Origin of the sequence: Cellvibrio sp. (assembly GCF_046347455.1) — a bacterium.
Taxonomy (GTDB): domain Bacteria; phylum Pseudomonadota; class Gammaproteobacteria; order Pseudomonadales; family Cellvibrionaceae; genus Cellvibrio.
Map to the genome: position 1 here is coordinate 461,372 of NZ_JAXMGC010000002.1, position 57,671 is coordinate 519,042.

Annotated in this window: 43 protein-coding genes (2 of these 43 running past the window's edge); 30 read left to right on the forward strand and 13 right to left on the reverse strand. The window is 46.7% G+C overall.

Annotation, left to right across the window (positions count from 1 at the left end; translation table 11 throughout):
• Positions 1–273 carry the start of a FadR/GntR family transcriptional regulator gene (locus tag U1F02_RS05885; protein ID WP_409989436.1) on the reverse strand. 441 nt of this gene lie to the left of the window's left edge, so 273 of the gene's 714 nt are visible here — the first part of the coding sequence; the start codon lies at positions 271–273; the stop codon falls past the left edge of the window.
• A 363-nt stretch (positions 274–636) separates the two neighbouring features.
• On the opposite strand from U1F02_RS05885, the gene U1F02_RS05890 reads away from it, so the two are divergent.
• The 4 genes from U1F02_RS05890 (at position 637) to U1F02_RS05905 (ending at position 5,866) form a co-directional block, all read left to right on the forward strand.
• Positions 637–2,322: a ribulokinase gene (locus U1F02_RS05890; protein WP_409989437.1), complete on the forward strand. Its 1,686-nt coding sequence runs from the start codon at positions 637–639 to the stop codon at positions 2,320–2,322.
• The gene (locus U1F02_RS05895; protein ID WP_409989438.1) at positions 2,319–3,011 is read left to right on the forward strand and encodes an L-ribulose-5-phosphate 4-epimerase; all 693 of its coding nucleotides are present in this window, start codon (positions 2,319–2,321) and stop codon (positions 3,009–3,011) included. The genes U1F02_RS05890 and U1F02_RS05895 overlap by 4 nt, the downstream gene beginning before the upstream one ends.
• Positions 3,012–3,057: 46 nt before the next feature.
• Positions 3,058–4,560, forward strand: coding sequence for an L-arabinose isomerase (gene araA / locus U1F02_RS05900; RefSeq protein ID WP_409989439.1), 1,503 nt, complete (start codon positions 3,058–3,060; stop codon positions 4,558–4,560).
• A gap of 124 nt (positions 4,561–4,684) precedes the next feature.
• A complete protein-coding gene (locus U1F02_RS05905) occupies positions 4,685–5,866 on the forward strand; it encodes an aldose epimerase family protein (protein ID WP_409989440.1) in 1,182 nt (393 codons plus the stop codon).
• 241 nt (positions 5,867–6,107) lie between these two features.
• Here the strand turns inward: U1F02_RS05905 and U1F02_RS05910 are convergent, their stop codons facing one another.
• Positions 6,108–7,469 carry an MFS transporter gene (locus U1F02_RS05910; protein ID WP_409989441.1) on the reverse strand — a complete coding sequence of 454 codons (1,362 nt, stop codon included), beginning with the start codon at positions 7,467–7,469 and terminating at the stop codon, positions 6,108–6,110.
• Between the two features lie 611 nt (positions 7,470–8,080).
• On the opposite strand from U1F02_RS05910, the gene U1F02_RS05915 reads away from it, so the two are divergent.
• The 14 genes from U1F02_RS05915 to U1F02_RS05980 all read left to right on the forward strand — a co-directional run bounded on the left by U1F02_RS05915 (position 8,081) and on the right by U1F02_RS05980 (position 30,878).
• Positions 8,081–10,438: a beta-L-arabinofuranosidase domain-containing protein gene (locus tag U1F02_RS05915; protein WP_409989442.1), complete on the forward strand. Its 2,358-nt coding sequence runs from the start codon at positions 8,081–8,083 to the stop codon at positions 10,436–10,438.
• Positions 10,439–10,906: 468 nt separating this feature from the next.
• Positions 10,907–11,962, forward strand: coding sequence for a glycoside hydrolase family 11 protein (locus U1F02_RS05920; protein WP_409989443.1), 1,056 nt, complete (start codon positions 10,907–10,909; stop codon positions 11,960–11,962).
• 84 nt (positions 11,963–12,046) lie between these two features.
• Entirely contained in the window at positions 12,047–13,006 is a 960-nt protein-coding gene (locus U1F02_RS05925; protein WP_409989444.1) for a HEAT repeat domain-containing protein, read from the forward strand.
• 256 nt (positions 13,007–13,262) lie between these two features.
• The gene (locus U1F02_RS05930) at positions 13,263–15,185 is read left to right on the forward strand and encodes a glycoside hydrolase family 97 N-terminal domain-containing protein (RefSeq protein ID WP_409989445.1); all 1,923 of its coding nucleotides are present in this window, start codon (positions 13,263–13,265) and stop codon (positions 15,183–15,185) included.
• 637 nt (positions 15,186–15,822) lie between these two features.
• The gene (locus U1F02_RS05935; RefSeq protein ID WP_409989446.1) at positions 15,823–18,786 is read left to right on the forward strand and encodes a TonB-dependent receptor; all 2,964 of its coding nucleotides are present in this window, start codon (positions 15,823–15,825) and stop codon (positions 18,784–18,786) included.
• Positions 18,787–18,885: 99 nt separating this feature from the next.
• Complete coding sequence (locus U1F02_RS05940; RefSeq protein WP_409989447.1) at positions 18,886–20,394, forward strand: tryptophan halogenase family protein; 1,509 nt, start codon at positions 18,886–18,888, stop codon at positions 20,392–20,394.
• 144 nt (positions 20,395–20,538) lie between these two features.
• Complete coding sequence (locus U1F02_RS05945) at positions 20,539–22,044, forward strand: tryptophan halogenase family protein (RefSeq protein WP_409989448.1); 1,506 nt, start codon at positions 20,539–20,541, stop codon at positions 22,042–22,044.
• A gap of 547 nt (positions 22,045–22,591) precedes the next feature.
• Positions 22,592–23,707, forward strand: a complete 1,116-nt coding sequence (locus U1F02_RS05950; protein ID WP_409989449.1) for a phosphoserine transaminase — start codon at positions 22,592–22,594, stop codon at positions 23,705–23,707.
• A gap of 175 nt (positions 23,708–23,882) precedes the next feature.
• Positions 23,883–25,058: a phosphoglycerate dehydrogenase gene (locus tag U1F02_RS05955; RefSeq protein ID WP_409989450.1), complete on the forward strand. Its 1,176-nt coding sequence runs from the start codon at positions 23,883–23,885 to the stop codon at positions 25,056–25,058.
• Between the two features lie 59 nt (positions 25,059–25,117).
• Positions 25,118–25,435, forward strand: coding sequence for an NGG1p interacting factor NIF3 (locus tag U1F02_RS05960; protein WP_409989451.1), 318 nt, complete (start codon positions 25,118–25,120; stop codon positions 25,433–25,435).
• A complete protein-coding gene (locus U1F02_RS05965) occupies positions 25,432–26,001 on the forward strand; it encodes a CoA pyrophosphatase (protein WP_409989452.1) in 570 nt (189 codons plus the stop codon). Before U1F02_RS05960 ends, U1F02_RS05965 begins: the two co-directional genes overlap by 4 nt.
• Before the next feature lie 190 nt (positions 26,002–26,191).
• Positions 26,192–27,985, forward strand: a complete 1,794-nt coding sequence (locus U1F02_RS05970) for an acyl-CoA dehydrogenase C-terminal domain-containing protein (RefSeq protein ID WP_409989453.1) — start codon at positions 26,192–26,194, stop codon at positions 27,983–27,985.
• Between the two features lie 58 nt (positions 27,986–28,043).
• Positions 28,044–29,669, forward strand: a complete 1,626-nt coding sequence (locus U1F02_RS05975; protein WP_409989454.1) for an AMP-binding protein — start codon at positions 28,044–28,046, stop codon at positions 29,667–29,669.
• A 75-nt stretch (positions 29,670–29,744) separates the two neighbouring features.
• On the forward strand, positions 29,745–30,878 hold the full coding sequence (locus U1F02_RS05980) for a patatin-like phospholipase family protein (protein ID WP_409989455.1): 1,134 nt from the start codon (positions 29,745–29,747) through the stop codon (positions 30,876–30,878).
• Here the strand turns inward: U1F02_RS05980 and U1F02_RS05985 are convergent, their stop codons facing one another.
• From U1F02_RS05985 to U1F02_RS06005, 5 genes are all read right to left on the reverse strand, one after another.
• On the reverse strand, positions 30,879–31,808 hold the full coding sequence (locus tag U1F02_RS05985; protein ID WP_409989456.1) for a hypothetical protein: 930 nt from the start codon (positions 31,806–31,808) through the stop codon (positions 30,879–30,881).
• Positions 31,805–34,480, reverse strand: a complete 2,676-nt coding sequence (locus U1F02_RS05990) for a hypothetical protein (RefSeq protein WP_409989457.1) — start codon at positions 34,478–34,480, stop codon at positions 31,805–31,807. The genes U1F02_RS05985 and U1F02_RS05990 overlap by 4 nt, the downstream gene beginning before the upstream one ends.
• On the reverse strand, positions 34,477–35,346 hold the full coding sequence (locus tag U1F02_RS05995; RefSeq protein WP_409989458.1) for a protein-L-isoaspartate O-methyltransferase family protein: 870 nt from the start codon (positions 35,344–35,346) through the stop codon (positions 34,477–34,479). Before U1F02_RS05995 ends, U1F02_RS05990 begins: the two co-directional genes overlap by 4 nt.
• 203 nt (positions 35,347–35,549) lie before the next feature.
• The gene (locus U1F02_RS06000) at positions 35,550–36,068 is read right to left on the reverse strand and encodes a DUF934 domain-containing protein (RefSeq protein WP_409989459.1); all 519 of its coding nucleotides are present in this window, start codon (positions 36,066–36,068) and stop codon (positions 35,550–35,552) included.
• Positions 36,055–37,716, reverse strand: coding sequence for a nitrite/sulfite reductase (locus tag U1F02_RS06005; RefSeq protein WP_409989460.1), 1,662 nt, complete (start codon positions 37,714–37,716; stop codon positions 36,055–36,057). The genes U1F02_RS06000 and U1F02_RS06005 overlap by 14 nt, the downstream gene beginning before the upstream one ends.
• 302 nt (positions 37,717–38,018) lie before the next feature.
• Between U1F02_RS06005 and U1F02_RS06010 the strand changes: the two genes are divergently transcribed.
• Positions 38,019–38,690: a pseudouridine synthase gene (locus tag U1F02_RS06010; protein WP_409989461.1), complete on the forward strand. Its 672-nt coding sequence runs from the start codon at positions 38,019–38,021 to the stop codon at positions 38,688–38,690.
• A gap of 70 nt (positions 38,691–38,760) precedes the next feature.
• On the forward strand, positions 38,761–39,318 hold the full coding sequence (locus tag U1F02_RS06015) for a TIGR00645 family protein (RefSeq protein ID WP_409989462.1): 558 nt from the start codon (positions 38,761–38,763) through the stop codon (positions 39,316–39,318).
• Between the two features lie 85 nt (positions 39,319–39,403).
• On the opposite strand, the gene U1F02_RS06020 is transcribed toward U1F02_RS06015, so the two are convergent.
• From U1F02_RS06020 to leuS, 5 genes are all read right to left on the reverse strand, one after another.
• Complete coding sequence (locus tag U1F02_RS06020; protein ID WP_409989463.1) at positions 39,404–40,468, reverse strand: GDSL-type esterase/lipase family protein; 1,065 nt, start codon at positions 40,466–40,468, stop codon at positions 39,404–39,406.
• Positions 40,469–40,479: 11 nt separating this feature from the next.
• Entirely contained in the window at positions 40,480–41,223 is a 744-nt protein-coding gene (locus U1F02_RS06025; protein WP_409989464.1) for a GDSL-type esterase/lipase family protein, read from the reverse strand.
• A gap of 142 nt (positions 41,224–41,365) precedes the next feature.
• The gene (holA, locus tag U1F02_RS06030) at positions 41,366–42,415 is read right to left on the reverse strand and encodes a DNA polymerase III subunit delta (protein ID WP_409989465.1); all 1,050 of its coding nucleotides are present in this window, start codon (positions 42,413–42,415) and stop codon (positions 41,366–41,368) included.
• Complete coding sequence (lptE, locus tag U1F02_RS06035) at positions 42,396–42,971, reverse strand: LPS assembly lipoprotein LptE (RefSeq protein WP_409989466.1); 576 nt, start codon at positions 42,969–42,971, stop codon at positions 42,396–42,398. Before lptE ends, holA begins: the two co-directional genes overlap by 20 nt.
• 52 nt (positions 42,972–43,023) lie before the next feature.
• The gene (leuS, locus tag U1F02_RS06040; protein WP_409989467.1) at positions 43,024–45,486 is read right to left on the reverse strand and encodes a leucine--tRNA ligase; all 2,463 of its coding nucleotides are present in this window, start codon (positions 45,484–45,486) and stop codon (positions 43,024–43,026) included.
• A gap of 181 nt (positions 45,487–45,667) precedes the next feature.
• Here leuS and U1F02_RS06045 point away from each other — a divergent pair, with 181 nt between their 5' ends.
• The 9 genes from U1F02_RS06045 (at position 45,668) to U1F02_RS06085 (ending at position 56,226) form a co-directional block, all read left to right on the forward strand.
• A complete protein-coding gene (locus U1F02_RS06045) occupies positions 45,668–46,015 on the forward strand; it encodes a hypothetical protein (protein WP_409989468.1) in 348 nt (115 codons plus the stop codon).
• A gap of 130 nt (positions 46,016–46,145) precedes the next feature.
• Entirely contained in the window at positions 46,146–47,126 is a 981-nt protein-coding gene (locus U1F02_RS06050; RefSeq protein WP_409989469.1) for an alpha/beta hydrolase, read from the forward strand.
• 40 nt (positions 47,127–47,166) lie between these two features.
• Entirely contained in the window at positions 47,167–49,227 is a 2,061-nt protein-coding gene (locus U1F02_RS06055) for a putative bifunctional diguanylate cyclase/phosphodiesterase (RefSeq protein WP_409989470.1), read from the forward strand.
• Between the two features lie 136 nt (positions 49,228–49,363).
• The gene (gene rplU, locus U1F02_RS06060; RefSeq protein WP_409989471.1) at positions 49,364–49,681 is read left to right on the forward strand and encodes a 50S ribosomal protein L21; all 318 of its coding nucleotides are present in this window, start codon (positions 49,364–49,366) and stop codon (positions 49,679–49,681) included.
• 31 nt (positions 49,682–49,712) lie between these two features.
• Entirely contained in the window at positions 49,713–49,976 is a 264-nt protein-coding gene (gene rpmA / locus U1F02_RS06065) for a 50S ribosomal protein L27 (RefSeq protein ID WP_409989472.1), read from the forward strand.
• 138 nt (positions 49,977–50,114) lie between these two features.
• Positions 50,115–51,311, forward strand: a complete 1,197-nt coding sequence (gene cgtA / locus U1F02_RS06070) for an Obg family GTPase CgtA (protein ID WP_409989473.1) — start codon at positions 50,115–50,117, stop codon at positions 51,309–51,311.
• 205 nt (positions 51,312–51,516) lie between these two features.
• On the forward strand, positions 51,517–52,641 hold the full coding sequence (proB, locus tag U1F02_RS06075) for a glutamate 5-kinase (protein ID WP_409989474.1): 1,125 nt from the start codon (positions 51,517–51,519) through the stop codon (positions 52,639–52,641).
• A 92-nt stretch (positions 52,642–52,733) separates the two neighbouring features.
• Positions 52,734–54,461 carry a hypothetical protein gene (locus U1F02_RS06080; RefSeq protein WP_409989475.1) on the forward strand — a complete coding sequence of 576 codons (1,728 nt, stop codon included), beginning with the start codon at positions 52,734–52,736 and terminating at the stop codon, positions 54,459–54,461.
• Between the two features lie 196 nt (positions 54,462–54,657).
• Positions 54,658–56,226 (forward strand): DUF4397 domain-containing protein, encoded by a 1,569-nt coding sequence (locus U1F02_RS06085; protein WP_409989476.1) that lies wholly within the window; start codon positions 54,658–54,660, stop codon positions 56,224–56,226.
• Between the two features lie 30 nt (positions 56,227–56,256).
• Here the strand turns inward: U1F02_RS06085 and U1F02_RS06090 are convergent, their stop codons facing one another.
• Positions 56,257–57,138, reverse strand: a complete 882-nt coding sequence (locus U1F02_RS06090) for a YihY/virulence factor BrkB family protein (RefSeq protein WP_409989477.1) — start codon at positions 57,136–57,138, stop codon at positions 56,257–56,259.
• 219 nt (positions 57,139–57,357) lie between these two features.
• Between U1F02_RS06090 and U1F02_RS06095 the strand changes: the two genes are divergently transcribed.
• Positions 57,358–57,671: the start of a TIGR01777 family oxidoreductase gene (locus tag U1F02_RS06095; RefSeq protein ID WP_409989478.1), read on the forward strand. 655 nt of this gene lie beyond the right edge of the window; the window shows 314 of its 969 coding nt (coding positions 1–314); it begins with the start codon at positions 57,358–57,360; the stop codon falls past the right edge of the window.

Here is a 57,671-nt window from a genome sequence, read left to right on the forward strand (position 1 = left end):
TTCTAGCGACCAGCGCAGCAAATCTGGATCAAAGATGTTCCACTCTTCTTCAGCCTCAACGCGAATACCTTGACGCGGCTTGCTAGAGATCAGTCCTTTAGCAGAAAGCATTTTAACGGCTTCACGAACAGCGCTTCGGCTTACACCAAACTTATCGCAAAGTTCTGCTTCAGTGGGTAATCCGTTGTCATTGTATTCCCCGCAAATGATGGCTTTACCCAGTTCGTGGACCATACGGTGGGAGAGATTGAAGTTACGGTCAAGAAGCGCCATTGGTGAGCAATCCAGATGATTAAAATTATTGGCAGAAGGTTAACGATTTATACCTGATATTACAATATAAGGCTTTCGCTTAAACCCACCTTTGCCGTCAGGTACTTAGCGCTAAATTGGCGATTAAAGATGCGGTCCAAATCATGCTTATTGACCTTCGCATTCAGGCTATTTGTGGCAAATAATTTGTAATATAAGTCTTAGATTGTAAAGATAAAATTTGAGTTTATAGACGATGAATTTTTCTCGTTTTGAAGCCCTATTTTAGGGGTTCGGAGATTGACAAAAAGCACTCTAAGTGAATAATATTATCATACAAAATAGGGCGTCATTTTTAGACGCAAAATAACCCCAGGTGAAGTGATGACCTCATATGCTTTAGGCCTTGATTACGGCAGCGATTCCGTACGTGCACTCCTCGTTGATGCGTTGACTGGCAAAGAAGTTGCCAGTCATGTTGTGTATTACCCCCGTTGGAAAAAGGGCTTGTATTCTGTTCCAGCGAAAGACCAATTTCGCCAGCATCCGCTGGATTACCTTGAAAGCCTAGAGCAAGTTGTTCAAGGTTTGTGGACACAGGCTCCTGCTGGTGCGGCTGCCAAAGTGGTGGGTATAGGTTTTGACACCACAGGTTCTACCCCGATTGCGGTAGACAGTGACGGTATGGCGCTTGCGCTTAAACCAGAATTTGCTGAAAACCCCAACGCCATGTTTGTGTTGTGGAAAGATCACACCGCCATCAAAGAAGCACAGGAAATTACCGCTGCTGCAAACGCCTCTAAAGAGAATTATTTGAAATACGAAGGCGGCATCTATTCATCAGAATGGTTTTGGGCGAAAACCTTGCACGTGTTGCGTGAGGATGCGTCTGTCGCCAAAGCAGCTTACCTTTGGGTTGAACACTGCGATTGGATGTCTGCCGTCATTACCGGTACAACTCATCCGTCAAAATTGCGTATGGGGCGCTGTGCTACCGGCCATAAATTGATGTGGCACGAGAGCTGGGGCGGTTATCCACCCAATGAATTCTTTGTAGGCATTGATCCTCTTCTGGATGGCTTACGCGATCGCTTACCGGCACAAACCTTTACCTCTGATCAAACTTGCGGATTATTAACAGCAGAGTGGGCTGCTTTGTTGGGCTTACCTGTTGGCACTCCCGTGAGCTTCAGCGCATTTGACTGCCATATGGGTGCGGTCGCCGCCAACGTGAAACCCGGTGTCTTGACCAAGATTATGGGTACATCTACCTGCGATATTACAGTCGCCAGCTATGAAGACATTGGCGATAAATGCATCCGCGGTATTTGCGGTCAAGTTGATGGTTCTGTAACGCCCGGTTTTGTTGGTCTTGAAGCAGGTCAATCAGCCTTCGGCGATTTGTATGCCTGGTTTAAAAATGTGGTGAACTGGCCAGCGAACCAACTTGTCTCATCGTCATCATTATTAGATGAATCAACCAAGCAAAAACTTATTCAAGAATTGGAAGACAAAACCATTGTTGCCCTGAGTAAAGCTGCCAGTGAAATTCCGGTAGGTGATACAAGTATTACCGCCTTGGATTGGGTGAATGGTCGTCGCACACCCGATGCGGATCAATCCGTTGCCATGGCGATTACGGGTTTGAAAATGGGTAGCGATGCGCCACAAATTTTTCGTGCATTGGTTGAAGCGACTGCCTTTGGCGCGCGCGCGATTATCGAACGCTTTAAACAAGAAGGCGTTGCCATTGATTCTGTGGTGGCGATTGGCGGTATTTCCAAAAAATCCGATTTTGTTATGCAAACCTGCGCGGATGTTTGGAATTGCCCAATTGAAGTTTTAGAGAGCGAGCAAAGCTGTGCTTTAGGCGCCGCTATTTTTGGCGCGGTCGTGGGCGGTGTTTACCCTGATGTTGCCAGCGCACAGAAAGTGATGGCATCCACCGTGTGCAAAACCTACAAACCTAATGCACAAGCTGCTGCGGCTTATGAAGGTTTGTATCAAAAATATTTAACGCTCGGAAACTTCGTCAACTCTTCACCAGAGTTAGGGAGTTCCCTCAAATGAGTTACCTCGAATTAAAACGCGAAGTTTACGAAGCCAACATGGAATTGCAGCGTCGCAATTTGGTGGTTTATACCTGGGGTAATGTATCGCAAATTGATCGTGCAGCCGGTGTGATCGCTATTAAGCCGAGCGGCGTAGCTTACGAAGTGATGAAACTAGACGATATCGTCATTGTGGATTTGGAAAACAATATCGTTGAAGGAAAAATGCGCCCTTCATCAGATACCAAAACCCACACTCACTTGTATCGTCACTTTGATTCCATTGGCGGCGTGACTCACACTCATTCGACCTATGCCACCGCATGGGCGCAAACGCAGCAAGCCATTCCCTGCTATGGAACGACTCATGCTGACTATGCTTACGGTGAAATTCCCTGCACCGCAGTGATGAGCGATGAACAAATTGAGCGCGACTACGAAGAAGAAACCGGTGTGCAAATTACCGATTGTTTTAAAACACGTAGCCCAAAAGAAGTTCCTATGGTGATTGTTGCTGGACATGCACCTTTTACTTGGGGCAAGAACGGAGCAGATGCGGTTTATCACGCGGTGATATTAGAAGAAATTGCGCGCATGGCCTACCTGACAAAAACCTTGCAGCCAAATACAGCGGCATTAAAGCAAGGCATTGTCGATAAGCACTATTTGCGTAAGCATGGAAAAAATGCCTATTACGGGCAAAAGTAAATCGAGTTAGCACAAAATTAATGTATAGATTTTTGAGGAAATCAAAATGAAAGTTTACGGCGATAAAGAAGTCTGGTTGGTCACTGGCTCACAACATTTATACGGCCCTGGCGTACTGAAACAAGTCGCCGAGAACAGCCAAAAAATTGCAGCGGGTTTAACCGATTCTGCCAATATTTCGATCAAAATTGTTGCGCAAGACACGGTGAAATCTCCGGCGGAAATTTTGGCGGTCGCACAAGCGGCTAATAGCAATCCAAATTGCGTAGGTTTGATTTTGTGGATGCACACTTTCTCTCCCGCAAAAATGTGGATTTCTGGTTTGCGCGCGCTGAGCAAGCCCTACATGCATTTGCACACGCAATTCAACGCTGAATTGCCCTTTGCTGAAATCAATATGAACTTTATGAACCTCAACCAAAGTGCGCACGGCGACCGCGAATTCGGCCACGTGAGCACACGTTTGCGTCAAGAGCGCAAAGTGGTTGTAGGTCATTGGGCAACTGAATCTGTACAAAAGCAAATCGACAGTTGGTGTCGCGTTGCAATGGGTTGGCATGCAAGCCAAACCTTAAAAGTTGCACGCTTTGGCGACAACATGCGTCAAGTTGCTGTGACTGACGGCGATAAAGTGTCTGCACAAATTACCTTTGGTTACGAAGTTCACGCATACGGTTTAGGTGATTTGCAAAAAGTCGTTGATGCCGTTACTGACGAACAAGTTGCTGCACAAATCGAAATCTACAAAAAAGAATACGATGTTAACCCAGCGATTTTTGACGACGAACATCAATATCAAATGCTGAAAAATGAAGCGCGCCTTGAATTGGGCATGTTGAAATTTTTAACAGATGGTGGCTTCGGTGCATTCACCAACTGCTTCGAAAATTTGACAGGTTTAACCAACCTCCCAGGTTTGGCAACTCAGCGCTTAATGGCTGCTGGTTTTGGTTACGGTGGTGAAGGCGATTGGAAAACTGCGGCCATGGTTCATATCTGCAAGGTTATGTCCAAAGGTCGTCAAGGTGGTTCATCCTTTATGGAAGATTACACCTATCACTTTGGTGGTGTTGACCAAGTATTAGGTGCGCACATGTTGGAAGTTTGTCCATCCATCGCAGCTGCAAAACCAAAACTGGAAGTTCACTTGCACACTATTGGTTGCCGCAATGACATCGCACGTTTGATTTTCACCGGCAAAGCGGGCCCAGCCTTGTGCATTTCGTTGATTGATATTGGCACGCGTTTTCGCGTAATCATCAACGAAGTGGATACAGTGACGCCACCACAAGAATTACCAAAATTGCCTGTCGCTAAAGCTTTGTGGGAACCTCGCCCCAATTTGGAAATCTCAGCAACAGCGTGGATCCAAGCTGGTGGTGCGCACCACAGCGCGTACACGCAAGGTGTGACGGCAGATGAAATTGTTGATTACGCAGAAATGGCAGGTGTAGAAGCCTTGGTTATTGATGCAAACACAACTGTGCGTGCATTCAAAACCGAATTGCGCCACAACGCTGCCTACTACCATCTTAAAGACGGCGTATAACGTGCATTTGAAAGATGGTGTTTAATGTTTGTGTGAGAAAGGCGGTGGTTAAACCGCCTTTCTTTTATGAATAAAACGGTACGAATAGAACGACGATTTTTTTAATAATAACAGGAGAACCATAATGAATTTTAAACGACTGACCTTAGCACTTTGTGTTGCAGCAGCTTGCGCACAATCCACTTATGCAGCTGAAACGGCTAGCGCGCCTGCAGCTTCGCAAAAAGCGGCCGCGGTAAAATCTGTAGCCCAATTGGCTATCACTGACGCTCCATTTGGAAAATTGCCTTCTGGTGAATCAACAACTTTGTACACCATGACTAACGCAAACGGTGTAGTTGTTAAAGTGTCCAACTTCGGCGGCACAATTACCTCCATGGTCACGCCCGATAAAAGCGGCAAGATGGCAGATATTCTTTTAGGTTTCGACAGTGTCGATGGTTATTTGCAAAATAAATCGTTCTTCGGATCTATGATTGGCCGTTACGGAAATCGTATTGGTAAATCGCAATTTGTATTAGACGGTAAGACTTACAACTTGGATAAAAACGATGGTGCCAACCATTTGCACGGTGGCAGCCAAGGTTTCTGGGCTGTAATGTGGGATGCAAAATCCTTTAAGACGGCAAATTCTGTTGGTTTAACTTTAACTCGCACCAGCCCAGATGGTGAACAAGGTTACCCCGGTAATTTAAAAGTAACCGTGGTTTATGAGTTGACTAACAACAACGAATTTAACATTACTTACGGTGCAACTACCGATAAGCCAACTCACGTTAATATGACCCAACACCCTTATTTCAACATGGCGGGCAAGGGCAGTATCTTGAATCAAGAGTTGTACATCAATGCGAGCAGATACACGCCTGTTGATAGCGGTTTGATTCCAACAGGTGAGCTTGCTCCTGTTGCAGGCACTCCGTTTGATTTCACTAAGCCACATGCGATCGGCCAAATGATTGGTCAAACCAATGAGCAATTGAAGAACGGTGGTGGCTACGATCACAACTGGGTGTTGAACAAAAAATCCGTTGATGAGTGGGGCTTGGATCTCACCCTGTCAGATCCAGCATCAGGCCGTACTCTGGAAATTTATTCCGATGAACCCGGCATGCAATTTTACAGCGGCAATTTCTTGACCGGAAAAGTGGAAGGCAAAGGTGTGAAGTTTGAATACCGTGGCGCTGTGGTGTTAGAGCCGCAACACTACCCAGATACACCTAACCAACCTAAATTCCCAACCACCTTGTTAAAACCCGGTGAGGAATATAAAAGCAAAATTACTTACAAGTTTGTAACCAAGTAATTTGAGATCAAAAAATAAGGCGCCTTAGGGCGCCTTATTTTTTGATACAGATTTTTGCTGAGTGATCCGAATTAATTTATTTGGAAAGTCTACTGGGTAAGGACCAGCTACGCCAATTAGCTCCATGTTTTTATGCCAAATAATTTAGCTCATCTGTTCGATCAGTGGGATTTCATGTTCCCAAACTGAGAAATAAAAAAAGCCCCTCGCGGGGCTTTTTTATCGATAAGTCATAGGGTTATTAATGACCTACAGCAATACCTTCTTCAATAGCATGGGTTGGCGCTTTTTTGGCTGCGAACGCAAACCAAAGCACGTACAGGTAGCACAGCAGGGGTACTACGAAAGCGATAGAGCGAGCCCCAACGGGGAAGTGCGCAAGGAATTGGTCTACCGCAAAACCATAAAGCACAGAGATGAAGCCACCACCGCAAATCGCCATACACATTAAGCCCGAGGTTGCAGACGCAGGTGCAGTTGAACGCTCGAGGGTTAAGGTGAAGATGGTTGGGAACATGATGGAGTTAAACAAACCGATCATGATGGCTGCGATTGCTGGCAGGAAGCCCATGGTGATTGGAGTGATGTGACCGTGCAACGATACGGTGCCACCGAGCGGGGTTGCTGGCCAGTTGTAAGTCGCGATAACGAATACGCACAAAAAGGTCGCGCCAGTCGCCACAAATGCCAACATGTTGGTTGCATTTACAAAGCGCAACAAAGCCGAACCGGCGAAACGTCCGATCATTGCTAGCAGCATGAAGTAGGGAGCCACGTAACCGGCGATTTGAGCAGGAACGTTCAAAATCGCTTCTTGTTCAAGGAAGAAGATCATGCCGGAGATAACGCAAACTTCCGCACCTACGTACAAGAAAATCCCCAAAGCACCCAAGTTGGCCCATTTGGATTTCAATGCAGAGAAGGGGGATTCGGTGTGAGCTGCCATTTTGGGTGAATGCTCGGCGATGGTGTTGCGAACCAGAAATACAGCAATGGTAAATACGGCTAACACGACAGCAATTAAGAAGTAAACATTGGTTACAAATGACAGGCCTGTGTCCAACAAATCCTGGGTGATAACCACGTCTTTGTGGAACAAAGGGCCATCGAGCAAATACTTCGCGCCTACCCAGCCGCCAACGAACGCACCCAACGAGTTGAATGATTGAGACAAGTTCAAACGGAAGGCTGCACCTTTTTGATCGCCCATAGAGGCAATCAGTGGGTTTGCTGCCACTTGCAACAATGTAATACCTGATGCTGCAACGAACAGGCCGAGCAACACGGTCACGAAACTGTGAGAGAAGGTGGTTGCCCAAGCAATCAAACAGCCAGCGATAATTCCGATCAAACCCAAAATAATAGACTTGGTGTAACCCTTCTTCGCCAAATAGGCAGCCGATGGAATCGACATAATCCCATAAGCAATAAAGAACGCAAATTGGTTGAGCTGCGCCTCCGCGTCGGTGAGGGTGTAAATAACCTTCATACTTTTAACGAGAGGGTCAATTAGGTTGGTTACAAACGCCCAGATGAAAAACAGTGCGGTAATGTAAACAATCGACAGAATTAAACTGCCGCCTTTGGATGGAGTAGTAGACATGTTGTTATCCATTAGTTGATCGCTAGAGGTCTTGGTTATTAGCGGATTTGGGGTCCACGAGTATTGATTTTATTGTTGATATTTGGGGCACCACAATAAGAGGGTGCATATTGCCAGTGCCTTGGGCTTGCTAACAAGCTTGTTGTTCCCTAGGAGCACAAAAAAACGTCCTATTATACTATTAATGTTTTGGGCTATTGAACGGATTTTTGTACAAAACTCACAGGGGAAACAAGAGGTGCAGAGTAAATCATTGTTAATTTACAAAAACCACTCAAATTTGCGTGTTTAAGATTATTAATACATTGGCTTTTAGATTGATATATGTTTATTATAAGACAATTGATTGAGGTTCTTTGTCCCGAGCTAATCATAAGGGTTGCCCCTTTATCTGCTCGGTTTTTGCGATGTTTTGTCGTTGGAGTGTGTAGCAACATTTATTGCTCACACCTTTTCTTGCCGCTATGGGGAAACCCTTAGCGGTTTTTTTATTGCTTAACTATAGTTTTTGTAAGACAAATGATAAAAATAATCATCCATAGTCGGGTTAAAATTCCTAGGCTGCTGGTCACATCATATGAAAAATCCATTACATCCCAACGGGGGCAAGCATGAGAAAAATAATAGTCTTCACTGCATGTATTTTGGCGATGCAGAGCCAAGTATCTTCGGCAACTGAACTTTTTCCACTGAGTGATGTTCGCCTTACCTCTAGCCCATTCTTGGATGCTCAAACCACGGATCTTCACTATTTGATGGCCTTAGAGCCGGATAAATTGGCCGCGCCCTTTTTGCGTGAAGCTGGCCTAACTCCTAAACAGGAAAGTTACGGCAACTGGGAATCGTCAGGTTTGGATGGGCACGTGGGCGGGCACTACCTTACGGCCTTAGCTCTCATGTACGCATCAACGAGTGATACGGAGGTTTTGCGCCGCTTGAACTATTTCGTCGCCGAATTAAAGCGCGCGCAAGATGCAAATGGTGATGGCTACGTCGGCGGTATTCCCGGCGGTAAAGACGCATTCAATCAGATTGCTCAAGGCAAAATGCAGGCAGATAACTTTTCAGTAAACGGAAAGTGGGTCCCTTGGTACAACTTGCACAAGACTTTTGCTGGTTTACGTGATGCCTACAAATACGCGGACAACCAAGACGCCAAACAAATGTTTATTCGCATGTCCGATTGGGCATTGGCGCTCACCAATCATTTAACCGATGAGCAAATGCAGGCCATGATGCGCAGCGAGCACGGCGGAATGAACGAAGTTTTTGCTGATGCTTATGCGATCACGCAAGATCAAAAATACCTGACGCTGGCCGAGCGCTTTTCCCATCAAGTGATTTTGAATCCGCTTAAACAAGATCAGGACAAACTCACTGGCTTGCATGCCAATACCCAAATTCCCAAGGTCATCGGCTTCAAGCGCATCGCCGATTTAACGGGCAAAAAGGATTACCAAGAGGCTGCCCAGTTCTTCTGGCAAACGGTGCATGACCACCGCACTGTGGCCATTGGCGGCAACAGCGTGAAAGAGCATTTTCACGATGATAAAGATTTCTCCAGCATGATTAATGAAGTGGAAGGGCCTGAAACCTGCAACACCTATAACATGCTGAAACTTACGGAAATGCTGTATCTGACCGATAGCAAAGTAAGTTATGCCGACTATTACGAGCGCGCGCTCTACAACCACATTCTGGCCTCACAACGCCCCGAAACTGGCGGCTTTGTGTACTTCACCCCCATGCGCCCAAACCATTACCGCGTTTACTCGCAAGTCGATAAAGCCATGTGGTGTTGTGTGGGTTCGGGTATTGAAAGCCATGCAAAATACGGCGAGTTTATCTATGCGCACGACGGCGATGATCTCTACCTCAACTTGTTTATCCCGTCGACCTTGAACTGGCGTGAAAAGAATATCGAGCTGGTTCAAAACACCGTCTTCCCCGACGAGGAAAGCTCGCACATCACTATCAAGAGCAACAAAAAGTTCACTTTGAAAATCCGCTACCCGCAGTGGGTGGCGAAAGATGAGCTGAAAATCACTATCAATAAAAAGCCGGTGAAAGTTTCTGCGCAGCCGGGCGAGTATGTGAGCTTGAATCGCAGCTGGCGTAAGGGCGACAAGATTGATGTGACACTGCCAATGAAAACCCACCTGGAACAAATGCCGGATCAGTCCAACTACTACGCGCTTTTGCACGGCCCGATTGTATTGGCCGCAAAAACCAATCCTTTCCCTAGCGAAAAGCTCAATTACTTGGCGGATGACTCGCGTATGGGGCACATAGCCCAAGGGCAGCTGTGTCCTTTAGAAGCCGCGCCGCTGTTTGTGAGCGATTCGACGGACTTTATGGCCAAGATAAAACCAGTTCCTGGTAAACCCTTAACCTTCACCGCACCAGACGTGGTAAAGGGACCTAATTCGGCTTCGCTAGAGTTCATTCCATTCTTCCGCCTGCACGATTCCCGCTACAGTCTTTACCTGCCTTATACGACGCCGGAGAATTTGGTCGGTTTGCAAGCAGAAATGGCTCGTAAAGAAGCTGAGCGCATGGCTCTAGATGCAATCACTGTCGATCAAGTTGCACCGGGCGAGCAGCAGCCTGAGTCTGACCATTTCTTTAAGGCCGACCGAACCGATACTGGCATCACCAAAGGTATGCGCTGGCGTAACACCAAGGCGTGGATGAGTTACGAGTTGAATGACAAAAAACTCGAAGCCAAAACCTTGCGGTTGAGCTTTGCCAAAGCAGACGCAGGTAATGAGTTCGATGTGTTGGTAAACGATAAATTGATCAAATCCATCAAGCTAACAGCGGACGCTCAGCAGGATATTTACACCATCGATTACGCCATTCCAGAAAGTCTGGTACGTGCCTCCAAGGGTAAGCTGATTGTTAAGTTTGTGGCTCACCAAGGCTCAAAAGCGGGCAGTATTTATGGCTTAAGGGTATTAAAAAAATAGCAAAAATAATAAAAAAAACTCAAAAGACATAGTTGTAGCTCCGCTATGTCTTTGATTTATATGATTAAAATGATTGTAAAGTTGTGTTGTTTTTCGCAATCTTTTGTTTTCAATTATCCTAGTGTGTTTACATTCAACCCAGTGTGTAACCGCCACTTGTCACTATTAGTCACAATGACTTTAACTTTTTGCATGTTTTTCTTTTCTTATTGAAAGTTGGATAAAGTTTGTTCTACATTCATTTTGCGCTCCCCCTCAGGGCGTACCGTCGATTGCCTCTATTGGTTCATATCATGACGGGGAATGGATGCCATCAGCCCGATAAAAAATAATGAATGGGTGATGGTCGCAATCGACATCAACCTGGACAAACCGTTTTCGACATTCCAATACATTTTGCGTATGCAGGGTTCTGTTGGTCTGTGGGATTGGGTTTGACTAGTCAATCCATTAAATGAGAGATGCAAGATGAAAAACACAATAAAAAGAGTGCTACCCCGAGTTAGTCAGGTTTTAGGTTTTGTTGCTGTATCAGCTGGTTTGCTGGGGCTTGGCCAAGCGGCTAGCGCGCAAACGATCAGCTCTAACACAACCGGAACCAACAACGGTTTCTACTATTCCTTCTGGACTGACAAGCCGGGTTCGGCTTCGATGACCTTAGGCTCTGGCGGAAACTACTCAACCTCCTGGAGCAACACTGGCAACTTTACCGCAGGTAAAGGCTGGGCGACAGGCGGCCGTAAAGTGGTGAACTTCTCTGGAAGCTTCAATGGTGGCAGCAACGGGTACCTGGCCGTTTACGGTTGGACCAAAAACCCCTTGATTGAGTATTACATCGTTGAAAACTACGGTAGCTGGACCCCACCAGGCGGTACCTCTTTGGGTACATTCACGTCTGACGGTGGTACTTACAACATCTACAAAACCACTCGCGTTAACCAACCTTCGATTATTGGTACTGCAACCTTTGACCAATACTGGAGCGTTCGTACTTCCAAGCGTTCAAGCGGTTCGGTTACTACTGGTAACCACTTTGATGCGTGGAAGGCTAAAGGTTTGAACATGGGTTCTACTTGGGACTACATGATTATGGAAACCGAGGGTTACCAAAGTAGCGGTAGCTCAAACATTACCGTGAGCGAAGGCACCAATACTGGTGGTGGTAGCTCAAGCTCTGCAGCGGGTGGTAGCAAAACCATCGTTGTACGCGCTAAAGGTTCAGCGGGTGGCGAAAGCATCACTCTGAAAGTAAACGGCACCGCGGTTCAAACTTGGACCTTGTCGACCACTATGACCAACTACACGGCGACTACCAGTTTGAGTGGCGGTACTTTGGTTGAGTACACCAATGACTCTGGTAACCGCGATGTTCAAGTGGATTACATCAGCGTTAACGGTTCTGTTCGTCAATCTGAAGCCCAAACCTACAACACCGGTGTTTACCAAAACGGTGCTTGTGGCGGCGGCAACGGCTTGAGCGAGTGGATGCACTGTAACGGCGCTATTGGTTACGGCAACATCTAAGTTGTTTGTTTGATTAAGGCCAGCCCTTCGGGGTTGGTCTTTTTATCGCCTTAAAAATGTGAAAACAAACACTGCGAGAAGCCTATGTCCACTTCCCCTCAATCTGGCGCTGTCAAACTTGGCTCGATAAAAGCGCTCATTATTGCCGCTTGCATAGGTGCTTTGCTGGCATATTCAGTTCAGCTTTTTATTGTCGACTCATCAGACCAGACACAAAAAATCTTGTTGATGGAAAACAGGATTAAGGCGCTTGAAGCCTTGCTAGATAAAAAAGATCAGGAATTAAAAAACAATAACTGGCTATCGCTGCAAAGCCGCAGTCTCAATAGCCCTAAGCTCCCGCTTACAAAATCGTCCAGCCAGACCGCCGCTGGTTCACCTCAGGTACAAGACGAGGAAGGGCAATTCGCGGCAGCTGCGCCTATAGATGTAAGCCAAACCTTAAAAGATTTGGGTACACGTTCGGTGGATGATCCCCGTTCGTTTGCCGAAAAAGTCAGCGATTTGTTGGCGAACGACGCATCGCAAGAGAAGCTTGCGATTGTCAGCAAGGGTATATATGACATGGCAAATGATCGGGAAAACATGCCGGACTATGCCTTGCAATCGCTTTACAACAAACAATCAGACCCAGACGTAAAACGGACTATTGCTCAAGTATTGTCCCAGCGCGGTAATAACGCGCTTATGGAAAATCACTTATCAGATGCTCGCAACCAGCTGAAAAGCGAGAACCCGGTAGAGCGCCAGCACGCGCTGCAAAACTTGGCGAAAACCCATTATGCGAATGCAGTAAATGTCATTGCACCCATGCTGCATGATGCGGATATCAATGTGCGTTTGGATGCGCTTCTGGCTATGCGCGCTACGGGAAATCAGTCTCACTTGAGGTTGGTGGAGGCCCTTGTGAACGATCCTGACCCTGCGATTAGTTCGCTGGCAATTGATGTGGCTGGGCAGTTGCGCAATCTGAGTGACAGTGCGCGAACCAGTTTGTCGAGTGCGGATATAGCGGCTGAGCTGCCCATCCTGCCGCACCCTTAAGGTATTACCCTAGCGTTAACCGAGTTACACCTGCTGTTTTTGAGCGAGAGTCACATCTCGCTCGTTTTTCCCTCCCAAGGCTGTCTTCCCGCGTCCCCAGCTTTACAAATTCCAACACACCCGCCGCCGTGTCGTGTGGTGACTGGTCGTTCATCTATGATATAAATATATATGATAATACATATAGACTAGCCCTCTTCGTTGAAGAAGGTCTGGGTCATTCATAACAAAAAATCCCATACAGAGAGAAAAATCCATGAGAAAACTTTACGTCGGCATGACCTGCTTGCTGCTGGTGTCTTGCGCCAAAAATACCCCGCAAGACATTACTAGCCCGGATAAACATCTTCAGGTTCACCTGAGCCAAACAGAGCAGGGTACGCTGCAATACAGCGTCTTGCGCGATGGCAAGCCTGTTATCAAAACCTCATCGCTCGGTTTGGAGTTGAGCGACGCTGACTTCACTAAAGGTCTGAAGATTAAAAGCACATCGCCCCTTAAAGCGGTAAGCGATGACTATGAAATGATGGTGGGTAAAAAGCACAAGATCCAATACCGCGCCAACGAGCAAACTATCACCCTTAATAATGCGGGCGGGCAGGAGATTCAGGTGACCTTCCGTCTCTCTAACGACGGTGTTGCGTTCCGTTACCAAGTGCCTAACCCTTCCAAAAAGCATCTGCAATTTAAAAACGAAACCACCAGTTTCAGTTTTGCTGAAAACACCAAAGCCTGGATGCAATCCATGGCCGTTGCTCAAACAGGCTTTGCTAATACCAACCCTTCCTATGAAGAAACCTATTTAACGGATATTCCGGTGGGTACAGCTTCACCAAGCCCGGCCGGTTGGGTTTTCCCCGCGCTCTACAAAACTGATGATACTTGGGTAGCCATCACGGAAGTGAACATGGATGGCAGCTTCCACGCCTCGCGTCTGCAAGCTGATTCCGCTAAAGGCGAATATAAAATTGGCCTGCCTATGGCTGCCGAAGTCTTCACCGGTGGAAACCTCTTGGCTGAGAGCGATAAAGATTTAGTATCACCTTGGCGCGTATTGGCGATTGGTAGTTTGCCAACGCTGATGGAATCCACCTTGGGTACCGACCTTGCTGACCCTGCGATTGCGTTCGATAAAAACTTGGTTCAACCGGGTCATGCATCCTGGAGCTGGGCAATCTTAAAAGACGATTTCACTGTGTTCGATGTACAGAAAAAGTTCATCGACTATGCCGTGGACATGAAATGGGATTACACCCTGATCGATGCCGATTGGGATAAAAAAATCGGCTATGAAAAAATGAAAGAGTTGGTGGATTACGCCAAGACTAAAAACATCGGCATCATTCTTTGGTACAACTCTTCGGGAGATTGGAACGGCACCCAAATGAGCCCAAAAAGTAAATTGCTGACGCATGAGCAACGCGTAAAAGAATTTGCTTTGTTGCGTGAAATGGGCGTGAAAGGCTTGAAAATCGATTTCTTCGGCGGCGACGGTCGCTCCATGATTGCTTACTACATCGACATTCTGAAAGATGCGGCGGCGGAAGGTTTGCTGATCAACTTCCACGGCGCGACCTTGCCGCGCGGCTGGCAGCGTACCTATCCAAACCTCATGACTATGGAAGCCATCAAAGGCTTTGAGTTCACCACCTTCACTCAAGCGAATCAGGACGCCGTACCAGCTCACGCGGTCATGGCTGCGTTCGCGCGCAACCTGTTTGACCCTATGGACTTTACACCCATGGCGTTTGGCGATATCCCCAACATCAAACGCGCAACGCGAAATGGCTTTGAAATTGCGGAATCAGTACTGTTCCTCTCCGGCATTCAGCACTTTGCGGAAATCCCCGAAGGCATGGCGACCGCACCTGATTACGTGAAAGCCTTCTTGCAAGATTTGCCGCGTTCCTGGGATGACGTGAAGTTCTTAGATGGCGTTCCTGGCAAGTATTTGGTGGTTGCACGTAAGTCTGGCGACAGCTGGTATTTGGCCGGTTTCAATGGCGATGCGGCCGATGTGAGCCTCACCTTGGATTTGAGCTTTATCGGCAACAAAAAAGCGATGTTGATTACCGATGGCGCAACCGAGCGTGAATTTACCCAAACTGAAATCGGTACGGATAAAGCTACCGCAATCACCATTAAATCTCACGGTGGTTTCGTGGCTGCCTTTAAGTAGCTTGAGGGTACAGCCCCTTTTTTAGTGTGTTCAGGCTCTATCAGAGCTGTATATCAAACCCGTACTTCGTGAGAGGTACGGGTTTTTTCTTATGCAAATCAACCGTGCCAGACCATAAGGTTGGGGAAAAAGCAGCCTTTTTCTTGAAAGATTAAGCATCTCAAAAAATTTTTCTTGCCATGAAGGGGTTTTTTAGGTCAAATACGCAGAAAATGTAACCGATTACTTTTTTTGGGAAATGTCTGCCCGTTGCAAATTATAATAATGCTTCAAAATGGTGCAAAATGGCTGATTTTACAGAATATTTGCTATATTTATCGGATTTTTAATTGAATAATTATATTGATTTAACGAAAACCTACTATCAAATAAATGTAATCCGTTTCATTTTCAGTGTTTGGCAACAAAAGATTTGACGCGTAAATAGGTTTTTTAACGTTAGTTTCTTTTCTTAACCCAAGTTTTCGGGGCGTTCAAAGCCCGTGTTCCGAATTGCTGCGAGCTACTGCAATAGCAACCAGCAAAAGCTCTTAAAACGAAGAGCTGTTTTTACCTGATTGAGCTGCAGAGCTGCTGTGATTGGGTGCTTGATGTAATACAAAAAAGTGGTTCCTCACATATAACAAAGGAGATCTCCATGAATAAATCAAAAAGCTTTAAGCGAACGGTGTTGGCGACGTCCATAGCGTCGCTGGCATTGACTGGTTTCACCAGTGTGACGTTCGCGCAAGAGGATTTGGCAGTTGAAGAAATTGTTGTACTCGGCGTAAAGGGTGCTCAAGAAAGCGCTGTAAACTCCAAGCGTTCGGCAGCCAGTGTCGTTGATTCTATTGCAGCTGAAGATATCGGCAAGTTGCCTGATGCCACTATTTCCGACTCATTGCAGCGTATCCCGGGTATCCAAATTCGTCGTAGCGCCGGCGAGGGCGGTAGCGTAAATGTTCGTGGTTTGCCGCAAGTAAATACCTTGTTGAACGGCGAGTCTTATTTAGGTGCCAACTCAATCGTATCTGCGCAGCCTAACTTTGGTGATATTCCATCGCAATTGTTGAAGGGCGCTGATGTCATTAAAGCTCCAACAGCAAATATTTTGACTGCAGGTTTGACTGGTACTATTGATTTAAAAACGCGCCGTCCTTTTGATTTTAAAGATGATGGTTTTACTACCGCGTTAGGTGCAGAGGTTTCAACCGGCACCACCACTCGCGAGACAGATCCTAGCGTTAATGGTCTTATTAACTGGAAAAATGACAAAGTTGGTATTCTGGTTGGTGGTGTTTACTCCAAATCTAACTTATCAAACCAATACGCTGGTCCTGCTGGTGGCGGTTATGGTTGGGTGCAGCTGGTTGGCTTGCCGTCTGATCCCAACAAAGACCACCTTTATGCGGGGCCAGAAGGTTTCGATGCGTTTAACAAAGTGACTGAGCGCGAGCGTACCGGCTTGAACATTTCTGGTCAGGTCGATTTAGGTGAAGGGTTTCAGTTAATCACTGACTTTTTCTATACAAAGCAAGACGAATACAATCGTCAGGTTGGTTTGGCGGCTGAAAATAAATGGGCTAGCTTTAACTACTTCACTGTTCCTGCAGGTGCCGCAGTTCCTCAGGGTGGCTTGGGTAACTTTGTAGCGACCAAGGCTTATGACGCAACTGTTTCTCGTATCCAAAGTTACTCCGAAAATAACGAGTACTTCTCCAGATCACAAGACTTTAACATTGAATTGAAATACGACAATGGCGGTCCATTCACCTCCAATGTACGTTTCATTAAGGGCCATGCTTCACAATCTAATATCAACAGTTACTTCCAAAGCGATTTGTTCAGCGGTGACGCTAGCAACACCAACGTATGGACTGATGATGACAAAAACGCACCGGGTACCGGGAAGGGTATTCGTATTCCTGGCTCATGGGTAAAACCAAACCCTTATGGTTGGACGGGTAAAGCGAACATCCTCGTAGACTATCGCGGCGCGGATCCGGTGTGGTCTGGCTGGAATAACAAAGTGACTGGCCCTAAAGGTCCAAACGCTACTATTGCTGATTACATTAGCGATATTAAATCGTACAACACTGCTGCAATCAGTTCTGAAAACAATTACGACAGAACCGGTGACTTGACTGTGTTCCGTGCCAACGGCAGTTACAAATTTGACGAAGGTTTCATTACCAGTATCGACGCGGGTGTACGGCTTTCCAAGCGTGATGTTGTGGATGACGAATGGCATGGTACATCGACTTTCTATCCAGGTGCCTTGAGGAAAGACGGTACTGTAAACGCGGCTGGTTGTGACGCGCGTTGGAAGGCGACCGATGTTCGCTTTGATGGTGACTGTCAAGTAGGTGAGATGGTTGATGGCAAGTGGGTTCCGTTCACTGCCGTTGGTTATGTGCCGATGTCAGACTTCAAAACGATAAAAGTATCTGAATACGGCGACGTAAAAGGTATTCCACCGGTTTATGCGGTTGATCCAAATAGCATGGATGATATCCCAGGCTTCCATAAGAAGTTTTACGGTAACTTTAACCACAGCGTGAACCCAGGCGATTCTTTCATTGTAGGTTTGAATGAGCAGTCAGAGTTTGTTCAATTCAATTTCAAACAAGATATCTTCTCCGGTAACTTGGGTGTTCGTGTAATCGAAACCGAACTCAATGTTAAACAAAATATCACCGGTGACGGTCGTAGTTACGGTTTAGCGAGCGTTGACAACGGCGATCGTTATACCAGCCGTTCTTACACAGATGTGTTGCCAGCGTTCAACATTGCAGCAGATGTGACAGACGATATTAAGCTGCGCGCTGCGTGGTCTAAAAATGCTACTGCGTTGGATTTGGATCAGTACGGAAAATCACTTAGCGTTGGTTACACCATTGATCAAGTTGATAACAATATTCACCGCGTAACAGGCGTTGATTTCAAAGGCAACCCGGCATTGGATCCATGGCGCTCAACTAACATGGACTTTTCTGCGGAGTGGTATACGGCTCCAGGTAGTTTGTTAAGCATCGGCTTGTTCAAAGTTGATATCGACAGCTTCCCAGTCACTGTTGAAACTCAAGAAGAGTGGCCAGATTTAGACGGTATCGTTCGTCGCACCACCAAAGTCAGCAGAAAGTCACAAGGTTCAGGCGGTACTGTTAAAGGTCTGGAGTTGGGTGCGAAACAAGCGTTTGATTTCTTGCCTGGCTTCTGGTCGCATTTCGGTGTTGATGCTAACTACACTTACTCTCCTTCTGAAAATACTTATCAAAAGGATATTAACGGTAAGCATCCAGAGTTTAACGACAACTCTAAAAACCAATACAACTTGGTTGCTTGGTATCAAAACGAAGGTTTGCAAGCGCGTATCGCTTACAACTATCGTAGTGAGCGCTTCACTGGCGAAAACAAAAGTGGTTTGTTGGGTTACCAAGAAGCGACTACTTATGTTGATGCAAGCGTAAGCTATGATATCAATGACAGCATGACTGTTTCATTGAATGGTTCTAACATTACCGGCGAGAAAGAAAGATACTATCTCGGTACTCCAGACCAATTCATTTATGAATCAGTGTATGAGCCACGTTACACGCTTGGTTTAAGAACCAAGTTCTAATATGGGTTTGTTGTCTGATTAGATCGTAAAAAAACCACCTTGGCGCTTGCTAAGGTGGTTTTTTTATTTGCGAAACTAGTTGTTACGGTTGAGTATTTTATGGTGAGCAAACATATAAATTCCGTTGTTATAGTGGGTGGCGGAACAGCGGGTTGGATGACTGCGGCAAGTCTGTCCAAAGCCTTTGCCCATTTGCCTATATCATTTTTGCTTGTTGAGTTTCCAACCATTGGAACTGTTGGTGTAGGCGAGGCAACCATTCCAACGATTCGCGAGTTTTACCAAAAGCTCGGTATGCACGATATTGATGTGATGCGCGCAACCAACGCAACTTGTAAGCTTGGTATTGAATTTCAAAATTGGAATTCAATTGGTTCATCTTTTTTTCACCCGTTTGCGTTATACGGGCAGTCGGTGCGCGGCGTACCGTTTCATCACTATTGTATGAAATTACGAGCCTCTGGTTATAAAGCTGATATCAGTGAATTTTCGCTGGGTGTTCAGTTAGCGAAAAGTGGAAAGTTTACTTTTCCGTCAGAAAATCCGCCGTCGACAATGTCGGTATTTGATTGGGCGTTGCATTTTGATGCGGCTTTATTTGCAGACTATTTAAAGGATTTTTCAATTAAAAATGGGGTAAAGCATGTCGCCGACAAAGTGGTTAGTGTTAACTTGCGAGCCGATGATGGATTTATTGAAAGTTTGAGTCTTGAACGTGGCGAAAAAATTAACGGTGATTTATTTATTGATTGCTCTGGTTTTCAAGGATTGTTGATTGAGGGAGCATTAAAAACCGGATACGAGGATTGGTCGCAATGGTTGCTTTGTGATAGGGCGGTAGCCGTTCAAAGCGAGAGTCACGAAATACCCTTGCCTTATACAGTTTCAATCGCCGAAAAAGCCGGGTGGCGCTGGAAAATCCCACTGCAGCATCGTGCCGGTAATGGCCATGTCTACAGTAGCAATCACATCAGCGATGATGAGGCTACTGATTGTTTGGTAAAAAATATTGACGGTAAATTATTAAACAACCCTCGCATCATTAAATTTACCCCAGGTCGTCGAAAAAAAGCGTGGAATAAAAATTGTATTGCAGTTGGTTTGTCTTCAGGATTTTTGGAGCCACTTGAGTCTACCAGTATTGCGCTCATAGAGTTGGCGATAGATAAAATCCGTTTATTTTTTCCTGACATGAGTTTTAACGAAGATGTGGTCACAGAATTTAATTACCGAACTCAAGTGGAATACGAGCGCGTTCGGGATTTCGTTATTTTTCATTACAAAGCAAGTAACAGGACAGATTCAGAATTTTGGACTTACTGTCGTGCAATGAGTGTTCCGGACGAGCTATCCTATAAGAATCGCCTGTTTAAATCCCGTGGGCATTTAGTTAAATATCCGCACGAGATTTTCCAGGCATCTAGTTGGACGTCAATCTACAACGGATATAACTATTTGCCGGATAATTATGATCCGCAAGCGGATTATTTTAGCAATGCTTACCTGCTAAATGTGTTTGAGGAAATGCGCGCTTCTGTTAAAAGCACGGTTGAGCAATCCCAGTCGCACAACGAGTTTCTGAATTATATTTCCGGCATTGATCCTTAACGAACGGATTGGCTATTTCCTGTTAAGGGTATTTTGAATTGTAGTCTCTATGTTGGAAAATAATTCAGCAAAAATAAAGCACTTAACGGGCAACGAGCTAGCATTGTAATAGCTTTTCAACCTCTTAAATCAGGATAAAACAGGATGAATTTCACTCCTATAAAAAATATAATTATCGTCGGTGGTGGAACATCCGGCTGGATGGCTGCTGCAAGTCTTTCTAAATTTTTAAGTCACAAGAATATCGAAATACATTTAGTAGAATCAAATGAAATTGGCACTATTGGGGTAGGTGAAGCCACCTTACCCGGCATTCTCGATTTTAATAATTCGCTTGGAATAGACCAAATAGATTTTATAAAAAAAACTAAAGCGACCTTTAAGCTTGGTATTGAGTTTAACGATTGGAAAAATATAGGCACTAGATTCTTTCATCCTTTCTCGAACTACGGGCAGCCTTTAGGCGGCGTAGACTTTTATCAAATTTGGCAAGTCTTATTTAAACAAGGAAAAGCATCAGCGCTGGAGAATTATTGCCTGCCCTCAATACTTGCACGCCAAAATAAATTTTCCCAGCCCAACCCGAACACCACATCCCCACTAGCAAACTATCATTATGCTTTTCATTTTGATGCATCCCTGTACGCCAACTATTTGAGGGATTATTCTGAAGCTCGCGGCGTAATTCGTCATGAAGATAAAGTGACGGGGGTCAATCTCGCAGACAATGGATTTATTGCAGGAATTAAGCTTGAGCATGCAGGAGATTTGGCCGGCGATTTATTTATAGATTGCACAGGATTTAAAGGTTTGTTAATCGAAGGTGCGCTGAAAACCGGTTATGAAGACTGGTCGGAATGGTTGCCTGTTAATAGCGCAGTGGCTGTTCAAAGCGAAAGCACAACAGAGCCTACATCCTATACAAAAACAACCGCGTTGGAAGCCGGATGGAAATGGAAAATTCCTTTGCAACACCGTATAGGCAACGGCTATGTTTATTGCGACAAATTCATTAGTGATGCAGATGCAACTCAAAAGCTGCTGCTTTCACTCGATGGAAAACCTCTCACTACGCCGAAGGTAATCAAATTCATCACAGGCCGCAGGAAAAAGTTCTGGAACAAAAATTGTGTTGCCTTGGGTTTATCCAGCGGCTTTCTGGAACCACTGGAATCAACCAGCATTTCCTTGATTCAAACAGGCATTAGCAAGCTTTTGATGTTTTTCCCCGATAATTCATTTAATGAAAACGACATGGACGAGGCCAATCGTTTAGCGCAAGTAGAAATGGAACGCATCCGGGATTTCATACTGCTTCATTACAAACTATCACAACGTAATGATTCTCCGTTTTGGAATTACGTTCAGGAAATACCCATCCCTGAAGCACTGCAGCAAAAAATAAACATGTTTAAGCACCGCGGCCACTTAATTAAGAATGAAGGTGAATCATTCGGAGATGCGAGTTGGATTAGCATTTACAACGGTTTCAATATTATTCCCGAAACATTTGATCTTAGAGTAGAGCAGTTCAATATCAGTGCTCTTGGCCAACAATTGGAAAAAATTGAAACCACTATTAAAGATGCTGCGAGTTATGCGCTACACCACCAAGCCTTCATTGATAAATATTGCAAAGCAGATCTATAGGTTTACGACTTTATTTGTTTAATCTAACCGTCTAATGCCATCGTGAATACGAGCGACTCGTATTTGCTATTGACGGCCTATTTTTAATTGCCGTTTCCTTGCTTGCGAATAATGCAAAGTATTTCATTGTTTTGAATCATGAAATTGCGGTCATTTTGGCAATTTTAAACGTTTTAAGTTTTATTTAAGCTGCCTTATTGACAGCGCTGTCAGGTGGCTCTAGAGTAGCGTCCACGAGTTGATAAAGCAGTTTGAATTTCAGGCTGGCTTTGATTGTGACCGTCTCTCACCGTCGATGTCTGGTTGATGCATCGACGTCTCCCTCTTGCCCTTAGCATTGCGAAGGGCTTTTTTTTTGCCTTGACCATGGGCTCGCCTGCGAAAAACCTCGGTTTTTGGGTTTTCTGACCCTAGGTTATTTCTTTTATAGCTGGCATAATCGTGCCCCCCGATTTTTGGGCTCGGGTGCCTTTTGCGCATTTCCTAGGCCCAGCCTACGTGTTTCTAGGACTGTAGAGACACACCCTATTGTTATCAGAGGATTAACATGCAACCAGCTATAAAGCCACGCAATCCCAATTTTTCATCTGGCCCCTGCAGCAAGCGTCCGGGTTACAGTTTGGATCAACTGGATGTTTCTACTCTTGGCCGCTCGCATCGTTCCACTATTGGTAAAGCCGCGTTGCAGCGCGCGTGTGAAGACACCGCAGAATTGCTTGGTTTGCCAGCAGGTTACCGCGTAGGTGTAGTGCCAGGTTCAGATACAGGTGCGGTAGAAATGGCAATGTGGTCGCTCTTGGGCGCACGTGGTGTGGATATTCTGCAATGGGAATCTTTCGGTAAAGGTTGGCTGAGTGACGCCACCAAAGAATTGAAACTGATCGTTAACGCGCACGAAGCGGATTACGGTTTTTTGCCAGATTTGAGCAAAGTGAATTTTGATAACGATGTTATCTTCACTTGGAACGGCACTACCTCTGGCGTGAAAGTACCTAACGGTGATTGGATTCCAGCTGACCGTAAAGGCCTGACCATTTGCGACGCAACCTCTGCGGTATTCGCGATGGAAATGCCTTGGGAGAAGTTGGACGTAATTACCTTCAGCTGGCAAAAAGTGCTCGGTGGTGAAGGCGCTCACGGTATGTTGATCCTGAGCCCTCGCGCCGTAGAGCGTTTGGAAACTTACAAACCCTCTTGGCCAATGCCAAAGCTGTTCCGTATGACCAGCGGTGGCAAAGTACAAGAAGGTATTTTTAAGGGCGACACCATCAACACGCCATCTATGTTAGCTGTTGCTGATTATTTGGATGCCTTGGATTGGGTTCGCTCAATCGGTGGCGTAAAAGAAACTATCGCGCGTTCTAACGCAAACCTTGCTGTGTTGGAAAAATTTGTTGCTGCGAATGACTGGATTAGTTTCTTACCGCAATTGCCAGAAACGCGTTCAAACACGTCAGTATGTTTTGTGTTGAAAGCAACCGCAGATCAAGTAAAAGCCATGATCAAATTGCTGGATAAAGAAGGTGTTGCCTACGACATTGGCGCCTACCGCGATGCTCCAGCAGGCTTGCGTATTTGGTGCGGTGCAACCGTTGATGCAGCTGATTTGGAAGCCTTGTTGCCTTGGTTGACTTGGGCTTATCAAGAAGCCACTAAAGGTTAATGATCGCTTAAACCTTTGAGGGCTGTGTTTTTACACGGCCCTTTTTGTTTAAAGCTTTATGACTAGGTTGTTTAAAGCTTTACGATTAGGTTGTTTAAAGATTTACGATTATTGTTTCGATATTTTACGAATTATCTAAGCGATTCATTTATCGCATCGAAGAAGGAAAAAAATTATGTTCAAAATAAAAACCTACAACACAATCTCCATTAAAGGTTTGAGCCGTTTTGGTCGCGACAAATATGAAGTTGCCAGTGATATTGGCGCACCGGATGCGTACATCCTACGTAGCCATAAATTGCATGGTGAGCCTTTGCCTGCGAGCGTAAAAGCAGTTGCGCGCGCGGGCGCAGGTACTAACAACGTTCCGGTTGCGGATTACACCAAGCAGGGCGTTGTGGTATTCAATTCACCTGGCGCAAACGCTAACGCGGTAAAAGAATTGGTGCTCACTGGCATGTTGCTCGGCTCGCGCGGAATTCTTCCAGGCATGGCTTATGTGAATGGTTTGACACACATGACCGACGCTGAAGAAATGTCTAAATTGTTGGAAAAAGAAAAATCCAATTTCGCCGGTTTTGAGTTGCAAGGTAAAACTTTAGGTATCGTCGGCTTGGGCGCAATCGGTTCTATGATTGCAGATGCCGCTTTGGCACTCGGTATGAACGTGGTTGGTTTTGACCCTGCGCTTTCTGTAGAAGCTGCATGGCGTTTACCGAATCAGGTTGCCAAAATGGAAAATCTGCAATCACTTTTGGCGCGCGCTGATTACGTGACTTTGCACGTTCCTGCTATTGAAGCGACCAAACACATGATCAATGCCGATACCTTAAAGGTCATGAAGAAAGGTGCTGTGCTTTTAAACTTTGCGCGTGAAGCCATTGTTGATGCGCATGCGGTTGTTGCCAGTTTGGATGCAGGACATTTGGGTAAATACATTTGTGATTTCCCAGAGCCAATTTTGCTGAATCGCTCAGACGTTTATGCCATGCCGCACATCGGCGCGAGTACTGAAGAAGCCGAAGAAAACTGCGCAATTATGGCAGCAGACCAGTTGATGGATTACTTGGAAAACGGCAACATCAAAAACTCAGTAAACTTCCCCGCCGTGGCAATGGATCGTGCAGCAAATACTGGCGCACGCATTACATTCTCTAACGAAAATGTCTCTGGCGTTTTAGGTCATGTGCTGTCGGTATTGGCGGATAACAAAGTCAATGTTATCGACATGGTCAACAAAAGCCGTGGCGAAGTTGCTTACAATATTATCGACGTTCAACAAGCGCCGTCTGCCGACGTTGTAGATGCGATAAAGAAAGTTGAGCATGTAATCGCGGTTCGTATTATTTAATCCATCCAATCACTTCTGGCCAATCACTCTCAGCCAGTGATTGGCTAGGAGTGATCTTCATGTACAAACTCGTTTTTTTCGTTCTTGAATCCCATCTCGAATCCGTCAAATCTGCGGTCTTTGCTGCAGGTGCCGGCGCTATTGGTAACTACGATCAATGTTGTTGGCAGGTTTTAGGGCAAGGGCAGTTCCGGCCATTGGCAGGTAGCAATCCTTATCTTGGGCAAGCTCACAAACTGGAAGTCGTGGCGGAATATCGCGTCGAAATGGTCTGTGCGGACGAGCGTATCGCGCAAGCCGTTACTGCCTTTCGCGCAGCGCATCCCTACGAAGAACCTGCAATCGACGTTTGGAAATTGTCGGAGCTGAGCCTATGAACCGCGAGTTTTGGGATAGGCTAACAACCGCGTTAAAACCTGCCGCGAACAACCCATCGTTCACGGGCGAATTTCCAAAACAAGCCGCCGTTATGGTGCTCATTACGGACGAAATTTCTCCCAAGATTATTTACACCCTACGCGCCAAACACCTCAACCAACATGCCGGCGAGGTTTGCTTTCCCGGCGGTAAATGGGAAGTGCAAGATACATCTTTATTGAATACTGCCTTGCGCGAAACTCATGAAGAAATTGGCTTAGCGCCCGCGCTGGTAGATGTGTTGGGCGCGCTGCCCGCACGAGCGACTAAGTCAGGGGCGATGGTGCAACCCTTTGTGGGAAAAATTCCTCCCGATTGCCGATTCCAACTCAACCATCACGAGTTAGAAGTCTTGTTCTCAGTACCGCTCGCTGCCTTTCAGCAAGGTATTCAAGTTCGAACCGATATCTTTGAACGCAACGGTCAGCGCTTTAGAATGCCGGCTTATGTGTATGAAAACTACGAGATTTGGGGCTTTACGGCGGGCGTTACTGCCGATCTCTTAAAAGTGGTGTCCGGCGCCTAGCTTGGTTCGCACTAATCGAAAACGCTATTTGACTTAATTCCATCCTCTGCCAATATGGACATGCGCTTATAAAAATGGCTCCACAAGATTCAGACCGCTAACAACAAATAAGGCTGATCTGGCGCAGGTTCTCCATAGATGGCATCACCCCAATGCCTGCTCTTTCATCCCACTATAAGGTAATTTAAGGATGAGCAACATAAAACTACCCTTACGCGATATAGAGTTCGCGCTCTTTGAACTTCTGCATTTTGAAGATCATTACGCTAAGTATTGCCCGAGTTTGGACCGCGATTTAACCAAGGCGCTACTCGCTGAAAATGCGCGCTTTTGCGAAGATGTTTTGGCACCGCTAACGGCAATCGGTGATAGCGAAGGCTGCAGAATTGTCGACTCCAAGGTGATAACGCCACGGGGTTTTAAAGAGGCTTACAAGCAGTATTGCGATGCGGGCTGGCCCTCACTCGCGCGTTCAGCAGCCTACGGTGGCCAAGGCTTACCCCAATCTTTGGGGATAGTTGCAAATGAAATGTCCGCTACTGCCAATTACGCGTGGACCATGTACCCAGGTTTGTCGCAGGGCGCGATGCATACCATTGAATCCCATGGTTCGGACGAGCAAAAGCAAACCTATTTACCGCCACTGATTTCCGGCCAGTGGACCGGCACCATGTGCCTGACTGAAGCGCATTGCGGCACTGATTTGGGTATGCTCAAAACCAAAGCTGTTCCGCTTGAAGGTGGTCGCTATGCCATTACCGGAACCAAGATTTTTATTTCCTCTGGCGATCACGATCTCGCTGAGAATATCGTTCACATAGTGTTAGCGCGTTTACCTGACGCACCTGCGGGAACAAAAGGGATTTCACTCTTTATTGTTCCGAAATATCTACCCAACGCCGACGGTGGTTTGGGCGCGCACAACGGCGTTAAGTGTGCGTCGCTCGAGCACAAAATGGGTATTCACGGTAACGCAACCTGTGTGTTGAATTTCGAGGGTGCAGTTGGGACTTTGTTGGGCAAGGTAAACAAAGGGTTAAACCTGATGTTTACCTTTATGAACTTGGCGCGCCTGGGCGCTGCGTTGCAAGGTATTGCCCACGCGGAAGCGGGCTACCAAGCTGCGCTCAATTACAGTCGGGAGCGCTTGCAAGGGCGGTCTTTATCGGGCGTAAAAAATCCAGCGGGAACAGCAGACCCGATTATTTCGCACCCCGATGTGCGCCGCATGTTGCTGACCCAAAAAGCCCTGAGCGAAGGTATGCGCATGATGGCTTACTTCGCGGCCAAGCGTGTCGATATTGCCCAGCATGGACATTCCGAAAACGATCGCCAAATGGCACAAGAGATGTTGAGTGTAATTACACCCATCGCCAAAGGTTTTATCACAGAGTTGGGGTTTGAATCGGCGAATTTGGCGTTGCAATGTTTTGGTGGCCACGGATACATCAAAGAATATGGCGTTGAGCAGAATGTGCGGGATTGCCGAATTGCATCGCTCTATGAGGGAACCACGGGTGTTCAAGCGCTCGACCTATTGGGCCGAAAAATTTTGTTATCCGATGGCAAGTTAATGGAAGGTTTCACTAAATGTATTCAGTACTTTTGCCAAGATCCTACAAACGCACCAGAATTGTCGCCCTACGTTGAAACTTTGGCTAGACTACTTAATGAATGGTTGGGGGTGACAGAGCGCATAGGTGCGCGTGCGCAGCAAAACCCCGATGAAGTAGGCGCAGCATCGGTCGATTACCTTATGTATTGCGGCTATATTTTCATGGGTTACTTGTGGGCGCGTGCGGCAAAAACGGCTTTAGCGGCATTGACAACCACGAACGAAGAACACGATTTTTACCGCGCAAAACTCACAACAGCGCGTTTTTATTTTGAGCGCATTCTGCCCAGAACACTCAGCCTTGTCGCCACCATGAACTCTGGCGCAGGCAATTTAATGGAGTTGCCTGCTGAGCATTTTGCGTTTTAGCGATTACTGCTTTGATCAATGCTTTTGACCATTACATAACAAGAATTAGGAGCACTAAATGCCGTTGAATTATCACCGTACGATCCCCGATGTGTTTGCCGAGGCTTGCCAGCAATACGCTGACAGTCCTGTGTTTACCTGTATGGATCGCACCATCAGTTTTCGCGAGCTAGATGATCTCAGTGGTAAGTTTGCGGCCTATTTGCAACAGCACACCAATTTAAAACCTGGCGATCGTATTGCCATTCAGTTGCCCAATATTTTGCAATATCCCATCAGCGTGTTCGGTGCGCTACGTGCGGGTTTAGTGGTAGTAAATACCAATCCTTTGTATACGCCCCATGAAATTAAACACCAGTTAAATGATTCCGGTGCAAAAGCGTTGGTGGTGCTGGCTAACATCGCGAAGAATGCATCCACCATTATTCAAGAAACGGGCGTCGAGCAAGTGATAGTCACAGAGCTTGCTGATATTCATTCGCCGCTAAAACGTTTGCTGATTAACTCGGTTGTTAAATACGTTAAAAAAATGGTGCCGGAATTTTCTTTTCCGAATCAGATTAGTTACCGCAAAGCACTCTCATTGCCACAAAAAAATTGGCAAACCGTCGCGCGGGATCCAGAAGATGTTGCCGTATTGCAATATACCGGTGGTACTACGGGCGTAGCCAAGGGTGCGATGCTTACGCACAGAAATTTGGTTGCGAATATGTTGCAGTTGAACGAACACATGGTAAGTTCGTTCCGCAGAAATCAAGAGCTTTATATTGCGCCGCTCCCGCTCTACCACATCTATTCATTTACGATTCACTGCACATCCGCAGTGTCGCTTGGCAATCACAGCGTGTTGATTCCAAACCCGCGCGACATTAAAACCTTTGTTGAAACGCTCAAGAAATATCCCTTCACTTTATTTGTGGGTTTGAACACTTTGTTTAACGCCTTGCTGCGTAATGAAGAATTTCAAAAACTGGATTTCAGCCCGCTGCATTTAACCTCATCTGGCGGCATGGCTCTAACCGCAGAAACGGCGAGTAAATGGCGCGAACTTACCGGCAGCCCTATTACTGAAGGCTACGGTTTAACAGAAACCTCTCCCGTGGTTTGCAGCAATCAGGTGGATGCCGTGCAATACGGAACCGTTGGTCGTCCATTGCCTGATACTGAATGCAAAGTGGTCGATGAAAATGGCAACAGCTTGCCATCGGGCGAAGCGGGTGAATTATGTATTCGCGGCCCGCAAGTGATGAAAGGCTATTGGCAACGCCCTGAAGCCACGGCAGAAGTTATTGATAGCGAAGGCTGGTTTAAAAGTGGTGATATGGCTGTAATAGCAGCCGATGGTTACATCAAAATTGTTGACCGCAAAAAAGACATGATTAACGTATCAGGCTTTAAGGTTTACCCCAACGAAGTTGAAGATATATTAGCGAGTCACCCGGATATTATTGAAGCGGCTGTTATTGGTGTACCGGATAAAGAAGGCAGTGAAACTGTTAAAGCCTTTGTAGTGTGTTCAAATCCCGATTTGGATGTGAAGGCGGTGCGCGATTTTGCGAAAACAAAATTAACGGCCTACAAGGTTCCGCATCAAATTGAATTCTGTAAAGACTTACCCAAAACCAACGTGGGTAAAATATTGCGCCGTGAATTGCGCGATAAAGAAATTGCTAAGCAAGCGTGAGCATCTGGCGCGTGATATTTGCGGCAAGATTTTTAATAGAGTCGTACTCCATTAAAAAATTAAGCGACCAGTAATATGAAAAGAGCTTTGATTCTTTCTGGCGGCGGCGCACGCGCTGCCTATCAAGTGGGCGTGCTGCACGCTCTCGCAGAAATTTTACCGGACGATAACACCCACCCATTCCCGATTATTTGCGGAACATCAGCGGGCGCTATTAATGCACTCGCGCTAGCTGCGCACCCCGGTACTTTTAAAGAATCCGTCAACGCACTTGCAAACATGTGGCGTAACTTAACGATTGGCGATGTTTATTTGCATAGCTGGACGGACATTATTAAAGGGCTTGGTCTGTTAGGTTTGTCTTTGTTTAACCAAGGTATCGGACGTCAGCGTCCTTTGTCATTATTAGACAATGCTCCACTGTGGGATTTGCTCGGTACGCGAATTCCTTTTCACAACATAAGTCACGCAATTGACAGTGGAAAATTATTTGCTGTGTCGGTATCAGCTATGGGTTATTCGTCTGGCCACACGGTAAGTTTTTTTCAGGGGCATGAAAGTATCCAAGGCTGGACGCGTTATCGGCGTGCTGGTGTGGCGACTCCGTTGCGCTTGGAGCATTTGTTGGCATCATCTGCCATACCCACAATATTTCCTGCTGTGCGAATTAATCGCGAATATTTTGGTGACGGCGCATTGCGCCAATTAGCACCTATAAGCCCCGCACTTCACTTAGGTGCTGAATCGTTGTTCGTGATTGGTGTGAGTGGCAATAAATCAACTGCGAAACAACACAAGCGTGCACCCATTAAGCATTCACCGTCTATGGGACAAATTGTGGGGCACTTGCTTAACAGCGCATTCGTAGATTCGCTTGAGGGTGATTTGGAGCATATGGAACTGGTCAACAAACTCGTGAAATTAATACCAGAAGAAAATCGCCCCGCGGATTTTAAGTTGCGTGCGGTTGATAATATGGTGATTTCACCCTCCAGCCCCTTGGATGTTATTGCAGGCAGAAATATTCGCTACTTGCCCGATAGCCTGCGCTTTTTCTTGCGCGCCATTGGTGCGACTAGGCGAGGCGGCGGCGCTACAGCGGCGAGTTATTTATTGTTTTCAACCGAATTTATTACGGATTTAATGGAGTTGGGGCGACAGGATGCGCTTGCTGAAGCTGATTCACTTAAAGCGTTTTTCGCGCGTTGATTATTGAATTTTTTGTGTCTTGCGCAGTAAATCAGTGAGCGGTTGGTTGTTCCAGGCTTGGGTTAATAAATCCTGATGAACCGTATTTTCGTCTAGCTGAATAAAATTAATGGTGCGTTTACGCAAATTATCTGGAATGCCTGTTTCGAATTCCGTGTTCTGTTCGCGCAACAAATTTTGCAGGAGCTCGTTGCTTGCTCGTGCGGGTTCTGTGTAAGCACTAAAGAAAAAGCTTTTGCGATAATTCGTCCGCAACCATTTCGCAAAAGTTTCCTCTTCCCCGTAAAGTGCGTCCAGCAAAATAACGCCTTTAATTCGCTTGTTCAATCCGCCCATTTTTAAGATATGAGCCGCCGCGTAATAACCGCCGCTATAAGCCACCAAAATTACAGGAGCGCGGTTTAATTGGTAGGCGAGGAAATTGTCATTTTGCCAGCGGCCAGTTTGCGCAGCGGCTTCTTTCATAAACGCAGCGAAGTAATTTTTCTGTACAAAATTACCGGGGTTTGAGTCCAATGCATCCACCGCAAATTGTGGTGCAACTAACACCGCATTGATATTTGCTGCGCTAACTTGTGCCGCAATTTGCTGGCGAGCCAATACATCGCGTTCAAGTGTTGATTGGTTACCGTGTAGAAAAACTACCACCGTAGGTGCGCGTGATCGATCGAAATTTGCAGGAACAGCGAGTAGAACGCGATTATCGTTGTAAGTTGTATCTTCCCAAAGTAGTCCGCCACGTTTGCTGGTGTGGCCGCGACGACCCGCTTGGTTTACGTCAAAGAAGCTGGCTGACTGTTTTGCGTTGAGCGGAAAGGGAGCGTATTTAAAACTGCGAAGCGTTGTTTGCGGATCTTGTTGACACCAGGCTTGCGCGCAAACACACAAGCCGAATACTAAAGCGCATTTCACGATCAGCTTGGTGATCATGCATGCGCCTCTGGGGCATTCCTGCCTTCATTTTGTTGGATCGGTTTTAACACCCCCATAAATGCTGGAATAGCGATGAGATAAGCCACACCTGCAACGGCAATTACTGCAGCCAAGCCAAACGAGGTTGCAATAATAGGAACCAAGGCCGCGCCGATGACTGAGAAACAGCCGTTCACACCCCACGCCCACAGGAACATATATTCCTTGTGTAAGCGGGTCAAAACGCCCATGCCTGTCGCCATAGGGAAGCCCATTAAAAATGCGGGCGGTGCTATAAGTGCGAAACAACAAATCAGACGAACCGCGTAAGGCAAACCGCCAATCGCATTAAGAATTGGATTCAGAATCACGCTGTAGGCAATCAAAATGCCGCCAATCATGAGCAGAATTTTGGGCAGGGTAGTGCGCGCGCTTAACGCATATTTATCTGAAACAAAACTACCGATGCCGGAGAAAACGAGCATACCCGTAATCAATACGGACGCAGACACAGTCGCGTTTGAAAGCGCCTGAATAAACTGCGCAATCAAACCTACTTCTACTGTGATGTAACCAAAACCCAAACACGCAAAATATAAAATCGTTTGCGCTTTGCCAGGGTACTTACTGAACGCAGTACGCCAACCAGCAACCACTGGAATAGATACCAAAATCAAACCCGCTACGCAGGCAATCGCAAGTGTTGCCCACAATAACAAATAACCCCATTCGTCTTGGAATAATTCAAGGCGATCCGTAATTTTGGGTAAATCTTTCGGGAATACGTAAGCCGCAAAGTAGGGGTGATTATTGGTGAGCGGTTGTACATCAAACAAATAACGTTCGCTGAAGTCTTTCCAATCGTCGCGAATTAATGCTTGCCATGCAACTTGGCTCAATATGGATGCGGGCACCGTTAAACCTGTTTCTTCGGCAGTTGCATCTGTTGCTTCAGCGTTTGCTGTTTCAGAATTTAATGAATCAGTCTCAGAGGATTCTTGTTTTGCTTCAGATTTTGCTTTGCTGTTATCGGCTGAAAAAATGCTGTCATGGAAATCTTTAAATACGTGATCTGCTTTAGCGAGATCCACTTTAATGCCAGGCGAATAAATTTCATCGAACGACATGGAGGATGTGTGTTCACGCAGCTTCGCCAACTCGTCTGCAGTGAAACCGGCGCGCTTATAAAGCACGGTAACGGTTGATAAATAGCTGGAAACCACAAAGAAATTTTGCGCAATATCTTTATCGCCATTTGCGCGCGCGGCGGCGGCCATAGTGGCGAAAAGCTTCAATACAGATTTTGGTGGCTCTTCTTTATTCCACAAGGTAACGGACAGGGTACCTTTGTCGCTGAGTGCGCGCATGTAATGCTGCATGGCTTCTTGCGTATAGGAATATTTTTCCACAATCGCAAAACCACCGGGGTTAGATAAGCCTGCAGAATCGGCAAGGCTCAAATCGATAACATCGTAACGTTCATTGGTATTTGCAAGGAACAAACGGCCATCGTAAGGAATGACGGTGACGCGGTTAAGAATATCGTTGGTGAATTTTTTCAGAACATCGCTTTCACGAAAGGCTTTCAAAAACGCAGGATTAGCTTCGCCCACGGTAACGCTGGACGAGCTGTGCAGTGCAACCATGGTGGAAATGCCGCCGCCAAATTGCACAACAAAGGTTTTCGGTTTGTTAGCAATTAGGTAGGGGTAAATCATCGGCAGATAATGGAAGTAGGCAGTGTCCTTATCAGACAGTTGGCGCATGATGCCGATGGGCCCATCGCCATCCACATACAAGCCCAAATAAGCATTTGCCGGCATTTCTTCCAAGTTGAGTGACGCGTTATCCGACAAACCCGGCGCAAAGTGTAAGTAAGAGCTGCTGTAAACTTCCATGTGGCCGAAGGGTGAAACCGCTTCATACTCACGTTTGCTATCCGGAAATTTACGCGCGTAAGACACGCCTTTGTAATCAGATACAGAGAGCTTGGGAATTTTTGCCGCTTCAGGCAAATGCAAATGAACCGCGATGGAGGCGAGCGAAATAATTGCGGCGGCTAATGCCCATTTGCGCGAGCCCAAACCTGTAAACCACAACACACTGCCAATGCCAGCGAGCACGACAGGAACAAGCACGAGGTTGTCGGGCCGGAATAAAAACAGTGAGCCTAGGGTTAGCAAACCGCACAGACCGGAACCGAGCAAATCGGCGAAGTAAACGCGCCCAAACACTTGTTTTGCGCGCAAAAACACAGTGCCTAAAAACAAACTGCCCGCGAGAAAGGGCAGTAAGTAGAGCGCAAAGTTGGCGACCAAACGCCATTTTTGCAGGGAATCTGAAACAAGGAAGATGGGGTTAAAGGGTAATTCCTGAGCAATCAGGTTTGAACCAACCACCAAGGGAGCAAAAGCAGCGAGAGAGCCTGCAATAACGCCAAACCAGTGACGATCAAACCAAGGGCGCGCCAAACACATAACCGCGCTGGTTAAACCAAAGCCGAGCATCGCAAGGCTTACCACTAATGACCCGAAGTGTGCCCAACTGCCTTCGGAGAAGATCCGCATAATGCCAATTTGCAGCGCGATCACCGCACCAGCAACGCAACCTACGGCAGCGTACATGAGCAGCTGGCGTAAACCAGCTTGAGACCATTCGTTGTTGGGTAAAGCCTTGCTTGAATCTATCACTTGTTATGCGAACCCACGATTGCATCGCCTTCCAACTTGGTGAAAGGAACGAAAGGAACTACTTTGCCGTTATAAATATCAGAACGGGAGATTTTGATGGTGCCATCTGGGTTGGCTTCTTTGGTAATTTTCAACACGTGTTGCGCGCCTGGTGGCCCCACGGGAATAACCATCATGCCGCCAGTTTTCAGCTGCTTGAGAAGAGCGGGGGGGATGTGGTCAATACCGCAGGTCACGATAATCTTGTCGAAGGGTGCTGCCTCTTCCCAACCGTAGTAACCGTCAGCCTGCTTGGTGTTAACGTTTTTGTACTCGGTATAGCCCTTCGCAATAATACCGTCGTAAATGCCGCGGGTGCGCTCAGCCAAAGGTTTGATAATTTCGATGGTCCACACTTTATCGGTAATGTGGCCGAGAATGGCGGACTGGTAACCAGAGCCAGTACCAATTTCCAATACTTTGTCGCCTTTTTGGATGTCCAACACACTGGTCATACGACTCACAGCGTGCGGGCCAGAAATGGTCACACCAAAGCCTATATCCAAAAAATTATCGTCATAGGTATGAGCGAGGGAAATTTTGCGCACGAACTCTTCACGTGGTGTCATTAAAAATGAGCGTTTGGTTTGTTCGTTGGTTAAATCGCCGCGTTGGATCAATGCTTGATAGCGGTCCCAGCGTTGACCGAGGAATTTTTTATCTTCACCGCGGTTTTCCGCCATCCACTTAACAAAGTTTTCTTTGTTATCCATCGGGGGAACCATATCGTAGGTGAATGCCTTGGGAACTGCCGCGCTTGCTAGCACAGGTACAAAAGCGCTGGCCAAGGCAAAGGCTAAAGTGAATTTCTTAAGTACGTATTTCAAGGGGGAATCCTTACTAAATCATTAGTGGCTAACAAGCGATAAACTGCATTTTGAGCGGGTAAACCGGGCGGCGATTCTAGCATGGGCGCGCAGGCTTCTGATACGTCAGAACGGCGTGAAATAAGGGATTTGAGCACAATTATTTAGCCTGACTAGACACAAAAAAGCCGCTGTAAAAACAGCGGCTTTTTTGTGTCTGGCGCTTAGGCTCTTCTGCGGAAGAGCGGTAAGGGTTGATCGACGGAGGCTTGGTAGTATTCGTTAAAATCATTGAGCGATTTTAGTGCAGCTTCCAAATCGGTTTCGGGTTTGGCGAAAGCAAAGGCGTTAACGCCGCAACGGCGTAAATAACACAATTGATCGCGAATAAAATTGCCCACCGCGCGTAATTCACCTTTGAACCCGTAGCGCTCACGCAGGATGCGCGCGGTAGAAAATGCGCGACCATCCATAAATCCAGGGAAGTTCACACCGATCACGGCAAAGCGGTTTGCGTCCTCGCCAATATCTTCCGCCAGTTCGTCACTATCAAGCCAAACACCTACATCAGAGCGTTGGCTGAGCTGCGCTTGCTGAGCTTTCCAAACACTTAGGGGAACGATCACTTGGCCTGCAGGAACGGCAACTTCAGATGCTTCACCTTCGGGTTTCGCAAGCAATTCCCAGGTGTTTTCAACGATCGCGCCGTCTTTAATTAGCTTTGGCCCATTAGTTTTTAACATAGACACGCTCCTTGAATGGAGTAGCACCTATACGGCGATAGGTATCGATAAACAATTCTTCTTCAGTACGGTTTTCCACGTACACATCCACAATTTTTTGCACAACCTCGGGCATGACTTCAGCACCGAAAGAAGGGCCAAGCACATCACCAAGGGATGCATCGTTGCTAGCGTTGCCACCAAGTTGGACTTGGTAAAACTCTTTGCCTGATTTATCAACGCCCAAAATACCTATGTGACCAACATGGTGATGACCGCAGGCATTCATACAACCGGAGATGTTCAGGTCAATGTCGCCCAAATCGTACACGTAATCCAAATCTTCAAATTGACGTTGGATGGCTTCCGCAATGGGGATGGACTTGGCGTTTGCCAGGGAGCAGAAATCGCCGCCGGGACAGCAAATAATGTCGGTGATGGTGCCAATATTAGGTGTCGCGAAACCAGCAGCCTTGGCTTTTTGCCACAAGGCGTGCAGGTCAGACTTTTTCACATCGGCCAATACGATATTTTGTTCGTGTGTGGTGCGCGCTTCGCCGAAGCTGAATTCATCCGCTAAGTTGGCGATGATTTCCAGCTGGCTATCAGTAATATCGCCGGGAGCCACACCCGTTGGCTTCAATGACAAGGTAACCGCGGCATAACCCGGTACGCGGTGGCCACGAACGTTGCGTTGCAACCACTTGCTAAAGGCCACGCTTTCCGCAGCTTGGGCATTCACAGTAGCTTGCGCAGCTGCGTTATCGATAGATTCGTAAGCAGGCTCAGTGAAGAAGCCTTTGGCGCGTTCGATTTCTTCGCGGGTCAACTTGCTATAGCTGTCTTTGGTGCGCTCCCATTCGGCTTCCACTTTTTCGGCAAATACATCGGGCGTTAAGGCGCGCACGAGAATTTTGATGCGCGCTTTGTATTTGTTGTCACGGCGGCCAGACAGGTTGTACACGCGCAAGATGGCTTCCAGATACGGAAGCAAATCTTCTTCTGGCAGGAATTCGCGAATCACGCTGCCGATAACAGGCGTACGGCCCAAACCACCACCCACGTAAACTTTAAAGCCAATTTCGCCTGATTCTCTGCGGATAATTTGCAAGCCGATATCGTGAACCTGGACAGCGGCGCGATCCTTTTCAGAACCGGTTACGGCAATTTTGAATTTACGCGGTAAGAATGCGAATTCTGGGTGAAAGCTAGACCATTGACGAATAATTTCGCAGTAAGGGCGAGGATCGACAATCTCATCTTCAGCCACGCCCGCGAACTGGTCAGATGTGGTGTTGCGAATGCAGTTACCGCTTGATTGGGTTCCGTGCATACCCACTTCCGCCAACTCGGCGAGAATATCAGGCACCTCGGTTAAATCTGGCCAGTTGAACTGGATGTTTTGACGAGTACTGACGTGAACATAGCCTTTGTCGTAATGACGAGCGATATGCGCAAGCTTACGGATTTGAGTGCTGTTCAACATGCCGTAAGGCACGTTAATGCGCAGCATGGGCGCAAGTCTTTGCACATAAAGGCCGTTTTGCAGGCGCAACGGCAAAAATTGCTCAGGTGGAAGTTCGCCGGCTAAAAAGCGCTCGGTTTGGTCGCGAAACTGAGCCACACGCTGGCGCAGAATGCTGTTGTCGTACTCGTCGTAGATATACATAGGTGCGGGATACCCTGGAGCAGCAAAGTTAAGGCAGGTCTACGGATTAGAATCAGCCCAAAAAAGAGGCGCGAATAATACACTAAACACCCTTTAACGGCGAGCCTAGACCTAAAGCCAGTCAGTCAAAAGCGCGGCCATGCTAATGGTTTGTTGGCGTGAATGGAACGAATGTTTAATGCTAAGGTGATTTATTTTAGTTATAGAATTTTCGGGCCCGCTGAGTGGGTAAAACATCGCTTCTCTGGTGCTGTTAAATTGTCAGCTGGTATAGTAAACGCCTTAAAAATCAGAGTATTTATATGACTGCCGTTGATGATTTGGCTGTATTACCCCTGTGTTTGGACGACATTAAAATCTTGCAGAGAGACGATTCATTTTTACTCGTCGATAAACCCACACGCTTATTGAGTGTTCCCGGCCGCCACCCGCAAAACCAGGATTCTGTTCTTACGCGTTTATGCGTCGACTTCCCCACGGCGGAAATTGTCCATCGGTTGGATTTTGATACGTCTGGCCTTATGGTAATTCCACTCAGTAAACCGGCTTTGTCCCATATCAGTAAACAGTTTCAGGCGCGATCCACGCGTAAAACCTACACCGCGTTGGTTAATGGTTTGGTGAAAGATGACGCGGGCCTTATCGATTTACCCATAGCGCCCGATATAGAGAATCGCCCCAAGTACAAAATTTGCGCAGCAACCGGACGGCAATCTGTCACCGAATTTACCGTGGTTTCCCGCGACGAGCTCAGGCAGACTACGCGCCTGCTGCTGCACCCCATTACCGGGCGCTCACACCAACTGCGTTTACATCTGCAGGCAATAGGGCATCCCATCCTCGGTTGCGAGTTTTACGCCGACGAGATTGCCCTTAAAAAATCGCCGCGCTTAATGTTGCACGCAACCGAACTGGTGTTTGCTCACCCCAAAACGGGCGAGCCGGTTATAGGCTTTTGTGCGCCGGATTTTTAGTTTGCCGATCTATGATGGCTTCGCAAACTTCTTGAACACGTATGATTTTTCAATTGATAGGTAGTTAGATATGCAAAACATGAATCCCGGAAAAATTGGTTTTTTTCCTGCTCTTATTTTCAGTTCGCGTTGGTTACAGTTGCCCTTGTATCTGGGTTTGATTGTTGCGCAATGTGCTTATGTATTTTTGTTTATGAATGAGCTTTATCATCTGGTCGTGGGCGCTGTGACCATGAGCGAGCAAATGATCATGTTGACCGTTCTTGGGCTTATTGATGTGGTGATGATTTCTAACCTGCTGGTGATGGTAATTGTCGGCGGCTACGAAACCTTTGTATCTCGCTTGCGTTTGGATGGACACCCTGATCAACCTGAATGGTTGAGCCACGTAAATGCCACTGTGCTCAAAGTAAAATTGGCGATGGCGATTATCGGTATTTCTTCAATCCATCTGCTTAAAACTTTTATCGAAGCCGGCAACCTTGGCGCTCCTGATTCCAAATTTACGGAAGCGGGAATTATGTGGCAAACCATTATTCACATGGCATTTATCTTATCTGCCTTAGGCATTGCTTACACTGATATTCTTATGCAACGTGCCGCCAAGAGTATTAAAGGCGAACACTGATAATGATATAAAGCTATAAAAAAACGGCAGTCTAGGCTGCCGTTTTTATTTCTTTTGATTTGAGTTGTAAAAGAAAATTTTCCGATCACCATTTGGTGATGGATCTTAATCGTGGCAAAAAGTCCTGCGCCATTTTTGCGTGTTCTTCTTTAGTGGGGTGTGCGTCGATTGGCTCGCCAGGGTAGTTGTTGGATGCAATGTAATGCACACGTTTATCCGCGACTCGCCTTAGCGTCTCTTGAAGATAAGCCGTTAAGGCTGCTTTCTTCTCTCCATTCAAAATGGCGCCTTCGGTAATAACTATCTGAGCATTCTTGTGATCTGCTAGTAGTTGCAGCACAAACTTGATGTAGGTATCTACATAAAAATCGTGTTCAGGAATGCCAAGATTAAAATCGTTTGTACCTATCGCACTGATAATCAGTTGAGGCTGGTAACTTGCTTGGTTCCAAAAAACTTTTTGTTGTGTGGATGGATAAGTGAGGGCGTAGAACTCATCTACATTTAAGCGATCCGTAAATCCATCCCAGGTTCTCACTAGTCCGTGGCCACCCATGCAAATCAAATGCACCTGCGCGTTGAGCGATTTGGCGATCAACATGCCATAGGACTCGCGCGGGTTCGAAGCATCTGTATCTGGTTTTACATTCGGTTTGCGATCAATGCTTGATGCGCAGGTCACGGAATCGCCCAACACCATTATTTTGCGTGAGGGCAGTGGCGGTGCTTTAGTGAATTCGCCATTGGTCGTGAGGGAGTTAAAAGTAACTAATCCATGCCATGACTCAGCGCGGTTAATTATTTGTAATTGATGTTTTTTGCCATCAGGGATTTTAATTTCGTAATCCGTTGGAATGGTACTGAGTTTAAATATTTGCGCGGGTTGATTATCCACAATCGTTTCAATATAGGTTTTATCACTGGAGCTATGTGCATTCAGTTTGAGGCTGTTTCCAGTGAATCCCGTGGAAAAGGTCACTCCAGGATAACCCGCCAGTACTGCACCTTTCTCCAAGGATTGCGTGCGCCCCATGATGGTAATCAACGGGTCTGCAAAGCCGATTTGCTGATCGGCTGAGCTGTTCGCGCTATGGAGGTTTGTGAGCAAACCAATTATGAGAATAAATAGGGATTTCGTTATTTTTTGCATCGCCAACATCCTTACTTACTCATCAGCATTTGAATGTCGGGGTACATTGCATCAACCCAAAGCTGATAACCCTTGGCAGTTGGGTGCAAAAAATCGCCCATTACATCTTTAGTGATGCTACCGTCTGGTTGCAAAAAAGCACTTCCGTAGTCTTTCACAAAAACGTGTTGGTTATCGTTCAGGGTTTTGACTTTTGCGTTCACCGCTTTAACCATTGCGCGCTTTGGGCTATCGACGGATTCTTCGAAAGGGAGTACACCGTTTACCAAAATCTTGGCGTTGGGGTAAATTTTTCGTAGCTGCAACAGGCAGGCTTTAATGCCTTGGAAAACTTGGTCAGGTGTTTCATTCAAATGACCAAAGTTGTTTACGCCAATTAGCATTACCACAACTTTTGGGTGAAGCTTTTCTGCATGACCGTATTTCAAGCGCCACAATAAATTGCCCGTGTGGTCGCCACCTATGCCGAAGTTGGCAGGGTTGTAAACACCAAAATATTTTTGGTAGATCTCTGCATTCCAGCCCGCGGTGATTGAGTCGCCGACGAATAACAAGTCCACACCGCCTTTTTCAGCGACTGCAATATCGTCGGCGTACATTTTGTTCCAGGTGTCTACCGACATCCACGAGAACTCTTTTGTGCGAGGGGTTGGATTGGTGCCTGAGGGGGTGAGGTCTTCGCTTGCTTGGCAAAATGCACTGCCTAGAAGATTTAAAGCGATAAAAGTAAATGCAAGGAGATTGTGCCGTTTCATTCTAATTCCTCGGAATTTATTAATGGATTTAAACGCTAGTAAAATCTAGCTGAGGATTTTTAGCGGGCTGTTGTTTCTTATGGTTGTGTTGTTTCTTTTCGTTTTATTTTATTTTTCCTTCCGTGGTTTATTGGTTTTGATTTTATAATTTTAAGCTGAGCTTTTCGTTTGCGGGGTGCAAGCTTTGTACGCCAGCCAAGTTGAGTACTAAGTCTAAAAGCTCGTCCCAAGGTTCAGCATCGCGCATGCCTTTAACGGCTTTGTCTATGCCATTGGCTTTGCGCAGCAGTTGTTGTAAGTGCGCTGGTTTCAAACGCTGTAGCGCGCTGCGAAATAAAGGCTGCTTCTTATCCCAAACGCCAGATTGTTTGGCGGCCCAATCAAAGTTTTTCCCTTGGCTGGTCATTTGCGAAATTTGCACCAAGCTGCGAATGTCGCGTGTTAGCGCCCAAAGCACTGCAATCGCTTCGGTGCCTTCGGATTTTAATCCGTGCAAGGTTTTTACCGCGCCACGTGCATCGCCATGCAGTGCCTTATCGGAAAGACCAAATACGTCGTAACGGGCGCTGTCAGCGACAACGCTCGACATAAGTTCCATGTTGATAACTTTGCCGTGCGCGAGCAGTTTAAGTTTTTCAATTTCCTGAACTGCTGCAAGCAAGTTGCCTTCAATGCGTGATGCCAGCAAATCAATTGCACTGCTATCTGCTTGTAAACCAGCTTGCTTTAAGCGAGCGCCAATCCAATGGGGAAGGTTATCCGCAGTAACGGGCCAATGCTGAATGTGTACGCCTTGGCTTTCCAGTGCGCTAAACCATTTTGATTTTTGCGTAACGCCATCCACTTTTTCAGTGATGACCAATAGCAAATTATCCGACGAAGGTGATTGTGCATACTCTTGCAAAACCTTGCCGCCTTTATCGCCGGGCTTTGCATTGGGTACGCGAATTTCAATGATTTTTTTGTCGGCGAAAAGCGACATGCTGTTAGCAGACGCTAGAACTTGGCTCCAATCAAAATGATTGTCGGCGTGATACAAATCGCGTTCGATAAAACCGGCTTTGCGCGCGGCCGCGCGAATGGTGTCGCAGGTTTCTTGGATCAGTAAAGGTTCTTCGCCCGTAATAATGTAAATCGGCGCTAAACCTTTACTGAGCGCTGCGCTCAGTTGTTCAGGGCGCAGTTTTGCCATTGCTGCTCTCGCTAGACAAGGATTCGCTGCGCTTGGGTAATTTGCCCGGTTTAGTCGGTTCGCTTGGCGGGTTTGCAATAACAGCACTCAGGCGACGCAAAATTTGCTGCGCCAAATCGCGGCGCATTTCTTGGTCTAGCAACAACTCTTCCTGCGTAGCACTGTTAATAGCGCTAGTGTTGTAGTTAAAGTTACGCACACTAATCGCGCTAGCTTTCACGGTTTGGTTGCTGTTTTTTAAATGAATTTCGTAATTGGCTTTGAGAGTGATCTCGTAAGCGCTACTGAGTTCATCACCACCTACACCCGCAGTGCGGCGATCTTTAGTTTCATCCAAAATATTCAGGGAGTAATTGGCGTCCGCTGCTTTTTCAACCAAGCTTACGCGGTTAGTTTTTAACAGCTGGCGTAAATCCGTAATGAGCGGGCCTTTGCTATCGCTGGCCGAAACATACAAGTTGGATAATTGTTTCGGCATGTCTAAGGAGCCGCGAATATGCCAACCGCAAGCTGAAAGACAAAGGGAGAAAAATGCCAAAGCGATAGTTTTTTTCATAAAAGCCTTTTTAACATTCCCTGCGGAGCAGCGTGCTCCGCAAGAATAAAAGTTAGTTCGCTACAATGCTCACCAGTTTGTTAGGCACCACAATGACTTTACGTACGGTTACGCCTTCCAAAAACTTCTGCACATTTTCTTGCGCAAGAGCCAAGGGTTCGAGAACTTCTTTGGGTGCATCAATGGGTGCATCCAACTTGCCGCGCACTTTGCCGTTTACTTGTACAACCACTTCAACGGTTGAGCGAGTCAATGCGCTTTCATCTACTTTTGGCCAAGCGGCGTTCAATGGAATGCCTTCGTTACCCAATTCTTTCCACAGTGAGTGAGTGATGTGCGGAACGATAGGTGCGAGCAATAAAATTGCAGTTTCCAAGGCTTCGCGCTCAACTGCCAAACCTTGCGGATTTGCGCGATCAGCTAATTTACTGGCTTCGTTCAACAATTCCATGGTCGCAGCAATGGCGGTGTTGAAGGTTTGACGACGGCCGAAATCATCGCTCACTTTTTGAATTGTTTCGTGTGTTTTGCGGCGTAAATCTTTTTGCGCTTGTGGCAAATTGGCAGCGTCGAGTTGACCGGGAGTTCCCGCATTTAAGTGGCCTTCAACCGCACGCCACAAACGGCGCAAGAAGCGGTTTGCACCATCAACGCCGGAATCGCTCCATTCCATACTTTGCTCTGGTGGAGCGGCGAACATGGAGAACAAGCGAACGGTATCAGCGCCGTATTGGTTGATTAATTCTTCCGGGTCAACGGTGTTGCCTTTGGATTTACTCATCTTGGTGCCGTCTTTCAACACCATGCCTTGGCAGAGCAAACGTTCAAAAGGTTCATCGCAAGAAACCAAGCCTTCGTCACGCATTAATTTGTGGAAGAAACGCGCATATAAAAGATGGAGGATGGCGTGCTCAATGCCGCCAACATATTGGTCTACGGGCAACCAGTAATCTGCCGCTTCTTTGTCGAGCATGCCGCCTTCAAAATTTGGGCAGGTGTAACGCGCGTAATACCAGCTGGATTCCATAAAGGTATCGAAGGTATCGGTTTCACGTTCAACGGCTTTGCCATCGAGCGTATCTTTTTTCCATTCCAGATCAGCTTTGATGGGGGAGTGAACGCCGTTCATCACCACATCTTCTGGTAGGAGTACTGGCAGTTTGTGCGCTGGAACGGGAATCTCACCGCCGTCGGGTAGGTTGAACATTGGGATTGGCGCACCCCAATAACGTTGACGGGAAACACCCCAGTCACGCAAACGATAATTGGTTTTTACTTGGCCTTTGCCGGCCATTTCCAAGGTGCTCGCGATAGCGTCGAAGGCTGCGTTGAAATCCAAACCATCGTATTCGCCAGAGTTTACCAACACACCTTTTTCAGTGAAGGCAGCTTTGGTTAGATCAATTTCTTCGCCGTTGGCAGGGGCGATAACTTGCACCAAACCAATTCCGTATTTCTGCGCAAATTCGTAGTCGCGTTGGTCGTGTGCCGGTACGGCCATCACCGCACCTGAGCCGTAATCCATCAATACATAGTTGGCTACCCAAACTGCAACTGGCTCACCGGTAATGGGATGCAGAGCTTTAATGCCGGTATCCATGCCGCGTTTTTCCATGGTCGCCATATCGGCTTCTGCAACAGATTGCACTTTGCAGTCGGCAATAAATTGCGCGAGAGTTGGATTGGTTTCAGAAAGAATTTTTGCAATTGGGTGTTCAGCGGCAAGGCTTACGTAAGTCACGCCCATAATGGTATCGGGGCGCGTGGTGTAAACGTCGAAGCCGGTGTATTCGCCGACGGGATTCGCCAGATCAAAACGCATGTCCAGACCACGGCTCTTGCCGATCCAGTTGCGCTGCATGGTTTTTACTTGTTCTGGCCAGTTGGGGAGTTTGTCCAGATCGTTAATTAATTCTTCGGCGTACTCGGTGATTTTGATAAACCACTGGGGGATCTCTTTGCGTTCCACTAAAGCGCCTGAACGCCAGCCGCGGCCATCAATCACTTGCTCGTTAGCCAATACGGTTTGGTCAACCGGATCCCAGTTCACCGTCGCCATTTTTTTGTAAACCAAACCTTTTTCGTACAAACGAGTGAAGAACCATTGTTCCCATTTGTAGTACTCGGGTTTACAGGTGGTCACCTCGCGTGACCAATCGAAACCAAAGCCCAATTGTTTGAGCTGGCCACGCATATGGTCGGTATTGGAGTAGGTCCATTTTGCGGGCGCAGTGTTGTTTTTAAGCGCGGCGTTTTCGGCGGGAAGACCAAACGCATCCCAACCCATTGGGTGCAATACATTTTTACCCTGCATGCGTTGATAGCGCGCAATCACGTCGGTGATGGTGTAGTTACGCACGTGGCCCATGTGCAGCTTGCCGCTGGGATAGGGGAACATGGCGAGGCAGTAAAATTTTTCTTTGCTGCGATCCTCTACCACTTTGAAGCTTTGGTTTTCTTCCCAATATTTCTGGGCTTCTGCTTCAACATCGACGGGGTTGTATTGCTCTTGCATGTATCTCGTTCCGGGCTATGTTCATCTATGGCTTTGCGCACAGACGATTTTCCGTGCCGCTTGCCTATACTTGGGTTATCGAATACTTAAGTTATCAAATACTTGGGGTGTCAAATTTAACAAGGTGGCGATTATAGAGGCTGTACTGCTTACTGGGTATAAATATCTTAGAGAGGCGACTATGAAAAACTCTTCCGAATCCTATTTGGCAACTGGCTATCAGCACAAACCACACGGCTATTTGTTTGAGCTTGAGGACGACAGCCCGGCATCTGCGCTTGGTCAAGGTTTGTATCATCAGATAGAGGATTGGGTCGCCCTGGAGCTAACGGCAGAACAAATGTTGGCCGATGAATTCAACCGAGTGACCACCTATGTGGCGGATGATGCCAAGGGCTTTTGGGGTGCCATCAAAGATCGCCTCTTGCCTTACGAGTTGGCGGCTGGCGAGCTTTTGATCTCAGCGGCAGACCCAACTCAAGTGGAGTGGTCAAAACATCGCTGGTGGGGCAACCAAGCTCCGCACTAGCTCCGTAAAAATCATTACAAAGCTTTTGTTGTGGCTTTTACGAGGAAGGCTATTCTGATGTATTCTGCGTCGCGCGCTGGCTTGTATACCAGCGGCGCGATGAATCATTGATGGCCTGCAGCGAGCGCTTATGTCTGTGATCTCCCGCTATGATCTAATTTCCTCTTGGCTGCTCGACGAAGCCTGCGCCTTCACTCAGGTTTTATGTGCCTTCAGCAAAGTGTTGATTGGCGTTTTTGTATCTTGTCTTTTCGGAGTAGCGACTGCTGTGGCTGAACTTCCTCAATCGCCTATTTATCTGTGGCCCGAAAAACCCTTGGTCAGCCCAGATCGCGAAACCTTTAAAGACCAGCGCCTTTATTACGTCGATAACCCCAGCATGAAAGCTTTTTGGCCAGACGCAGCCGTGGCAAACGGCTCTGCAGTGGTGATTTTTGCGGGCGGTGGTTACGTACGCTTGGCGATTGATAAAGAAGGTTACGAGTTAGCACATTGGATGAGCTTGCGCGGCGTCACTGCCTTTGTGGTTAAGTACCGCATGCAAGAATACGGTTTTCCTGCCCCCTTGTTGGACGGCCAGCGCGCGGTACGGCTGGTACGGAAAAACGCAAAAGAATGGGGCTTGGACCCGAACAAGATCGGTGTAGTTGGGTTCTCCGCCGGAGGTCACTTGGCGGCGAGCTTGGCGACACGTTGGGATTTTACGGTGGATCAAGCCGACCCTATGAGATCCGTCAGCGCTCGTCCTGACTTTGCGGTCTTGGGTTATCCTGTTATCACTTTAGAGGGCGAGAGCGCCCACGCCGGTTCGCGTAAAGCGCTTTTGGGCGAGAATCCTAACCCCGAATTGGTTCATGAAAATTCGCTGCAAAACCAAGTGAAAGCCGATGTTCCGCCAGTGTTTATGTTTCATGGTGTGGCAGATCAAGCGGTGCCGGTCGCGAACAGCTTGATGTTTTTTAACGAAGTGATTAAGTACAACAAGCAATCCGAATTGCACCTCTATCAAAGCAGCATTCACGGCGTGGGCATGGTGCAGGGGCAGGGTAGTATTTCTACCTGGACGCAGGCACTGGAACCCTGGATGAAGCAAAACGGTTGGATAAAATAATCCTAATAAGTTTGGTGAAAGGAACACGAACGAGAACCCTATGACGAACGATATTCGCGCAAGTGCACAGCAATTGGCTGGGCAAGATGAATCGCTGGTTCACCAGAAACTGGTTGCCATGTTTCGTCAGCTGCCGAATGTCCTGATTTTTACTTTTGTCGCCACCTCTGCACTCGCTTTTTACTTCTACGATCACAGCCGAGAACTGGGCTTGTGGACTTGGTGGGGTGCCATGCAACTGGTTAGCTTGCTCCGTTTGGCTAGCTTGATTTGGTGGCGAAAATCCCACGCACGAACGGATGTAAATTGGTCGCGCGTGCTCCATGTTTTTTGTGCGTCCGCCCTGCTGGTGGGGGTGCTTTGGGCCAGTTTTACGCTGGCTTATTTTTCATCTGCCAGCGCTTCCCAGCGCATGGTTATCTCTTTAGTGATGTCTACAGTAGCGGCTGGTAGCGTGAGCGTATTAGCGCTGGTGCCCTGGGTTAACCGAGTTTTTATCGCCCTGCTAGTCGGGCCTTTGGTGCTGCTCTTTGCAATGGCAGGCAAGTCGGATGATTTGGTGGTTGCTGGCTTGGGTGTGGTGCTATTTATAGGTCTCACCGGCTTTTCCCGCGTAACGGGCGAGAATTTTGTAAGCTCGGTGATGGCTGCGCAACGTCAACATAAAAAGATGGCTTCTGTCTTTGCGCAACGCGATGAACTAATTAAAGCCAAAGATGAATTAGAAGCGCGTGTGATGCGTCAAATCGCCGCCTTGCAGGCGGAGATGGATTTAAAAGAACGCTATGCACAAGAGCTGGATAAAATCGCCAATTGCGACCAGCTCACCGGCTTGCTTAATCGCGCCGGCTTTGATGAAGGTTTGAAGCGCATGTTGTCTGCCGCGCGCGACCGTCAGCAGGTGGTGGGCATGATGGCGATCGAGGTGCTTCACTTCGACGTGGTTGAACTGCAAGGATCCTTGGTGAGCGACCAAGTTTTGCTGGCCATGGCGGATCGTTTGAAACACTTTATGCCGCAACTTTCGCTGATCGCCAGCTGGGGTGGTGCAGAGTTTTTTGTCGCTATAGCTCAGGGCGACATTGAAGCGAGCGAAACCCCCTTCTGGAACCGTTATGCGGCCTTGGTACAGGATGTCTTGCAACAACCTATAGATACGGATGCAGGCCCCATCTGTGTCGATGTGCTTATGGGGATAACACGCTACCCCGATCTTGCGATCAACAATGAACTCATGTTTTACCAATCTGCCGCTGCGAAACACAATTTGCGTAAGCTAGGCGTTGGCGGCATAAAGGTTTTTGATCCGCATTTAGACGCATCTTTAAAAGATCGCCATCAACTTCGCCAAGCTTTGCATAAAGCCATTGAGGCGAGTTCTTTATCGCTGGCATTTCAACCGCTCGTGCCCAACATAAAATCCAAGCCCGGCAAAATGGAAGCCTTGTTGCGCTGGCAGGACGCGGAGTTTGGTCAGGTGTCGCCCGCCGTTTTTGTGCCCATCGCCGAAGAAAGTGGTTTGATTCTGCCACTTGGACGTTGGGTGCTTCACTCCGCCTGCGCGACAGCGACCACCTGGCCAAACAAAACGATGGTGTGTGTGAATGTCTCGATCCACCAGATTTTGTCTGGTCATCTGCCGGATGACATTCAGTCTGCGCTGGAAGACTCTGGGCTCGATCCTTCGCGGTTAGAGATAGAAATCACCGAGAGCATTTTTGCGCAAGATCTGGATTTCATTTGCGCGGTTTTGAAAGCGGTTAGGGAGTTGGGTGTTGGGGTTGCTATCGACGATTTCGGCACAGGTTATTCTTCGTTGGCTTATCTGCGTAGATTGCCTGCAGATACAGTCAAAATCGACAGAAGCTTTATCCAAGAGCTAGATCGCGATGCCCAAAAATTCCTGTTTTCTCTGGTTACTATGGCGCGCGGCTTGGGCTTCCATATAGTGGCTGAGGGGATTGAAACCGAGCAACAACGAGATTTCCTCTTGGGTTTGGGGGTGGATTATTTGCAAGGCTTCTTAATGTCCAAACCTATCGCCGCAGACGATGCACTGGCTTGGTTGAACAAATTACCCACCGATCGCCGTGGCAGTTAACATTCTCCTTGCTAAGTTGTTAGCCGGTAGCATACAATCCGCGTCCCTGAAAACCGGTATACGACGCTAGTCACAAACGCCCAGGCATTCCGCCAAGCTACTTCGTGTCGTCCAAGTTTTTATTTGGAGCAAAGTAATGAGTGTTTATGCAATTTTTGAAAGCGGTGGCAAACAACATCGCGTAGTTGTGGGCGAAACCCTTAAACTCGAAAAAATCGAATTCGCCACTGGCGGCACTGTAAGCTTCGACAAGGTATACCTTGTTGCAAACGGCGCAGACATCAAGATTGGTGCTCCCGTAGTAGCTGGCGCTACTGTTACTGCTGAAGTGGTATCTCATGGCCGTGCAGACAAAGTGAAAATCATCAAATTCCGTCGTCGTAAGCACCACATGAAGCGTCAAGGTCACCGTCAATGGTTCACCGAAGTTAAAATCACCGGTATCAACGGTTAATACCCCCATCAATTTATTAGGAGTTTAGAAAATGGCTCACAAGAAAGCTGGCGGTAGTACCCGCAACGGTCGCGATTCAGAAGCGAAACGCCTCGGTGTGAAAGCATTCGGCGGTCAATTGATTCCGGCTGGTAGCATCATCGTTCGTCAACGCGGCACCAAATTTCACGCTGGCGTGAACGTTGGTCTCGGTAAAGATCACACCTTGTTCGCCAAGGCTGATGGTCATGTTAAATTTGAAGTGAAAGGCGCCTTTGGCCGTCAATACGTAAGCATCGTTCCTGTTGCTCAGTAATTAGACGTCCTGAATCAGCCAAGCTTGCTGCTTGCAGCGGGCACCCAAGAAAAATAAAAAGCCCTGTCCTTAACCGATAGGGCTTTTTGTTTATTTGTGTTCTATTTTTATTGAGTTCATTTTTCCCCGGAGAATACTGTGAAGTTTGTTGATGAAGCCCCAATCCACGTAGAAGCTGGCAATGGCGGCAATGGCATGATGAGTTTCCGCCGGGAAAAATTTATCTCTAAAGGCGGCCCGGACGGTGGCGATGGTGGTGACGGCGGTAGCGTTTATTTGGTTGCCGACGAAAACCTTAACACTCTGATTGATTACCGCTTCCAACCTAAATATCGCGCCGAAAATGGCGAGAAGGGCGGTAGTAAAGATTGCACCGGCGCAAAAGGCGCAGATTTGTTCCTGCCTGTTCCTGTAGGCACTACCGTTATCGACACAGATACTGAAGAAGTCTTCGGTGACCTCACCGAGCACGGCCAAAAACTCAAAGTTGCCCAAGGCGGCTTCCACGGTTTGGGTAATACCCGCTTTAAAACCAGTACCAACCGTACGCCCCGTAAAACTACACACGGCACCGAAGGTGAAATGCGTAACCTGAAGTTAGAGCTTAAGGTTCTGGCGGACGTAGGTATGTTAGGTTTGCCGAATGCCGGTAAATCCAGTTTTATTCGCGCCGTAAGCTCTGCCAAACCAAAAGTTGCAGATTATCCGTTCACCACCTTGATCCCGAATCTGGGTGTTGTAAAAGTCCAGCAATACCGCAGCTTTGTTATCGCGGATATTCCCGGGTTGATTGAAGGTGCGTCTGAAGGTGCCGGATTGGGTGTTCGTTTCCTCAAGCACTTAACGCGTTGCCGTTTACTGTTACATGCCGTGGATATGGCTCCGCCGGACGAATCCAATCCAGCAGAAAACGTGCGTATCATCGCCAATGAATTGCAAAAATTCAGTCCAACCCTCGCCACACGCGATCGCTGGTTGTTGCTAAATAAGGTCGACTTGCTTGATCCCGAAGAAGCGGATGCACGCTGCCAGGCGGTAATCGACGAGTTGCAATGGAAAGGCCCTGTGTTCCGTATTTCTGCCTTGCATCGCGACGGCACTGCCGCGTTGTCAGGCAAGATCATGGATCATCTCGAAGCAATTTGGGCTGAAGAAAGCGAAAACCCCGAAGCGCGCGAGCGCGAAGTCGAATTGCAAAACCAAATGGCCGCCGAAGCCCGCGAACGCATCGAAGAACTCCGCATCGCCATGCGCGAAGCCCGCCTCGCAGCGGGTGAAGATGATGACTTCAATGATGACGATTACGATGTTGAAGTGGAGTATGTTCGTTATTAAATTTGCTGGTTAAGTTATCGAATAGAAAGGCTGTCACGCAAGTGATGGCCTTTTTCATATTTACCATTCCGGACGCCAGTTAAATTAAGGTTCGCTGGGTTTCTTTTTGTAACTTAGTGTTGGCTATATGTAATAATTCGCGGCACATAAATATCAACAAGTAGCAGACCCTGTTACTTATACGTTTCCGGTGATGTAAAACTTCATGAGCAAAAGAGACTTAATTCCCCAAGCTAAACGCTGGGTGGTCAAAATAGGCAGCGCCTTGCTAACTAACGACGGTCGCGGCCTAGATGCTAAAGCGATTGCCGGCTGGGTAGAGCAAATGGCTAAGCTGCGCTTGCAGGGCATTGAGCTGGTGTTGGTGTCTTCCGGTGCGGTAGCGGCGGGTATGCGTCGTTTGGGTTGGGATTCCCGCCCAACTGAAATTCATCAGCTTCAGGCCGCAGCCGCAGTGGGTCAAATGAGTTTGATCCAAACTTACGAAGTTGAATTCCAGCGTTATGGTTTGCTCACTGCGCAAGTGTTGCTCGACCACGACGACCTTTCTTCTCGTCAACGTTATTTGAATGCTCGTTCAACATTGAAGGCATTGGTGGGCTTAAACGTTGTTCCTGTGATTAACGAAAACGATACGGTTGTAACCGATGAAATCCGTTTTGGCGATAACGATACGCTTGGCGCGTTGGTGGCGAACTTAATCGAGGCAGATTTGCTGGTCATTCTGACCGATCAAAAAGGTATGTATGACAGTGACCCGCGTTCAAATCCAGACGCAAAATTGCTGAGTGAAATTGCTGCGGACGATACTCGACTTGAGCAAATGGCTGGCGGTACAGGTGGTGCTTTAGGGCGCGGTGGAATGATCACGAAAGTTCGCGCTGCGCGTGTAGCGGCACGTTCGGGTGCAGATACCGTGATTGTTGGTGGCCGTATTGAAGATGCGTTATTGAGAATTGCTGCCGGCGATAACATAGGAACCTTTTTGTGGGCAGATCAGCAACCGCAAGCAGCGCGTAAACGTTGGCTCTCCGGTCAATTACAAACGCGCGGTACTTTAGTGTTAGACGATGGTGCTGTTAAAGTTGTGCGTGAGTTAGGTAAAAGTTTATTGCCCGTTGGTGTAAAAGAGGTGCGCGGAGATTTTACTCGCGGTGACATGGTCGTCTGCGCAGATTCCGAAGGGCGTGAAATTGCACGAGGTTTAGTAAATTACCATGCCGATGAGGCGCGAAAAATTATCGGTAAACCCAGCAGTCAGATTGTGAGCATTCTCGGGTACCAGGATGATAATGAACTAATACACCGTGATAATTTGGTGTTGAGTTAACGAAGTTCGAAAATCCACCTGAAGGTGGATTTTTTTTGTCAAAAAAAATTTAAAAATAATAAAATCTGTCCCTCATGGGAAAGGAGCTGTCTTTGAAAATTGATCTGAAATGGATTGTGCTTATAGTAATATTTTTTGGTGGGCTATTGTATTTACAGGGCTTTGCTGGGGCAAAATGGCGTGAAAATCAAGGGCCAGATGTTTTGGCAAAAGATCAGCAGGGTAATCTTTACGTAAACATAAAATCTGTTATTTTTCGTTATGATGCGAAAGGAAAGTATATAGATCAGCGTGATTTAAAATCTATAGGCATAGATACTTTTACTGGCGGCATTAGCTTTTTCCCCAACGGCGATTTACTGATGGTGCCTAAAAGCTATTCCCCGAATTTATTGGAAAGCTTAGCGGTTAAGTATCGTATTACAAAGCAGCTACCATCATTTTTAACTTCTGCGTCTGGAAGGCTGTCTCGCTGCAAATGGCAAAGCTTCAGTTGTGAACCGTTGTTGCATTTTTCCGAAAATTTCTCGCGCGCACTATGGACAGATATTGATAACAACGAAAATATATTTTTGGCTAATACATCCCAACATAAGATCTTTTGGTTAGATGGCGCTGGCAATGTACTAGATACATTGGAAGATTCGGAAGAAATACAGTTCCCTAATCAAGTAAAACGAAATGGTGATTTCCTGTGGTTAGCGAACTGTAATGATAATTCTCTAACAAAAATTCCTCTGCTTGATAAAAGATTTGATCGCAATTACCAACGTTTTCCTGCGCGTGCGACTGGGTTGCCCAAAGCAGATCGATGGCCAACGGGGGTTGCAGTCATGGAGCGCGATTATTTTGTGTTATCACAAGGAGATAATTTGCTCCATGGATCTATTTATCGCGCAAATGAGAAAGGTGAAATTCAAGACGTTTTTTTAAAGCAGAAAAATGATGACCCTATTGCAATAGCGGCTTTTAACGGCGAATTATTGGTTGCCGACTACAAGGGTTTGCACATTACCAGATACAGTAAATACGGGGCTAGGTTGGGGCTATTTACTTCGCCAGAGCTTGAGGCGGTTTTGAAAAAAGCAAAGGCTGATCAAATTGCTTACCGCAAACTTGAATTGCTATGCAAAACCTTGTTTTGGGTATTCTTGTTGGTTGGTTTTGGTGTCGCTTATCTACTTGAAAAACGCCATAAAGAAAAAAAGAGTTCTGTATATGACGCTGAGCTGACAGTTGTTAGCAACAATTACCCACCAGCAAATAATGATAAACGTATACAGTGGATTCAGTACAAATTTTTTCTGAGAAATTTTAATAAATGGGCTCTGTGGTTTTGGATTCCTTTAATCATATTGGTAATCCCTAACTTGTTATCTGCGGAAGAAGAAAGTGTTCTATACAGTTCATTTTTTCTGATGATTCATGGGTTAACATTGTTATCTCTCATAAAAGCCCACAAGTTAATGAACAAGCGGTTGGGTGCCTTGGTTCCTTGGGTATTGTTAAAGACTAATGACAAGGAAGTTGCCGTTGAGCGAGAAAATGAAATTCGTTGTTATAGTTTATTTGGAAGAACAGTTTTAATGGTTGGAAATCAAGATCTGCTGGTGAAGGCGGGAAAAAATAAAAAGCTATTTGATGGTGAGTTGGCTAATGATTATATAAATCGGCTGATCGGTTTGGCTCGCCCAATTTCATTTTCGGAGCGGTGGGCTTGGATATTTGAGCATAAATTCCACAACCTGATGTGGGAATTGCTACTAGTTGTTATTTATGTGGCTATTTTACTTGTAGCTAATTTTTCTTTAAAGCACTGAGGGTGTCAGATACGTCTTGGATGGGTTCTTGGATTAGGCAATGCCTTAAATATTTTTTGTTTGCGTGCTTATATACAAAAAAGGAGTAATCCCTTTTATTAGATTTAATCTCTCTTTTCTCTAGGTCCGTAGTATCACTTGACCATGCAGTTTTGTGTCGCATATTTCATTCACCTAACGAGAAGAGGTAAGGATTATGAAGATAAAGTTTATTTTAGGGTTGCTACTCAGCAGCTTTTTATTAGTGGCTTGTGGTGGTGACGGAAAAGATATTAATGTCACCGTGGCGCCTGAAACTGCAACTGTCAAAGCAGGCGCTTCTCAAACATTTGTCGCAACAGTTACCGGCACAAAGAAAACTGACGTGACTTGGAATGTTGAAGAATCAAATGGCGGTACTATTAGTACTGCTGGTGTTTACACTGCTCCCGCCACCGCTGGCACCTATCATGTTCGCGCAACAAGCGTGGATGACAAAAAGAAAAGTGCAACAGCCACCATTACCGTAACTCCCTTGGAGAACGCTATGGTTCGTGTCTTCCACGCATCGCCTGATGCACCCAAAGTGAATTTGTGGGTGAACGATTCTGTGGTGAAATCAAAGTTGGATTATCAGGAGAGCACAGGAAATTTAACTTTGCCTGAGGGAAGTTACAAAGTTGCTGTTGAAGGTATTATTCCCGGCGGTAACAAAGTCGTTATAGGCCCTGTTACTTTATCTCTCGCGGGTAAAACACATTACGATGTCATTGCCGTAAATTCAGTTAGCAAAATCGAACCATTGATTTTGGCCGATACGGGTAAGTTGAGTGATTCATCGAAAGTGCGTGTTCGTGTTGCACATCTCGCCGCTGCTGCGCCTGAGGTAAAAGTATTTGTCACTGCGCCTGATGCAGATTTGGCAAATTCAACGGCTCTGGGGAGTTTCGCTTTCAAAGGTAGCCTTGGGCCTGTTGAAGTTGCGGCGGGTACTTATCGCATTCGTGTAACGCTTGCTAATAATACGGTTGTGTTTGATTCTGGTTCGGTTAGTTTGGCAGCAGGCAAAGATCTATTGGTCGGTGCAATTCCCAATACGGGGAATGGTGCTTCACCTATTCGTCTTGCGGTGTTGGATGGCGATGCTACCGCGATTATTGCTGATAAATCCGTAGGCGCTAATTTGCGTGTGGTACATGATTCTGCAAACGCACCCGCGGTGGATGTGATCGTTAACAACGCTATGACAGCCGCCATTAGCAATTTGGCGTTCCCTGCTGCAACAGCCTATGTGAATCTTCCTGCGGCGACTTACAATTTCAAAGTAACGCCAACAGGAACCTTAACGCCTGCTGTTATTAATGCAGATGTTCCTCTTGCAAATGGTGCGGAATATACCTTGCTCGCTGTTGGAGCGCTCGCCAATATCGAACCGCTGTTGTTGACCGATAACAATCGTACAGTCGCTACCGAAGCAAAAGTGCGTTTGGTGCATGGCTCTACCTTGGCAGGAAATGTTGATATTTATGTGCTGCCTTCTGGCACCTCTACTGCAAACCAAACACCCGCATTCGCGAATGTTGCTTTCAAAGCGAACACAGGTTACGTATCGCTTGCTGCGGGTAAATATGACGTGATTATTACACCTACCGGTCAGCCTTCTGTTGCCGCTATTAAAGTAACTTTGGATTTAAAAGCAGGTATGGTTTATACGGCTGTTGCACGTGACGGTGTGAACTTAACAACACCGCTGAGTGTTATTGGGTTAGACGGTCTGGCAAATTAATAACAGATTTATCGAGCAATAAAAAACACCTCAATAATCTTGAGGTGTTTTTTTATGTGGAACTTTTGGGGATTCATTTTGTGTTGAAACAGCAAATTCCAGCGGCTTGATTTTGGTTCCTCTTTTATCGGCATGAATGCGCGTAAACTCCGCACCAAATAAAACTATAGATCCCGCATAAGATACCCACAGCATAATTAAAATGATTGTACCCGCAGCGCCGTACGCCGAAGCAGGATTGCTGCGACCAAAATAATATCCCAAACCAAATTTGGCGACGACGAACAGCAACGCAGTAACCAAAGCGCCAATCCATACGTCCCTCCAAGGTACTTTCGCATCCGGTAAAAATTTAAAGATGGCGGCAAATAAAAAAGTAATCACACTTAGAGATACACTCAAGTCCAGCACTCGGAAAAGAAAATTAAATGTATCTGAAAAATAAACTGACACCCAGTCGCTTAAAAATGATAGAAACGCAGATAAAACGAGAGACACCAGTAGTAAAAACCCCACCACAATAATGAGCCCAAACGAAAAGAGCCTATCCATGACCATTTTGTGAAACTTCCGTTTAGGCTGAGCTTCAACTTCCCAAATTAAATTGAGGGTTTGTTGTAGCTGATAGAAAACTCCTGTCGCACCAAAAATTAAAGTGGCAACTCCTATAAAAGACGCGATTCTCGAATCTTGATTAACGCTGGCGTTGGCGATAATTCCTTCAATATCCTTGGCAGTATTGCCACCAATAATTCCGCCAATTTCAGAACTGAGCCTACGCGTTAGAGCTTCTTCGCCATAAAAATAACCTGCAAGGTTGATGATGATGACCAATAAGCCAGGCAAGGAAAAAATAGTGTAATAAGCGATTACCGCCGTGTTACGAAAAGGATCTCGTTTCAACCACTGCACAAAGGTATCGCGAAAGATCAAGGCAAGTTCTTTTACATTGTTGAATGCGCGCATGAAAGTAACCGTCGAAGAATTGACCTCTTCACCTTAGCCACTACCGCAAAAGGTTTATGTGCGTTTGATAACCTTGTTTCAAATCCTCATATTGATCCAAAAAAAGCCAGATCCGTATAAGCTTTATGGTCTAAGCTCGTGTATGTCACATAAGGATGAAAAATAATGTCTGCCAAACACACTGAAAAGCTGCGTTTTAGTGATACTCCCAAGCGTGTACTTGTTACGGGCGGAACCGGCTTTGTCGGTAAGCTGTTGGTCAATGCATTGTTGGAGGATGGTCATCAGGTCACGCTATTAACTCGCAGTCCTGAGCAGGCGGGGCAGTTGTTTAAGGGGGGCGTAAATTGCGTTCAAGATATGCAAAACCTTCCATCGGATTACCCGATTGATGTGGTTATTAACCTGGCGGGTGCGCGCATTTTGGGATGGCGATGGACGCAAGTGCGACAAAAAGTATTACGCGATAGCCGCATAGG

Excerpts from the sequence above, each read along its gene's own strand:
- U1F02_RS05920 (WP_409989443.1), top strand. The coding sequence starts at position 10,907 with ATGAAAAACACAATAAAAAGAGTGCTACCCCGAGTTAGTCAGGTTTTA.
- U1F02_RS05985 (WP_409989456.1), bottom strand. The coding sequence starts at position 31,808 with ATGATCACCAAGCTGATCGTGAAATGCGCTTTAGTATTCGGCTTGTGT.
- U1F02_RS06025 (WP_409989464.1), bottom strand. The coding sequence starts at position 41,223 with ATGAAACGGCACAATCTCCTTGCATTTACTTTTATCGCTTTAAATCTT.
- U1F02_RS05910 (WP_409989441.1), bottom strand. The coding sequence starts at position 7,469 with ATGTCTACTACTCCATCCAAAGGCGGCAGTTTAATTCTGTCGATTGTT.
- U1F02_RS06045 (WP_409989468.1), top strand. The coding sequence starts at position 45,668 with ATGAAAAACTCTTCCGAATCCTATTTGGCAACTGGCTATCAGCACAAA.
- U1F02_RS05930 (WP_409989445.1), top strand. The coding sequence starts at position 13,263 with ATGAGAAAACTTTACGTCGGCATGACCTGCTTGCTGCTGGTGTCTTGC.
- U1F02_RS06000 (WP_409989459.1), bottom strand. The coding sequence starts at position 36,068 with ATGTTAAAAACTAATGGGCCAAAGCTAATTAAAGACGGCGCGATCGTT.
- U1F02_RS05975 (WP_409989454.1), top strand. The coding sequence starts at position 28,044 with ATGCCGTTGAATTATCACCGTACGATCCCCGATGTGTTTGCCGAGGCT.
- U1F02_RS05935 (WP_409989446.1), top strand. The coding sequence starts at position 15,823 with ATGAATAAATCAAAAAGCTTTAAGCGAACGGTGTTGGCGACGTCCATA.
- U1F02_RS06085 (WP_409989476.1), top strand. The coding sequence starts at position 54,658 with ATGAAGATAAAGTTTATTTTAGGGTTGCTACTCAGCAGCTTTTTATTA.
- U1F02_RS06020 (WP_409989463.1), bottom strand. The coding sequence starts at position 40,468 with ATGCAAAAAATAACGAAATCCCTATTTATTCTCATAATTGGTTTGCTC.
- leuS (WP_409989467.1), bottom strand. The coding sequence starts at position 45,486 with ATGCAAGAGCAATACAACCCCGTCGATGTTGAAGCAGAAGCCCAGAAA.
- U1F02_RS06050 (WP_409989469.1), top strand. The coding sequence starts at position 46,146 with ATGTCTGTGATCTCCCGCTATGATCTAATTTCCTCTTGGCTGCTCGAC.
- U1F02_RS05965 (WP_409989452.1), top strand. The coding sequence starts at position 25,432 with ATGAACCGCGAGTTTTGGGATAGGCTAACAACCGCGTTAAAACCTGCC.
- araA (WP_409989439.1), top strand. The coding sequence starts at position 3,058 with ATGAAAGTTTACGGCGATAAAGAAGTCTGGTTGGTCACTGGCTCACAA.
- U1F02_RS05915 (WP_409989442.1), top strand. The coding sequence starts at position 8,081 with ATGAGAAAAATAATAGTCTTCACTGCATGTATTTTGGCGATGCAGAGC.
- U1F02_RS06015 (WP_409989462.1), top strand. The coding sequence starts at position 38,761 with ATGCAAAACATGAATCCCGGAAAAATTGGTTTTTTTCCTGCTCTTATT.
- rpmA (WP_409989472.1), top strand. The coding sequence starts at position 49,713 with ATGGCTCACAAGAAAGCTGGCGGTAGTACCCGCAACGGTCGCGATTCA.
- proB (WP_409989474.1), top strand. The coding sequence starts at position 51,517 with ATGAGCAAAAGAGACTTAATTCCCCAAGCTAAACGCTGGGTGGTCAAA.
- U1F02_RS05960 (WP_409989451.1), top strand. The coding sequence starts at position 25,118 with ATGTACAAACTCGTTTTTTTCGTTCTTGAATCCCATCTCGAATCCGTC.
- U1F02_RS05950 (WP_409989449.1), top strand. The coding sequence starts at position 22,592 with ATGCAACCAGCTATAAAGCCACGCAATCCCAATTTTTCATCTGGCCCC.
- U1F02_RS06055 (WP_409989470.1), top strand. The coding sequence starts at position 47,167 with ATGACGAACGATATTCGCGCAAGTGCACAGCAATTGGCTGGGCAAGAT.
- U1F02_RS05905 (WP_409989440.1), top strand. The coding sequence starts at position 4,685 with ATGAATTTTAAACGACTGACCTTAGCACTTTGTGTTGCAGCAGCTTGC.
- U1F02_RS05925 (WP_409989444.1), top strand. The coding sequence starts at position 12,047 with ATGTCCACTTCCCCTCAATCTGGCGCTGTCAAACTTGGCTCGATAAAA.
- U1F02_RS05940 (WP_409989447.1), top strand. The coding sequence starts at position 18,886 with ATGGTGAGCAAACATATAAATTCCGTTGTTATAGTGGGTGGCGGAACA.
- U1F02_RS05970 (WP_409989453.1), top strand. The coding sequence starts at position 26,192 with ATGAGCAACATAAAACTACCCTTACGCGATATAGAGTTCGCGCTCTTT.
- U1F02_RS05895 (WP_409989438.1), top strand. The coding sequence starts at position 2,319 with ATGAGTTACCTCGAATTAAAACGCGAAGTTTACGAAGCCAACATGGAA.
- U1F02_RS05980 (WP_409989455.1), top strand. The coding sequence starts at position 29,745 with ATGAAAAGAGCTTTGATTCTTTCTGGCGGCGGCGCACGCGCTGCCTAT.
- U1F02_RS05955 (WP_409989450.1), top strand. The coding sequence starts at position 23,883 with ATGTTCAAAATAAAAACCTACAACACAATCTCCATTAAAGGTTTGAGC.
- U1F02_RS06010 (WP_409989461.1), top strand. The coding sequence starts at position 38,019 with ATGACTGCCGTTGATGATTTGGCTGTATTACCCCTGTGTTTGGACGAC.
- rplU (WP_409989471.1), top strand. The coding sequence starts at position 49,364 with ATGAGTGTTTATGCAATTTTTGAAAGCGGTGGCAAACAACATCGCGTA.
- holA (WP_409989465.1), bottom strand. The coding sequence starts at position 42,415 with ATGGCAAAACTGCGCCCTGAACAACTGAGCGCAGCGCTCAGTAAAGGT.
- U1F02_RS05890 (WP_409989437.1), top strand. The coding sequence starts at position 637 with ATGACCTCATATGCTTTAGGCCTTGATTACGGCAGCGATTCCGTACGT.
- U1F02_RS06005 (WP_409989460.1), bottom strand. The coding sequence starts at position 37,716 with ATGTATATCTACGACGAGTACGACAACAGCATTCTGCGCCAGCGTGTG.
- lptE (WP_409989466.1), bottom strand. The coding sequence starts at position 42,971 with ATGAAAAAAACTATCGCTTTGGCATTTTTCTCCCTTTGTCTTTCAGCT.
- U1F02_RS05945 (WP_409989448.1), top strand. The coding sequence starts at position 20,539 with ATGAATTTCACTCCTATAAAAAATATAATTATCGTCGGTGGTGGAACA.